The sequence below is a fragment of the Paramixta manurensis genome (genome assembly GCF_013285385.1).
Lineage (GTDB): Bacteria > Pseudomonadota > Gammaproteobacteria > Enterobacterales > Enterobacteriaceae > Paramixta > Paramixta manurensis.
Window position 1 is genome coordinate 115,344 of sequence record NZ_CP054212.1, and the last position, 57,671, is coordinate 173,014.

Below are 57,671 nucleotides of genomic sequence, written 5' to 3' on the forward strand. Positions count from 1 at the left end.
AAGGCTTTCCGGGCCTCCTCTTTAATTACTTCTTCAAGCGTGAGTTCCCTGGTCAGGTTCGGATGATAGGTGCCCTTCAGTTCTTTGTAAATGCGTCTGAACCCCCAAAGCTCGCGTTTACTGAAACCCGTGGCAGATATATTCGCTTTTACTTTCTCAGATTTCATACCACCTTACTCCGATTCCTTATCCGCATCAGTCCTTACGATAAGATAGTACTATAGTGCGGCTAGTGGTGAAACCGGTTAACTTACTCTATCGACTCAGGAATGAAGTGAACAGAACAGGGCGTATCGGTAACGGATGATAAGATGTTTTAAAAAACGCCAACCTTAGAAAGCCAGCGTGACATTGACGGGTAAATCGGGCCTGCGCCTTCATGACGTTCGCCTGATGGAGCGGAGTCGTGCAGTCCGGCACATCTTCTTAACGTGCCTGTTTTGCGGGCATTGGCGGAGGGAGATGCCTCAAGGTAGAGCGCCGAAAATAATTCACGCTCGTTGATTGTTGGTTGAACTCGTCTCGCATCATCACCCTTGATATTAACCTGTCGTTGAGAATCGACGTTGTACAGTAATCCTCGTCGTCCCTCAGCCAGGTATTAATAATAATATGTCGATGATCGCTACCAATCCGACGCATGCTGCGTCGTCGGGTTTGCTTTTTCTGAATTTAATCAGCGGCAGACTAAAACCGAGTAAATTATGGCGGAGTAAGCGCTTTCGTCTTAAATTTCTATTGCGCTCTTTAGCGTTTCCGCTAACGACTTTTCATTATTTTAAATATCTGGCCGATTTGCCGGTGATGCGGCAAGCCATCACTAATCAGGGTGTGTTACCGGCAAAAATTCACCGTCCTTATTTGTGCGCGAATTTTAACGTAGAAGCGCGGGCGCGGGCGATTACCGATCACTATCTGTTTGTCCAACATGTTGAGGATCTGGCGCTACGGCAGGTACTGCAGAGCACAACGGAAACAGTGTTGGCCTCGGTCGATGGCAAAAATGGCGAGCATTTTGTTATCTCCTGTTGTTCGGGCTATTTTGATCGCGAAGGTGAGGTGACGCTGGTATTACATTATAACGAGATGACGATTGGCACCCTCTCTTTTTCTATTATTCAGGAGCAGGGAATAACCACGTTGTTTATTGGTGGCTTACAGGGGCCGCGTAAAGATATTCCCGCCGAGGTTATTCGCGAGGCGACCAAAGCCTGTTTTGGTTTATTTCCGAAGCGCTTACTGATGGAAACCCTTTTTATTTTGGTAGACCAGAGTGGAATAAAACGTATCCGTGCGGTTGGCGACTCCCAACATGTATTTCGTAGCTTGCGTTATCGGCACAGTAAAAATGATGTTTTCTTTGCCAGCTATAGCGAGTTCTGGCTAACGCTCGGCGGCGAAGCGGATGAGCAGGATGTCTTTACCTTGCCTTTATCGGTCGAACGCAAGGCGCTTGAGGACATCGCGAGTAAGAAACGCGCAGAGTATCGCCGGCGTTATGCGTTAATGGATCGCTTGCAGGCTGAGGTTCCGGCGGCGATCGGCGGGTATCCAGCCAGAGGGTAACCGCAGGGAAGGGCAGGGGCGAGCGCCCCTGCCGGAATTAAAATGGTTTTTTAGCGAAGCCCGTCATCGCCGTCAGGCCCATTTCACGACCCAGCGCGGTCATCGGATGCACCACCACTAAGCCGCGCACGCTCTTTTTCAACGCGCCCATATCGGCCTGCTCTTTTTTGGTAATTGCCCGGCTGAAGGGGAGCTGCTGTAGCTGCTGCGCTTCTTTGCTCAGCTTCTGCTCACGCACATTTTTCAGACGTTCGATTTCGATGACTAACGTCTCTTTTTCTTTCAATAACGCGCCTAACTTCTCCGACTCGCCGGACTCCAGCAATAGCGGCTCTTTGCGATTTAGCGCGTCAAGCTTATCGCTCAGGCGTTTAATTTCGGCTTTTTCCTGCTCTTTCATCGTGAATACCTAACAGTGTGTCTCTGACGCCAAGGATACACGAAAAGCCGCCGTTTCGCGGGGTTACTTTTTAAAAGCCTGTTTAAGACTAATGCGAGAAATCAGCTCGGTCAGCGAGAGCACCATGGTCGAGCGTAGCACCTGTTGGTAACGCAGTTGTTGCATGGCACGCAATTCAGCATCTTCGGTGGCAAAATCTGGCTTTGGCGGCCAGGCAACCACGCAATGCAATTCGCCAAACGGGCCAAGAATTTCGTCATCGGTAAACCGATAGTCGGTACCATCGTGATTTAGCTCTTCACGTAGCGCCATCAATAGTTCGCAATCTTCATACTCATGGCGGCTAATCACGCCAAGTCCGTAAATCAATTTCAGGCGAACCGACAGTTCGCCTAACGGACCATCACCTAACAGCAGCGGCTCAACGGCATACTTCACCGCGTAATCATCCTTGCGAAATACCTGAATAACCAGGATATTGACGGCTTCAGTCAATAGCTCAACCGCGGCGATCAAGAAACTTCTCACCGAACGGCCAGCATTCAGGCGCTCAAGCACCTGATTCTCAAAAGCCTGTTTTTCTTCCATTGTTGCCTGCATATCTGTCAGTACGCTATGGGGCACAGCAAAACTGTGCCCTGGACGCTCACCGGAGGAGGTCGGGAGCGCGCGCATTATGGCATGGCGTGATAAGCCTTCACCACCGCAGCGACCACGTCGCTCCCGGCATCCAGGCCAGACACCTGGACCAGCGTCGCCTGTGGGCCGAGTTTATCCAACAGGCCCACCAATTCTTGCGCCTGTGGATCCTGGTCACTGCGATAATGCATCGCCGCAGCAATACCCAGCACCAAATTAGTATGTGGCAGATGGTATTCCAACGTTCCCAGGGTGGGCTTGATCAGGCGATCGCCTGCGCTCAGTTTACGCAGCGGCTGGCGCCCTACGCGTTCCACATCATCTTTCAGATAAGGGTTTTCGAAGCGGCTGAGGATTTTTTCGATATAGTCGGCATGTTTACCGGCATCAAAGCCATAGCGTTTGATCAGCACCGCGCCGCTCTCTTCCATCGCGCCTTTAACGATGGTGCGAATTTTTTCGTCAAGAATGGCTTCGCGGATGGTTTGATGGCCCGCCAACTGGCCGAGATAGGCGGTAATCGCATGACCGGTATTGAGGGTAAACAACTTACGCTCGACGAACGCCATTAAGTTATCGGTCAACTCCATGCCGGGAATGCTTGGCAGTGGGCCATTAAACTGCGTTTTATCCACAATCCATTCGCTGAACGTTTCTACCGTGACTTCCAGCGGGTCGCTGCTGCCCGCTTCCGACGGCGGGACGATACGGTCAACGGCGGAGTCGACAAAGCCGACGTGCTGCTCAGTCCAGGCATGATACTGCTGCGGGAGCGCGTTTAGTACGTGCTGCTTTAACTGGCTGGTACCGCGTACCATGTTTTCACAGGCGATGATGTTTAACGGACGGACATTACCGCTATCACTGCGTTTGGCCAGTCCTTTCGCGATGCCGCCAGCGATGCGTTCAAGGATCTGCGGACCAACCGCCGTGGTAACGATATCAACCTCAGCAATCAGCGCGACAATATCATCGCTGGTGCTATTTACGGCGCTGACGCCTTTGACGATTTCGACTTGGGCATTTTCGCCCACCACATGAACCGGATATTCATGGCGCGCGTTTAGCGCATCCAGCACGGTTTGATTCACATCGGCAAAAACCAGTTCGATACCGGCATCTGCCAGCAATTTACCAATAAAGCCACGGCCAATATTACCCGCGCCGAAATGTAGAGCTTTCATAAAATTACCTGTAGGCATTGCGTAGAAGTCTCAGCCACGCCGGCTTTGCCAAAAGGCCAGCATGCCTGCGCTGAAAAAAAGGGGCCGGGCAAGCCCGGCCCGCAGATTATGCTGGCTGTTTCCCTGAAAGGATGTCCAGCACATCTTGTACGCTGGTGGTAGAGGCCAGCTTTTCAATCACGCTCTCGTCATCAAGGGCGTTAGTCAGGCTGGTTATCACCTGGATGTGTTCATTATTACGTGCGGCGATACCAATCACCAGACGCGCAACGTCATCCTCTTCTTCGCCAAAGCGAACGCCATTCGGATACTGGCAGAACACCACGCCGGTTTTCAGCACGCGGTCTTTCGCTTCCACTGTCCCGTGCGGCACGGCAATCGATTCGCCAAGGTAGGTCGGCGTCAGTTTTTCGCGATCCAGCATGGCGTCAACATATTCCGGCTCTACGTAACCGCCTTTCACCAACTGCTCTCCGGCGAAACGAATTGCTTGCTCTTTGTTATCGGCGTGCTGACCCAGGAACACGTTATCCGCGCCGAGCTTAAACAGGTTATCCTGGCTGTTGTCATAGCTATCGCTCAATGCGGCATCCACTTTTTGACGGTTGCCGGCGCTACGGTTAGCTTCGACCAGACGTGCAGTCAGGTCGGTATACAGCGCGCTATCAAGGAAATTGCTTAACGAGATATGCTGAGCGTGCGGTGCCTGACGCATGGCGCGTTCGGTAAGATCGCGGTGGGTAATCACCAGATCGACATCGCCTGGCAGCGCATTAATCGCGGTATTGGTTACCGAGATATTGGTTAAGCCAGCATCATTGACTTTCTTACGTAACACCCCGGCGCCCATGGCGCTGGAGCCCATACCGGCATCGCAGGCAACAATGATTTTACGCACGTGGCTCAGATCGCCGCTCATCGCATCTGCCGCTGCGGCGGTTGCGTTTGGCGTTGCCTGGCCTTTGGACTGCGCTTTCATATCTTTCACACGTTGTGACATGGCTTCGATATCGTCATCTTCTTTAACTTTGCTGGTTTTCAGCAGGATAGAAGAGAGCACGAAGGAGACCACGAAAGCAGCGATAATCGCGATGATATTCGCAAAATAAGTCCCTTTTGGTGTCATTGCCAACACCGCGAGGATGGAGCCAGGAGACGCCGGAGAAACCAAGCCGCCGTGCAGTACGGTCAGCGTAAACACGCCGGTCATACCGCCAAAAATTACCGCGATCAGCAGACGTGGGCTCATCAACACATACGGGAAGTAAATTTCGTGGATACCGCCCAGGAAGTGAATGATTGCCGCGCCGCCCGCAGATTGTTTCGCGTTACCACGGCCAAAGAACATGTAGGCAACCAGAACGCCCATGCCCGGACCTGGGTTGGCTTCAATCAGGAAGAAGATGGATTTCCCGGCTTCGCTCGCCTGCTGAATACCCAACGGTGAGAAGATACCGTGGTTAATCGCGTTGTTCAGGAACAGGATTTTTGCCGGTTCCACGAAGATGGAGGTTAGCGGCAGCAGGTTATGCTGAACCATCAGGTTTACGCCGGTTGCCAGAATGTGCGACAAACCTTCAACCAATGGACCAATAGCAAGGAAAGCCAGAATCGCCAACAGCATGCCGATAATACCGGCAGAGAAGTTGTTGACCAGCATTTCGAAACCGCTTTTTATCTTACCGTCAACCATACGGTCAAACGATTTGATCGCCCAGCCGCCCAGCGGACCCGCAATCATTGAGCCAAGGAACATTGGCATATCGGCGCCGACAATCACGCCCATGGTCGTGATGGCGCCCACTACGCCGCCACGATCGCCGCCTACCAGACGCCCGCCGGTAAAACCAATCAACAGCGGCAGCAGGTAGGTAATCATCGGGCCAACCAGTTTTGCCAGCGTTGCGTTTGGCGCCCATCCGGTTGGAATGAATAATGCGGTAATGATACCCCATGCGATAAACGCACCGATATTGGGCATCACCATGTTACTCAGGAAGCGACCAAAGCTCTGGACTCTGACCTTGACTGATGAGGACATAAAAACACACCCCTTATTAGTACGCGCCGACAAATAAGAGAGCGCGTTGTTTTTGTTAAGACGTTACGGCGGGGAGCCGTTAGTATCACTGTATGCAGCCGGACTCTAGCACGCGAAAATGACGCTGCGTAGTGCGCGGGCAAAATGTGATGTATGTCACGCTTGTGGTTGGTCTTTAGGGGGTATTTTAGTGACACTCGTCACAAAATGGCAGTGTAAAAAAAAGACAGTGCGGATTTTGTCGCCATAAAAGACGCTTATATGTGATGGTTATCACAAAATTGACTGGGCGTTTTATTTGAAAAATGTGATTTAAATCACAATGTATTTTTATGTCAAAATGCCGTCGATCACACTTTGACTCGGCAGAGAAGCGCAGCCGCTCAGTGGCGTAATTTTATTACGTGGTCATGTAAACGTAAGGCGGCTCCGGGCCGCCTGAAAGTGAGGGATTACTGAAAACCGCCCTGAACCGCACTTTGCGCCTGAGTTAAAGCCTGCGATTTCGCGGCGAGGCTACTCATAATGGCATTGTACTGGCTGGCCTGCTGCTGCGAGGGGAATTGTACCGCGTTGTCATTAAAACTGACGCGCGGCCCCTGTTGTTGGAGGAAATCCCCGGCCTGTACCGCATCTTGGCTCAATGACTGTAGAGCAGGGAGTAGCGGCCCAAGCGCGTTTGCCGGCTGCGTGACCACGTTGTTATAAACCTTATCGTAAGCATTTTTCAGATCATCCGGCTGTTTCAGCGCCGCTTTACTACTGTCGGCCTGGCTTTTGGCGCTCTGAATTTGTTGGGCCAACACGTTCAGTGAACCACTCGCCTGACGCAGCGAATCGCGGCGGGTTAAATAATCCTGCGGCACGCGGATCGCCGAAAGCTCATCCACCACCGGACGCATACCGTTATCCACCGCTTTGTTCACCTGCTGAGAGAAGCCATAAATAATGGCGTAATCGCTGGCATAATTACCGAAGCGCTGTTTCTGGTCTTCACTCAGACTGGGTAAATGTTCGCCGCTACGCATGACGGTGTTTTGCAGGAAATCGATAAAGGCTTTGCGCTGTTCCGGCTCTTTATCGCCACAAGCGGTGAGTAATGAAACCAATAATACCGCCGCCATGGGCAACCACCAACGCGCCTGGATGCGGGAGATTCCTGTCGCCATCGAATTTACTCCTGTAAGTTAACGCGTTATCTGATTGATAACGCGTAAGTAGGTCATTGCATTAATGTGCCTAAGAATAGATCAATGCATCAAGGCTGGATATGTTTTCTGAAGAATTTCCACCCGTTCCCTACAAGCGACGGGTGGGGAGCAAGCGCATATGTAATGGAAATGGCGGTGAAACCGGTAAGTGGCTGCTTTTCTAGATTGTTTTACGCATATCCTGACGAACCAGCAATTGCCCCTGAAACAGTAGCACTAGCGTGCGAAGTAGTAGCAAGGCAATCAGCAAATTGCTGAATACAAAAAGTGGAATGGCGAGCGCCGATAAAATCCCATCGTGGCTGCTATGTCCGAGGTGCAATGCCGTGGTGGCGAGAGCTGAGAGGCCAAACGAGAAGCTCCAAAAGGAGGCGGTGAAAGGGGCTTCCAGATACCACGGAAGCAGGCGGATCATAAAGATCAGTTGCAGTAATCCATAACCGAAAAGTAGTTTGGCAAAAACGTCTGCGTGGCCGCCGTTTACGGACAGCCAGGCACTGCAAGCCACCAAAGCCGGCGCTAACTGAATCCCAAGAGAAATGCGGGTAGCAGACGGCATCTCTCCGGCAGAACGCATACGATGCAGAATCGCCGGTTCAAGGCTTAGCCAGGATAAAATGCCTGCACCGAGGAACAACAAACCCAGGTCATGGTAGCCGAGCGCGCCACACGCCATCGCGCTAATAAAATTATTGGCGACAGTGGGTAAATAAAGCCCCGGCGTCGTTGCCTCGTTAGGATGCTTACCTCGCCATAGACCCGCGCTTTGCCATGCCGCATAGTTAAGTTGCGCCGTGGCGCCGAGGATGAACATTCCGACAGCCAGAGAGTGGAACCATGGGGTGATGCCTATTGCAACCAACATCGTGGTCGCCGGGAATAGACTCACGTAACTACTCATTAGAGGATGTTCGATTTCAGCAACGACGCTGTGTGGAAAATGGTACAACCGCCAAAGAAAAGCACAGGCCAACAGAAACCAGATAGAGATGGCAAAGATAATCAGCGAGTTGCCAATCTCAGGCGGGAGCACTGGCCATATGGTGCTGGCGTAACGCCAGCTAAATCCACAGCCAATGGTGCCTAACACTATGCCAAAATATCCAGCCGGCAGGCTAAGCCGCAACGGACCCCTTTTGCCCATAATTCGTCGCCTCGTTTAGACATAAGATGCATAAAATATACATGTTATTGTGCTATTCATCTAATTACTATTGCTTAAGGTCTTATCTTCGCCAACCAGAGCGGTAAAAACGACTATTGGCGCTAGCAGAAAGGCGGATGCCTCAATTGACGATGCCTGCCGGGCGAGCCGCCGTTACGCCGGTTGCTCTCTTAATGAGAAGGCGCATCACGCGAAGCGCCGGGCAAGAAGCCGTGTTCAATATCGCGACGGCAGAAAATAAATGTTTTTGGTTATTAGTAAGTTCGAAAAATACTCAAAAAAATTGAGGCAGACGGCGACTTTCCATCTAATACTTAGGATCCCGGTAAATTTTGCCAACGCATTTGACTCGTTTGCTCATTTGGCTGCGCCGGTATTCTGAACCTGGGTTTCAGGTTCTTCCCTCGGTTTCTTTCACGTTGTTCATAGTGAGTATTTGAGGAGTTCTCTATGGAAAATAAAGATCCAATGATCGAGTTACTCAGTAGTCTTGAGCAAATTGTATTGACGCGTGATGTGGTAAAAACCACGCCGGTTGTCAAGGTTAGACCGGCTTCACTTCCGGAACCGCAGCGTTTACGCGAAATGACCGGTATGGAGATTGAAGAGTTTGCCCAAGTTATGGGTGTTAGCGTTTCGTCGGTGAAGAGTTGGGAAGCGCGGCGTACGCGTCCGTCCGGTAGTGCGCAGAAGCTGATGCAACTACTGCATTCCAACCCTTACCTGGGCCGGCAACTGCTGGATTAAAGCCACGCAGCCCGCCGCCCGGCGGGTTATTGAGGTTCCATTATTTAGCAAGCGGAACCAATCATCTCGATAGCATGCCAGCCGCGTTTGTGCTCCCTTATCCTACATATTTCGCCGCCTGTTTGGTGAACCAGCTTGGCGGGATATTGTGTGGCGGTTGGCTTAACTGCTTTATTCCTTCCGTGATAACTGTCGATGCCTGCTGCCACAGCAGCGGATCGCCCTGCTTAAGTAAATCAATTTGCATCTGCTTTTCGACCAAATAAACGCGGGCGAAATGCGGATCGTAGTGAATAATCGAACGGGTATTATCGATAATATCCGCCAGCTTAATGGTTTGCGCATCCGGCGACGCGTGCGCGCTATGGCGAAAGTGCGCCATTTTACGTGCCGCGCGGTTGGTTGCTTGTGACGGGGTGGTATTGGTTAACATCGCCACTAGCCTTGCCACCTCCAGACCAAAGTGACTTTCAATATCGCCAGTGGTGCTGGCGGTATCCTCTACCGTATCGTGTAGCCAGGCGGCGGCCAGCATGGTTTCGTTATCGGTTACGCTACGCACCAGTTCCACCACCGCAGCCGGGTGGACGATATAGGGCTCGTTGGTATATTTCCGCCGCTGATCAACTTCTGCGTGCGCTTTAGTGGCGTAACGGCGGGCGCGTTCTTCCAGCGATAGCATCAAAATACCCTCCATGCGTAAAAGTTGCTTGCAATTATCTAGGGCGCTATTTATATTTAACCCCATGACTACACATCAAGATGACAAAAAACAACAAAGCGTGCCACTGTTGCTTGATCAACAGCTCTGCTTTGCGCTCTATTCGGCGAACCTGGCGATGCATAAACAGTACCGTCAATTGTTGACCCGGCTGGATATCACCTATCCGCAGTATTTGGTGATGTTGGTGCTGTGGGAGCGAGATGATGTAACGGTGTCGGACATTGGCGAACGTCTGTTTCTGGATTCCGCCACGCTTACGCCCCTGTTAAAACGCCTGGAAGCCGCGGGGTTGTTAGATCGCCGACGTTCTCGTCAGGATGAGCGCCAGGTTGTAGTGACCTTGACGGAAGAGGGCCGGGCGCTGCGTGAGAAGGCGCTGGAAATTCCGGAATCGATCCTGTGCGCTTCTGACTGCGATATGGATACGCTAACGACGCTGAAATCGCAGTTGGATAGGTTACGCAATAACCTTAATCGCTAATTTACTATTCGGGCCAGCGATGTCTTGGCCCAATGGTCTATACTGAAGTTGTCTGTCTCTGTAAATCGCCCGCGATTAAATCGCGCATAAACCTGCATTAATGAGGAAGAAATTATGTCATTAGAAAAAGTTGTTTATCGTGCAAAAGCAAAAGCTACCGGTGGTCGTGATGGTCGTGCAACCTCTTCCGACGGCGTGCTGGACGTAAAACTGGGTGTACCGAAAGAGATGGGTGGCGCAGGCGGTGAAGTGACTAACCCGGAACAACTGTTTGCCGCAGGCTATTCCGCTTGTTTCCTCGGCGCGATGAAGTTTGTTGCTTCCCGTGACAAACTGGCGATCCCGAAAGAGGCATTTATTGAAGGTGAAGTGGGTATCGGGCCGCTACCGACCGGCTTTGGTATCGAAGCTAAGTTAAACATTCATCTGCCGGGTATGGATCAGGCGGAAGCGCAGAAACTGGTCGATGCGGCGCATATTGTTTGCCCTTACTCTAACGCGACACGCAACAATATCGACGTTACGCTGAACATTATTAACTAAGCGCCGTCCACTTTCTGCGGGCCATCCTGCGGCCCGCAGAAATGTTTTAATACACTCTTTTCATCTGTTTACCTCGCCAATTTCGCCCCGCTGATTACTCTTACTTTGCTTGCTAACCATTGCATAATGAACCCTGAATGCGGGAGAGGAACATGATTAAGCACCGTTTTACCGGCCTGTTACTAGGCTCGCTGTTATTCAGTTTTGGCGTGGCCGCCGTCCCGGCCGATAAAGTCATTAAACCGACACGTGGCACCATTGATGCGGTGAATGGCAATACGCTGCAAATCACGACACGCCAGGGTGAAAAATTATCGGTCGGCGTGACCGATAACACCAAAGTGAATAGCGTTAGTAAGGCGCAGATGAGCGACATTAAAGCTGATAGCTTTATCGGTACCGCCGCGGTTCCACAGGCAAACGGAACCTTAAAAGCGCTGGAAGTGCATGTGTTCTCGCCCAGCTTGCGCGGCACAGGCGAAGGCTTCAACCCGTTTGAATCTCCTGACGGTAAAGTCAACACCATGACTAACGGTACGGTAGGCAAGCTGGTAAACAGTAATGGCCGCACCTTAACGGTGAAATATAAAGGGAAAGAAAAAACCGTCATCGTACCGGATGACGTGCCAGTAGTGCTGATTCAGCCAGGGAATAAATCGCTGCTGACCGCCGGGACAAAAGTGGTGTTATTCGCGGTGAAAGATGATAAAGGCAACCTGGTCGCACGCAATGTCTCCGCCGGTAAAGACGGCCTGACGCCACCGATGTAAGAACGGAGTTCACCATGCCTGCGGTTCGTCGTCGTGCCTTTCATGCCCTGCCGGTCAGGGTTTGTCACTGGATCAATGTGCTGGCGATGGTTGGCATGGTGATGAGTGGTTGGGGGATTTACAACGCCTCGCCGCTGTTCAATTTCACCTTTCCGCTACCGCTCACCTTGGGCGGTTGGCTGGGCGGCAATATCGCCTGGCATTTAGCGGTAATGTGGGCATTGGCGGCCAATGGTTTGTTTTATTTGATATGGGGCGTAGTAAGCGGTCACTTTCGTCAGCGCTTTTTTCCGCTATCGCCCCGCGCGGTTGGACGCGATCTCGGGTTAGCGCTGCGTTTTCGCTTGCCGCATCAACTCACCGAATATAATGCCGTGCAAAAGGCTATGTACCTGGGTGTGTTACTGTGCGGCGTATTGCTGGTGCTTTCCGGGCTTTCAATTTGGAAACCGGTGCAGTTCAGCGGTCTGGTGGCGTTGTTTGGCGGGTTTGATTTTGCGCGTTATGTGCATTTCTTCGCCATGAGCGGCGTGGTGGCGTTTGTCGTTATCCACGTGGTGATGGTGTTGTTGGTGCCAAAAACGTTGCCGCGCATGATTATTGGCGGCGGCGGTGAGGAGCCATCGAATGAGCGATAAAAACAAACCCTCTAAAATCATTCTGGAACCTGATCAACGCAAGCAGTTGGTTAATCTTGAGCGGCGTTTTCTGCTGCGCGGCGGCTTAACGCTGGGCGCGGTTGCCATGCTAAGCGGCTGTAATTTACAGGATGGCGACGAAGTCGATCGCGTCTTGTGGGCCATGTCGCACTGGAATGATCGGGTACAGGCATGGTTGTTTCGCAAAGATAAGTTGGCACAGACTTACCGCGAAGATCAGATTACGCGTCCGTTTCGCTTTAATGCGTTTTACCCGGAATATAATGTGCCTGATATTGATATTCCTAACTACCGGCTGGAAGTTTCCGGCAAGGTGGATAAAAAAGCGCCCTGGACGCTTGAGCAGTTACAGCGGTTACCGCAGGCCGGGCAAATTACCCGCTTGATCTGCATTGAAGGGTGGAGCGCCATTGGGCAATGGCGCGGCATTCCGCTAAAGACCTTCTTACAGCATATTGGGGCCGATTTGACCGCCAAATATGTCGGCTTTAAATGTGACGACCGCTACTATTCGAGTATTGATATGGCGACGGCGTTGCATCCCCAAACGATTTTAGCGCTGGAGTTTGACCATAAGCCTTTGCCGCCTGATTTTGGTTATCCGCTACGGTTGCGGGTGCCGACTAAGCTCGGGTTTAAAAATGCCAAGCACATTGCCGCGTTGTTCGTGACCGATCAAAATCCCGGTGGGTATTGGGAAGATCAGGGCTATAACGATTTCAGCGGGATTTGAAGCGTTGCTGTAAAAGCGTTATCACATCTGATTTTCATCCTGAACGATAAAATTACCTGCCTGAATGTTTTTTGTATGCTTTACTGGCGCCTTTCAAACCGAATGGCGGCAGTTTCTGCTGTTCGGAATCTTCCTGTTCATCGCGATCGGGGCGCATAATCACTCCCTTTAACGAACTCTGGTGCGATGAAACGGTCTGATTAGCGTTGTTACATATAACTAATCAATACCGGGGAATTTAGAGAAAGCCGAATGAATTATATTAAATTACTGACGCAGCAGAAGCTTTCGTTTCTGTTGGCACTTTACATCGGCATTTTGCTGAATCTTCCTATCTTTTATCGACGTTTCGATCCGTTTCTCACCAAATCCACCCTGGTGAACTGGGTTTCCGCGGTGGTTGAAATCGTCGCGATTGTGCTGTTGACCTTCCTGTTGATGCGTTTGCTTTCCCTGGGTGGGAAGCTGATATACCGCATTCTGGCGACCTTGTTAGTACTGATTTCGGTTGCTGCCGCCTATTATATGGCGTTTTTTAACGTGGTCATTGGCTACGGGATTGTTGCTTCGGTGATGACCACCGATATTGATTTGTCAAAAGAAGTGGTGGGTTACCAGTTTGTTGTGTGGATGGTGGTTGTTAGCGCGCTGCCGTTGTTGATGATTTGGCGCAATAACTTAAGCCTGACATTGATTGAGCAGTTGAAAACGCCGGGGCAGCGGATTAAGCCGCTCATTGTGTTGGCGCTGAGTCTGGCGCTGGTGTGGTTGCCGATTCGTTATTTCGATAAGTTACAAAAAGCGCAAGAAAAAGTGACCAATATTGACCTGCCGAGTTATGGCGGTGTGGTGGCGCACTCCTATCTGCCTTCCAATTGGCTGGCGGCGTTGGGGCTATTTGCCTGGACGCAGGTCGATGAATCGATGGATGGTAAAGAGTTGTTTGATCCGGCGAAGCATTTTACCTATGTGGCCCCGCCGGGTATTAACGATACCTATGTGGTGTTTATTATCGGCGAAACCACACGTTGGGATCATATGGGGATCTTGGGTTACGACCGTGATACTACGCCGAAGTTGTCGGGCGAGAAAAACCTTGTCGCATTTCGCGGTGAGTCTTGCGATACCGCGACCAAACTCTCTTTGCGTTGTATGTTTGTTCGTGAAGGCGGCACCATGGATAACCCGGGTCGTACGCTGAAAGAACAAAATGTTTTTGCGGTGTTAAAAGAGTTGGGCTTTAGTTCGGAGTTGTTCGCCATGCAGAGTGAAGTGTGGTTCTACGACAATACGGACGTTGATAACTTCTCTTTCCGCGAGCAGATTGGTTCCGAGAAGCGAAATCAGGGCAAGCCAGTGGATGATATGTTGCTGATTCCGGAGCTGAAAGCCTCGCTGGATCGGCATCCTCAGGGCAAACATTTGGTGGTGTTACATACCAAAGGTTCGCACTACCTCTATTCTCAGCGTTATCCGCGTAGTTACGCACGCTATCAGCCCGAGTGTATGGGGGTAGATGGTGAGTGTAGTAAAGAGCAATTTATTAACGCGTTTGATAACTCTGTGTTGTACACCGATAGCGTGCTCGACAAAGTGTATGATCAGTTGCGCGATAAAAAAGCCATCGTGTTTTATGCTTCCGATCACGGTGAGTCGATCAGCGATAATATGCATTTCCACGGGACGCCGCGCGAGATGGCGCCGCCGGAGCAGTTCCGGGTGCCGATGATTGTTTGGGCATCGGATAAGTATTTGGCGGATGCGAACAATAAGCGTGCCTTTGAGCGTTTGCAGGCTCAGCAGCGGGTAGGTAAAACGCACCGGCACGTTGAGTTGTTTGATACCATTCTCGGTTGTTTAGGTTATACCTCGCCGAACGGTGGGATTAACGCAGCCAACAACTGGTGCGCCGATCCGCAGAAAAGCGGCGCCGATCGTTCGTGACGGCTGCTTTTCAGGCAATCGCGGGGTATTTAATAAAAATTCGTTGACGCTAAAAATTCGGCGCAGTAACATGCGCCCCCATCGGTGAGTGGCGCAGCCTGGTAGCGCACTTCGTTCGGGACGAAGGGGTCGGAGGTTCGAATCCTCTCTCACCGACCAAATTAGAAAACCTGCTTGTTAAAGCAGGTTTTTTTTCGTCCAGGTAAACTGAGGATGAGAATCTCCGAAGGAGGTTTGAGCCGAGCGTAGCGAGACAACGTTGCGCGAGCAACGGCCCGTAGGGCCATCCCGAAGGGATGAGTCATCCTCTCTCACCGACCAAATTAGAAAACCTGCTTGTTAAAGCAGGTTTTTTTTCGTCCAGGTAAACTGAGGATGAGAATCTCCGAAGGAGGTTTGAGCCGAGCGTAGCGAGACAACCATAGCTTGTGTACTGTAGTGGATCACAAAATCAGGACACCGGAATAACCTGTTTCCCTTTTTCTTCATGTAAGCATGGCGGTAAGCCACCATTATTCGTATGTGGGCGGTAAACGATTCACGCAGGCGACATTGACGGTTCTACCCGCTGCTGCGCGGGTGCTGATGGCAGGGCTGGGAGCCTGGCAATTGGAAGATTTTTTGTCCCGCACTGGCGACAACAAGTTCGGCGTACAACTGGCGATAGATGTCGATGGTTTTTATGGGATGGCTCTTATTGAGAGGGTGTTACAGTGAAACTTACGAAGGAGCGTCACTCAAACAGGATAACTTATAGTCAGCATTTTGCTTCTGGGCACAGGGCATTCCGGGGACATTTTCCTGGAAGACCGTTGCTACCTGGAGTGTTTCATTTCAGAGAGATTTTAAGGTTGCTTCCGCCGGAAGTAGTCGGTTTTCCTTATGTCATTAGGCAGGAAAAATTTATTAAAATGGTCACGACGGACACTCAACTGAATTAAATTATTGAAAGTTCCCCTGCTGCGGCAGGCAGCATTGATGTTGTGACGCGGGTGGAGGATTTATCGCAGGAAACCGTGGCGAAAATTCACTTTGTTTTTTCTGCAGGTCAAGAATATGCAGATTGATACCCGAAATAATATTGAGCTAATTGGCGGTAATCCTCATCGTTTCCCATGGTATTGATGGACAGAATTATTGAAAACAGCAGCAAACTTATTACTGAAAAAATTCGTTTCGCTGAATGACTACGAATTCAGGTTCGCTAATTTTGAAAACCAGCAAGAGTTTATCTATCCGGATTGGCTAGTCGTTGAGTCATTTTTCCAATCTGCCGGATTGTTTCTGAATTGTGCTAAACGGGATTTTTCCCCTATATTATTTCCTGTAAAAACGTTCATTTCCGACGCGCGATTATTGCCGGAGAAATTATCCAGCATCATGTTTTTCTTGATGTCCAAAAAGAGAGCTTTATTATTGTTAGCGATGAAAGCAAGGTTAGCGAGGAAACCGTCGTTAGTTACCAGCAGGTGTTATTGGGCTTTCAGCAAAGCGAAACTTAACATAGATAAATACTGGGCAGGTTTATGATTGCTATAGTTAGACTAATTTTGATGGGCATTTTTATATTATTGAGCAGCGTAGTGGTGCTGTTTGTCTGCCTTTTACGGCCTCGTAACGCCATGAACGTTCACTTCGCTGCCCAGCTTTACAGTAAAATTTCTTGGCTACTTGGGGTTAAAATCATCATTACCGGCAGGGAAAATATTTCTTCAGGCAGTTGTGTCTATGTCGCCAATCATCAAAGCAACTATGACATTTTCTTCCTTACCGCGGCTGTACCTCCCGGAGCCGTAAGCATCGGGAAAAAAAGCATCCTTTTCTTCCCTTTCTTTGGTCTGATTTTCTGGCTGTCCGGCAACATATTTATCGAGCGCGGTAACAAGATTAAGGCGATGCAGGCGCTGCAAAAAACCAAAGAGAAAATTCTGAGGGAGAATATGTCCGTCTGGTTATTCCCCGAAGGTACGCGGAACTATGGCAAAGGTCTGAAACCGTTCAAAAGTGGTGCTTTCCATCTTGCCCGTAATGCCGGGTTATGTCTGGTTCCAGTTAGTGTCAGTAATTACTATGGTTGTTTCAAGCTTAACAGAATTAATAACGGAAAAATCATCATAAGATTTTTACCGCCGGTGCCTAAAGAAACCATTGCCACACAACCAGTTCGCGACGTTGTTGCCGCTGTATATGAGAAAATGAATACGGAAATTGCAGCATTGGATAAAGAACTCAGTATGTCGGGTGACCAAGTTTCAAGACAGGAGGGTTATTAGTTAATTGCCGACTTAGCCTGGCTGAAAATCCTTTTCTACTTTCCTCACCCACCTGACAGTTGATGCTGTTAGGTGGGGTGGTTCAGAGAGCAGAGAGACTGGCAACCTTGTAAGTCTGGTGCAAAAAAACGTTTCCTGCAGCTATTGATGTTCATAACGTTACCAGCCTCTGTTTCGCGCACTCAGCCGAATGTCAGATCAGGCTTCGCTAATCTCATTACAAGTAACATTTCCGATCCACTACAAATGCAGAACATCATCACTCCATTATGTATGCCTTGGCCTGAAGCGATTTTAATTTCTGAAATTGGATATCTGGTTTTTTATTACAGAAAACTTGCGTGGGGGCAGTGTATATATGCTCAACTATCACTCCCGGAGAACCCAATGACCTGGAAAACTACACCAGAGCACCCTGCGCATGTCCGAGATCCACCCAGCCCAATACTTCCATATATATCAATCCGTATGAACTGCTTTGCGCCAGGTTACCATCAATAATTTCACTTCTTATACTCATCCCTGTTCCCTTCCGTTTGATAGTCGTCATCAGGTACCGGACCGGTGTTTACCGTTAACTCCATCAATAACAATCTCTACAAGCCATTGCGGTCGCAGTAAAGCTGGCGCCCTGCCAGCTCGCCCAGTATACTGTTCCGGGCTAAAAGAGTCCCGGTATGATGCAACAGGCTGATATTCCGTGCCACGGAAACTAAAATACTTTTTATGGAATCCATGACAGTGGTAGTCAAGCCTCCCATAAACCCCTGTCTATAACTCGGATACGTTAAGGTCAATTTATGCCAAAATATGTATTTTTTGCCAGTAACGGGTTGGTTAAAACAGCCATCAGTGACTCAGTGTATGCGGAGCAGTTGTCATCATCACCAGAATTAAAAATAATTGAGTTTGAGGCCGAAGCTAATGATAAGCATGAAGCGCAACTTAAGCTTAAAAGTCATCTTGAACAAAATACCGAAACCCTTAAAGACTTTGGTGGTGATGTAACCCTCAGTTCAATTATTGAATCTTTGCTTAGATAATCCGAGGCCTGTTTATGCGACTGCGCAAACTGGCCTCAGCTACATTGTAGTGGTCAAGTAATACTGGCCACGGTTTCACAGTAAAAATGGCATCTGTTCTCTGACTCTTCCGGCGTCAGCCCTCCGTTGTAATGATGAGGCCTGACGCTATTGTAGTAATTCAGGATATAACCGCTGATTTGTCGCCGGGCCTCGTCCCTGCCTGCGCGTATTGTTCCGGCGGCTCTTCAGCCGGTGCAGGGGCGACAGCTACCCTCGTATTATCCTTAATGAAGATGATTTGCAGGTTTTGCTCCACGGACCGCTAACGAAGAGACGATCCACATGTGTTTTTCCGTTGAATAGGTACTGACGCTGGCGCAAACGGTATATCGGGCATGAGCATGTTGCATGTCGCCAGCGTGGGGTCTGCACTATGCCACGGCAAAACGCAGCGGGGTAGACCACACGCCGCCCTCTGCCGGACACTTTCGTCTCTATTTTGTCCGCTATCATTCACAGAACGATAATCTGCCAAACCGCACAGATCTCCCGTTTTTAGTCGCCATTACCGATAAATAAGCGCTGAATCGCGTTTACACCTCTTTTCCTACGCCAACCCCTTGCTGTGCCTTACTTCGCCACTTAATTCGCACCACGCCTGGCTTATGAAGGTTGAGAACTTGTTGACCATTTCTTATGCCAATGTTGCAGCATTTTTAGCTGTTTCCTTTGCCGATCGCGAAATGAATCGTTCAGTTGTTCAACGTTTAACGACAATTTTTATCTGTTTTTTTTCCGACAAAATAACTGGTATCAAGCTATTACATGCGTCAAATCTATGGGTATTGCTTCTATGAGCAAACGATTCCTCTAACATTGTTATGGGAAAGTTTTTTTTATGTTTGCTTGCTGTTTCTCACAGTCTGTGTAAATACCTGACACTTGTATTGACGTTGCTTGCAACAGTTGACAAATTGATGCGTCAATGAGGGTGGAAGGAAGCGGATTCGTCTGATGGCGTTTACAGAACCAGACTTTCGTCAGCTCACTCTCAACGCCTACGGGCAGCAAGCACTGACCGCATTAAAAAAACACAGGTCGGGCGTTACGCACACAACAACACATCACAATTGGAGCATAAGCATGAGTATTTCCCGGGCAAAATTAGGGATGCTAAAGGTAGGTCTGAGCCTGATCGCCATGACCGTTGCCGCTGGTGTCCAGGCTAAAACCCTTGTCTATTGTTCAGAAGGCTCTCCTGAAGGGTTTAACCCACAGCTCTTTACCTCCGGCACCACCTATGACGCCAGTTCTGTTCCAATCTACAACCGTTTGGTTGAGTTCAAAATTGGCACCACTGAAGTGCAGCCCGGCCTGGCTGAAAAATGGGATATTAGCGCTGACGGTAAAACCTATACCTTCCACCTGCGCAAAGGTGTGAAGTGGCAGACCACCAAAGATTTCAAACCAACGCGTGATTTTAATGCCGATGACGTGGTGTTCTCTTTCGAACGCCAACTGGACAAGAACAACAAGTATCACAACGTTTCCGGCGGCAGCTACGAGTACTTTGAAGGTATGGACATGCCGGCGCTGATCAGCAAAATCGAGAAGGTTGACGATAATACCGTCCGCTTTACGCTGACACGCCCTGAAGCGCCATTTATTGCTGACCTCGGGATGGACTTCGCGTCCATTATGTCTGCCGAATACGCCGACAATATGCTGAAAGCCGGCACACCGGAAAAAATCGACCTGAATCCGGTCGGTACCGGTCCATTCCAGTTGCTGCAATACCAGAAAGATTCCCGCATTCTGTACAAAGCTAACCCGAATTATTGGGGCACCAAACCGAAAATCGACCGTCTGGTGTTCTCCATTACGCCGGATGCTTCAGTCCGTTATGCCAAACTGCAAAAAGGCGAGTGCCAAGTCATGCCGTATCCAAACCCGGCTGATCTTGCCCGTATGAAGCAGGACAAAAATATCAATCTGATGGAGCAACCGGGCCTGAACGTCGGCTACCTCTCGTTCAACGTTGAGAAAAAACCATTAGATAACGTGAAAGTTCGCCAGGCATTGACCATGGCGGTCAATAAGAAAGCGATTATCGACGCGGTTTACCAAGGCGCGGGCCAGGCGGCGAAGAACCTGATTCCGCCGACCATGTGGGGCTATAACGACGCGGTGCAGGATTATCCGTACGATCCGGCCAAAGCCAAAGCCTTGCTGAAAGAAGCCGGTATGGCGAATGGCTTCTCTATCGACCTGTGGGCGATGCCGGTACAGCGTCCGTATAACCCGAACGCACGCCGCATGGCGGAAATGATTCAGTCTGACTGGGCGAAAATTGGCGTGAAAGCCAACATCGTAACCTACGAATGGGGCGAGTATCTGAAACGCGCTAAAGCAGGTGAGCATCAGACGGTGATGATGGGCTGGACCGGCGATAATGGGGATCCGGATAACTTCTTCGCCACGCTGTTTAGCTGTGCGGCGGCGAAAGATGGATCTAACTACTCACGTTGGTGCTACAAGCCGTTTGAAGACCAAATTCAACCGGCGCGTGCCGAGTCTGACCAGTCTAAGCGTGCGGCTTATTATAAGCAGGCTCAGGTGATCATGCATGACCAGGCACCGGCGCTGATTATTGCGCACTCCACGGTATTTGAGCCGGTCAGCAAGAAAGTCTCCGGCTACGTGGTCGATCCGTTAGGGAAGCATCACTTCGAAAACGTCGACATCAGCGAGTAATCCGCCACGGGTGAAGGGTGCTACATTTCCTTCACCCGTCACGGTAACGAATACCGCCGTGTTTCGCGGCGGTTGTGGACTGAAGTTCCTTCGGCCCTTTTCCAGGATGAAAAAATGGTAAAGGCGCGGTTTACCGCGTCGCGATGAGGTTTACCCCATCGCTAGATGTGAGCAAATAGAATCCCGTTCGCGACAGTGGCGGGAGATTACAGAGAATCCGGATTATGTTGCAGTTCATACTCCGACGTTTGGGGCTTGTTATCCCAACGTTTATTGGTATTACCCTTTTAACCTTCGCGTTTGTACATATGATTCCCGGCGATCCGGTGTTAATCATGGCCGGGGAACGCGGAATGTCTCCTGAACGACATGCCCAACTATTGGCCCAGCTTGGCCTGGACCAGCCGTTATGGAAACAATACATCACCTATATCAACGGCGTTTTGCACGGTGATTTAGGTATCTCTCTGAAGAGCCGCATCCCGGTTTGGGATGAGTTCGTTCCACGTTTTAAAGCCACACTGGAACTGGGGATCTGCGCCATGATTTTCGCGGTGGCGGTAGGGATTCCGGTCGGCGTGTTGGCCGCCGTCAAACGTGGCTCTATTTTCGACCACACTGCGGTCGGCATCTCCCTGACCGGCTACTCAATGCCGATCTTTTGGTGGGGCATTATGCTGATCATGCTGGTGTCGGTGCAGCTTAATCTCACCCCGGTTTCGGGCAGGGTGGGGGATACGGTGTTCCTGGATGACTCGAATCCGCTAACCGGTTTTGTGCTGATTGATACCCTGATTTGGGGCGAACCGGGCGACTTTAAAGATGCAGTCATGCATATGATCCTACCGGCGATTGTGCTGGGCACCATCCCGCTGGCGGTTATCGTGCGGATGACGCGCTCGGCGATGTTAGAGGTGCTGGGCGAGGATTATATCCGCACCGCGCGTGCCAAGGGGCTGACCCGTATGCGTGTGATTGTGGTGCATGCCTTGCGTAACGCAATGCTGCCGGTGGTCACCGTTATTGGTTTGCAAGTGGGTACATTGCTGGCAGGCGCCATCCTAACGGAAACCATTTTCTCCTGGCCTGGCCTCGGACGCTGGTTGATTGAGGCGTTACAGCGCCGTGACTATCCGGTGGTACAGGGCGGCGTTCTGATGGTAGCAACTTTAATCATCCTGGTTAACCTGCTGGTCGACCTGCTTTACGGCGTGGTTAACCCGCGCATTCGTCATAAGAAATAACGAGGGGCTCCGGTATGTCTCAAATTAATCCGGGCAGCGTGGTCGCTGCTCCCAAGCCGATGACCCCGTTACAGGAATTCTGGCACTATTTTAAACGTAACAAAGGCGCGGTAATCGGCCTGGTCTACGTGGTCTTAATGATTTTAATCGCCATCTTCGCTGAAGTGCTGGCGCCGCATGGCCCGGCGGACCAGTTCCGCGACGCGCTGCTGCATCCGCCGGTATGGCAGGAGGGCGGCAGTTGGCACTACATTTTAGGGACCGACGACGTTGGCCGCGATGTACTGTCGCGCCTGATGTACGGCGCACGCTTGTCGCTGCTGGTCGGCTGCCTGGTGGTGGTACTCTCCCTGATTCTTGGCGTCATTTTCGGCCTGCTGGCCGGTTATGTTGGCGGCGCGGTGGATGCGATCATCATGCGGTTGGTCGACATTATGCTGGCACTGCCAAGCTTGCTGTTGGCGCTGGTTTTGGTGGCGATTTTCGGCCCCTCAATCGTTAACGCTTCGATTGCGCTAACCTTCGTGGCTCTGCCGCACTACATTCGCTTAACGCGCGCGGCAGTGCTGGTCGAAGTGAATCGCGATTATGTCACCGCGTCAAACGTGGCGGGCGCAGGTGCGCTGCGCCAGATGTTTGTCAATATCTTGCCGAACTGCCTGGCACCGCTGATTGTGCAGGCATCGTTAGGCTTCTCCAACGCCATCCTCGATATGGCTGCGTTGGGCTTTCTCGGTATGGGCGCGCAACCGCCAACGCCGGAGTGGGGTACGATGCTCTCCGACGTATTGCAGTATGCGCAAAGTGCCTGGTGGGTGGTGACCTTCCCTGGGGTGGTGATCCTGCTAACCGTATTGGCATTTAACCTGATGGGCGATGGCTTGCGTGACGCCCTCGACCCGAAACTCAAGCAGTAAAGAGGCACCGAGATGGCATTACTTAATGTAAACAAACTATCGGTGCATTTCGGCGACGATAAAGCACCGTTCCGCGCGGTTGATCGCATTAGTTACCAGGTTGAGCAAGGGCAGGTGGTTGGTATTGTCGGTGAATCTGGCTCCGGTAAATCCGTCAGCTCGCTGGCGATTATGGGGTTGATTGATTATCCCGGCAAAGTCCTCGCCGATAAGCTGGAATTTAACCAGCGTGACCTGAAAAAGATCTCTGAAAAAGAGCGTCGCCAACTGGTCGGTTCGGAAGTGGCGATGATTTTCCAAGATCCGATGACCAGCCTGAACCCCTGCTACACCGTCGGGTTTCAGATTATGGAAGCGATCAAGGTTCATCAGGGCGGAAACCGCCGCACTCGCCGCCAACGGGCGATTGATTTGCTAACCCAGGTGGGTATTCCCGATCCTGCTTCGCGACTTGATGTCTATCCGCATCAGCTCTCCGGCGGTATGAGTCAACGTGTAATGATTGCGATGGCCATCGCTTGCCGACCCAAGTTGTTGATTGCCGATGAGCCGACCACCGCGCTCGACGTTACTATCCAGGCGCAGATCATCGAACTGTTGTTGGAATTACAGCGCAAAGAGAACATGGCGCTGATCTTAATTACCCACGATCTGGCGCTGGTAGCCGAAGCGGCGCAGCACATTATCGTGATGTATGCCGGGCAAGTGGTAGAAACCGGTAAAGCGGTCGATATTTTCAAGGCTCCGCGTCACCCCTATACCCAAGCGTTATTACGCGCGTTGCCAGAATTCGCCAGCGATAAAGCGCGCCTTGCGTCACTTCCGGGCGTAGTGCCAGGGAAATATGACCGGCCAAACGGCTGTTTGCTGAACCCGCGCTGCCCGTATGCCACCGATCGCTGTCGTGCTGAAGAACCTGAATTACGTGATATTCCGGGGCGTCAGTCCAAATGCCACTTCCCTCTGGATGATGCCGGGAGACCAACTTATGAGTCATGAGAATACTGAGCAAAACTATTTGCTACAGGCCATCGATCTGAAAAAGCATTACCCGGTGAAGAAGGGGATGTTTGGTCAGGAACGTTTGGTCAAGGCGTTGGACGGCGTCTCTTTTAATCTTGAACGCGGGAAAACGTTGGCGGTGGTAGGAGAATCCGGCTGCGGTAAATCAACGCTGGGCCGGCTGCTGACGATGATCGAAACCCCAACCGAAGGCCAACTTTACTGGCAGGGGCAGGATCTGCTGAAACCCGATCCGCAGGCGCAAAAATTACGTCGCCAAAAAATTCAGATCGTGTTTCAAAACCCGTACGGTTCGCTGAATCCGCGCAAGAAGGTTAGCCAGATCCTCGAAGAACCCCTGCTGATCAACACGTCGCTGAGTAAAGCTGAGCGTCGGGAAAAGACGCTGGAAATGATGGCGAAAGTGGGTTTGAAGACCGAGCATTATGATCGCTATCCGCATATGTTTTCTGGCGGACAGCGTCAACGTATTGCCATTGCGCGTGGCCTGATGCTGGACCCGGATGTCCTGATTGCTGATGAACCGGTCTCCGCGCTGGATGTCTCGGTGCGGGCGCAGGTGCTCAACCTGATGATGGATTTACAGCAGGAGATGGGGCTGTCTTACGTCTTTATCTCGCACGATCTCTCGGTGGTAGAGCACATTGCTGATGAAGTGATGGTGATGTACCTCGGGCGCTGCGTGGAAAAAGGCAGCAAAGAGGCGATCTTCACTAATCCGCGCCATCCGTATACCCAAGCGCTGCTCTCGGCGACGCCGCGCCTTAACCCGGATGAACGCCGGGAGCGGATTAAACTGACCGGCGAATTGCCGAGCCCGTTGAGTCCGCCGCCTGGCTGCGCCTTTAACGCGCGCTGCCGTCGTCGTTTTGGTACCTGTACTCAGTTACAGCCGAAACTAAAACAATACGGAGAGCAGCAGATTGCGTGTTTCGCAGTGGATCAGGATGAGCAACAAAACGCGGGTTAATCTGATTTAACTCCTCACGGGCGGAATTATTCCGCCCGTTATTCATCATGCCTGGAATGTTGGGTTATTTTTCTTAGGAAATTAATTAAATAACCTCCTAACCCATTATTAATTATCATCTTTTTAAGGTTTTCCTCACGCGTTTAAACGGCGAAACCCTCCTGATTCATAATTAATTCAGTCCATTAAAAGCGCTGCATATAATTATTCAATGGCTTCGACCGCGTAATTTTATAGGAGTATTCTTACAGGCAGAGTCTTCATATGTTATATTTTTCAGAAACCTATCCTGAATAAACAGAACCCTATGAAAAGCTACGATGATTTGCAGCGTTTCAAAGACAAAACCCAGACGCAAGGTATCGATTTCAAAGATATGTCTGAACAAACATTAGAGTCAGATACTACCCACTGGGCGATTATTAAGCAGTTATTGCAGGATGGAACCAGCGAAAATGTACTGGAGCGTAGCCAGCCTATCGATCAGAGCTTACCTCAACCGATAGCAGAAGATCTCTTTGCCGCATTACCGGCGGCGTCGCCGGGCGAGCCTGAGAAGCCAGCGCCAGGGCCTGCGATAAAACCGCTGACCACCATGAAACCCTTTGCAGCCGTGACATCGTCGGCTGAAACCGGCGGTTCGTTATTGGCGAGCGTCGCGGCGTCATTAAAGCCAGCGGCGGAACGGCCGATAAATGCATCAACGAGCGTACCGCCGCCGGTATCCGCTCAGCCCGCCAGGCCGGAGGCAACTCGCCCGTCGTTTCCACCGGAAGCGCGCGCCGCCGCCGCGTCAGTGACGCCACGCTATCAGGCTCTGTTCCGAGCCCGTAATGGCAGTGGTACTGGCGGCGTATCCAAAGATTCGTTGCTTAAACCCCTGTTGGAGAAAATTGCGTTATGCCGTTAGTTTGTGTCTGTTCGCCAAAGGGGGGCGTAGGAAAAACGACCCTGACCGCTAATCTGGCGTATGCATTGGCGCGCGGAGGCAGCAAGGTTTTAGCCATCGACTTTGATATGCAGAATGCATTGCGCTTGCATTTTGGCGTGCCAATCGCGGATAACCGCGGCTATGTTGCCCGCTCGGCGGATCAGCATGACTGGAGCCAATCTATCCTGACCACCGGCGGCAATATTTTTGTGTTGCCGTATGGCGATGTCACTGAAGAGCAGCGGCTGGGTTTTGAACATAACCTGTTGCACGATCCGCATTTTTTACGACGCGGCTTAAGTACGGTACTGAATTATCCGGGGCTGGTGATTATTGCAGATTTCCCGCCGGGCGCCAGTGCGGCGCTAAAGGCGATGAGTGAGCTGGCCGATCTCCACTTAGTGGTAATGATGGCGGATACCGCTTCGCTTTCGCTGTTACCGCAAATGGAGAATGATCGCCTGATTGGCCGACCGTTAAATAACAAACTGGGGCGCTATTTCCTGCTTAACCAGAGTGATAACCGGCGCAATATCAGCCGTGATGTCACGGCTTTTATGCAACAGCGGCTTGGCGATGAGTTAATTGGCATGGTGCATCGCGATGAAAGCGTGATAGAAGCCAATGCGTCTCAGCGTTCTATTTTTGATTTTAGTCCGGTCTCTGCGGCGGCATTTGATATTGAACTTATCGCTAAACGTGTTTCCGGATTACTGGATATTAACGTCGGGAATGGTGAAGTCTCAGCCACGATACGCACGCAGTAAATTCCTGGTTATGCCAAAAAAATGCCTCACTCACCAGCAAGGTTAGCCGGTGTTGAGTGAGTAAAATAATGACTCCTAATACCCGAGGGAATCATGAATAAGTTTCTGTTCTGGCTACTGTTATTACTATTATTTCCGGTAGCCGCTGTGATTGTGATCACTCCGATGGATAGCCAGAAGCAGTATATATTTGGCCTAATTAGCATTGCGATTTTATTCCTATTAGGCTTCAGCAAAAGCCATAAAATATCGATCGTGATGGTGACTCTCTCGGCATTAATGTCGACGCGTTATATCTGGTGGCGCGCCACCGAAACGCTACATTTTAATTCCGAAATTGAGGCGATATTAGGGATCGGGTTATTTATTGCCGAGCTATACGTGTGGGTGATTCTTATCCTCGGCTTCCTACAAACCAGTTGGCCGTTAAAACGGACAATTGAACCTTTACCCGATGATCCGAAGTTGTGGCCGACGGTTGATGTTTATGTGCCAACCTATAATGAAAGCCTTGATGTGGTGCGCGATACCGTATTAGCGGCACAATGTATTGATTACCCGCGCGACAAATTAAAAATCTATGTACTGGATGATGGAAAGCGTAGCGAGTTTGCGGTTTTTGCGGCGAATGCCGGTGTCGGTTACATCACGCGTAACGATAATAAACACGCGAAAGCGGGTAACCTTAATCACGCCATGAAGCTAACGCATGGCGAGTTGATTTGCGTTTTCGATTGCGATCACGTGGCAACGCGAACCTTTTTACAGGCCACGGTTGGCCCGTTCCTCAAAGACCCGAAGCTGGCGTTATTACAAACGCCGCACTACTTCTATTCACCTGACCCGTTTGAGCGTAACTTGCGCGCGGCCCGCCATATTCCGAATGAAGGTGCGTTATTTTACGGCCCGGTGCAACAAGGGAATGACAACTGGAACGCCACCTTTTTTTGCGGCTCTTGCGCGGTAATTCGTCGTTCGGCATTGGAGGAGATTGGCGGCTTCGCGGTAGAAACGGTGACCGAAGATGCGCACACCGCTCTGAAAATGCAGCGGCTGGGCTGGGGCTCGGCATTTTTGGCTATTCCGCTGGCCGCCGGGCTGGCAACCGAACGCCTTGGTCTACATGTTATTCAACGTACCCGCTGGGCGCGCGGGATGACGCAGATCTTCCGGGTGGATAATCCACTCCTTGGGCGGGGCCTGAAGTGGCAGCAGCGCTTATGTTATTTAAACGCGATGCTGCATTTCCAGTTCGGTTTACCGCGGGTGATCTTTCTGACCGCGCCGCTGGCCTATTTGCTGTTTAACCTCAATATTATTCACTCATCGGCTTCATTAATTTTTGCCTACGTTTTGCCGCATTTAGTGATGTCGTTATACGTTAACTCGCGTATGAATGGGCGCTTTCGCTACACCTTCTGGGGCGAGATTTATGAAACGGTGATGGCATTCCATTTAGTGATCCCCACCCTGTTAACCTTAATTTCGCCGAAGCACGGCAAATTTAACGTGACCGATAAAGGAGGATTGCTGGATGCGGGATTCTTCGACTTCAATATTGTACGCCCGCATGTGATTGCCGTTGTTTTGCTGCTGATTGGCGTAATTGCGGGCATTGTCCGCGCGGTTGGGCATCACTATTTTGGGGTCGATCCCTATGTTATTGCACTCAACGTTGGTTGGGCCACTTTCAGCTTAATTATTTTGATGGCGGCAATTGCGGTAGCGCGCGAGACACGGCAGGTGCGCAAAACCATCCGTATTGATGTCACGATCCCGGTGATTGTTCACTACGCCAGCGGTATCTCCTCTCGCACCGTGACCTCGAACCTCTCGATGGGGGGCGCACAGATTATCGCGCCGGATACGCGCCATTTGAATGATGAGGTGGAGGCGATCGATTTACTGCTGAATTCCGGCGCGATAACGATTCCGGTCAGTACCGTTATGGGAGATGAGCGTGTGATCCGATTGCGATTCAGCGAAATCCCGCTGGCCCGACGTCGTGAATTGGTCCGGGTGGTGCTGGCGCGTGCTGATGCGTGGATCAAACCACCGTATCAACCAGATAACCCTTTGCGCTCATTGCTGACGATTATTCGCACCGTTTTTGAACTGTTTTGGCTGACGTGGAAAACGCGGCGTGACAGAAAACGTGCCGCCACGGCTGAAGAAATACAAGAGGATCACGCCGCATGACGTGCAGGTGTAAGCTGTTATTAGTCATTCTGTGCATGTCTGGGCTGTTCGTAATCGGCCATGTCAGTGCGGATGAACCGCCAGTGACGCAGGATAGCGGCGCGTTATCAGCGTTGCCGCCTCCGGCAGATATGGGCGGCGCCGAACAACAACTGCGCGCGACGGCGGGTAGTGAACCGTATGCGCCATCGGCGCCCATTCCACCAGCGGATAATACTTCGCCATCGCCATCGGCGCCTGTTCCACCGGCGGATAATACTTCGGCATCGCCATCGGCGCCCATTTCACCGGCGGATAATGCACCCGCGATGCCCGCGCCGACCGTACCGGATGCGCCTGACGGCGCACCGTTATCGGCAGATCAAAATACCTTTTTTCAGCCGATAAGTAGCGCGATAAGCGTTGCGCAAATGGGACAACCGCAAGGGATCACGCTAAGCGGTGGGCAATTGCAATCGGGTATCATGTTTACCCTACCTGGCGACCAGGTCATTACCCACGCCCGTCTCGACTTATCGTTACAGGTTTCGCCTGAGTTAGCCGCGCGCAACACCTCCCTCCAGTTAATGCTTAACGGGCAGCCGCTCGGTACTTTACCTTTGGGCGCAGCCAACAGCGATAAGGTCGATTATCAACTCGATATACCGGCGGCGATGGTGGTTTCAGCCAATAACCTGAGCTTTCGGGTTAATGATGCGGATAAGTTGCTGTGTGAGCGCGATAGCGCGACAAAGTATCAGGTAACAATACTGCCTACGACCCAGTTAGCGCTGGAAGGCCAGTTACTAAACCTGGGGACGCAGATGCGCAATTTTCCGCGCCCGTTCATGGATGCGAAACAGATGACGGCCGGGAATGTTGCCATGGTGTTTCCACAAAATGTGGTGCCGGGAGAAGTTAGCGCGGCGGCCACGGTCGCCTCGTGGTTTGGTATTCAGGCCGATTATCGCGGCATCCGCTTTCCGTCGATGCGCGGCCAATTGCCGGAAAAGAACGGTATCGTGTTTGGACATCCCGGCGAGCAGGTTGGGACGTTGACGCTGCCCGCCGCCGATGGCCCGCTGCTGCAACTGGTGGATAACCCGAATAACCCGATCTATAAATTGATGCTGGTGGTCGGGCGGGATGATGAGCAGTTGCGCCAGGCCGCATGGCGTTTAATTAACCAGCCGCTCAATGTGGAGGGCAACACGCTGCAGGTGACGCCCGCTACGCTGCCGAAACGCGTGGCTTACGATGCGCCGCGCTGGATTAATACCGACCGTCCGGTGCGGCTTAGCGAGTTGCTGCGTGAGGATCAAAGCCTCACTGCCAACGGGATCTGGCATGATGCCCTGCGCGTCAACTTCCGCGCCGCGCCGGATCTGTTCCTATGGGATGGTGATACTTTCCCGGTACGCGTCAGTTACCGTTTCCCCAGCGAAAGCTGGATTGATGAAGATAATTCCTACCTCAACATCATGCTGAATGGCACCTTTCTGCGTAACTTATCGGTAAATAAGATCGGCCTGCTGGAAAGTATTTGGCATCGGTTAGGCGGCGATGCGCGCCAGGAAGAATATACTTTAAAACTCGATCCGTATTTGATTTATGGTGATAACCAACTGCAGCTCTATTTCAATATTAAACCGAAAGCTGACGCACCCTGCGGTGTGTTATTGAATAACAATATCAAAAGCCGCATTGGTGAAGAGGCCTCTATTGATTTAAGCCATACGCGCCATTTCACTCTGTTGCCAAACCTTTCCTATTTTGTTGGCGCGTCTTTCCCCTTCTCGCGCCTGGCCGACTATTCGCAAACGGTGTTGATGTTGCCGCCTGCGCCGGGGGATGCCGAAATATCGACGATGCTGGATATGGCGGGCCGGGCCGGAAACGCTACCGGCGTTGCGCTGTATCAAAACCGCGTGCTGTTTGGTATCCCGACCGGAGGCGTGAACCTCGAACGACTGCGAAACAGCGATGTGTTGGCGGTATCAACCAGCGGCGAAACGGTATTTAACCAGCAAATGTTGGCGAGTTCGCCCTATCAAACTAATGACCGGACATTTGGTGTAAAAGCGCCGAATACGCTGGATAAGGTGCGCAGTTGGGTGACCGGCGACTGGTACCGTCAGCCGCTGGATGCCGACCGTTACTTTTCTTCTAACGAAGCCTGGCGTGGCTTCCTTAGCTATCGTTCGCCGTGGAGCCCTTCACGGCTGGTCGTGATGGCAACAGCCAGTAGCGATCAGCAATTGCTGCGCCTGCATCATGACTTAGCATCCTCGGCGATTAACGCCGGTATTCGTGGCGATACCGCGATTATTACCGACGAGACCGGTATTCGTAGCTTCCGGGTAGGGCCGCAGTTCCCAAGTGGGCAGATGCCTTGGTACATGATGATCGTGTGGTATGCCAGCCAGCATACGGTATTGCTGGCCTTACTGGCGCTGCTGTTTGCGGTGATTATTGGTAGCGCGACCTTTGCGGTACTTAAACGTCATGCCTGGCAACGACTCCATCCGCAACGGCCCGACGATCATGCTGGCAAGCAGTAAGGAACGACCATGAGAATTAAAAACGTAGCTGCCAGAATGCAACAAACCTTGTTATTTAGCGGGCTGGTCGCGGTCGGCGCGTTTGCGCCGCAGGCGTTTGCCGCCGAAGCCAATCCGGCGCTACAAGCGTTGTTTGATCAGGCTGAATATTGGCATCAAAAGGCCCATGACGAGTTGGCGAGAGATGCACTGCAAAAGGTGCTTACCGTTGATGCGGGAAATACCCAGGCGCTCTATCTGCTGGCGCTTTACGCGCAACAGAGCGGTGATAACGTGGCGGCCACGCAATGGCGCAACCGGCTGCAACAGGTTTCGCCGCAGGACCCGCACTTGGCCGAGTTGGATACCGCCCGGCAGATACAGTCGATACCCCCGGCGCAACTGGCGCTGGCGCGCCGTGAGGCACTGGGCGGTAACATTAGCGCCGCGTTGCAAACCTGGCGCAATACTTTTAGCGGTAGCCAACCGCCGGACAGCGTGGCGGCGGAATATTATCTGACCATGGCGGGCGATCGTGCCTTACTGCCACAGGCTATTGATAATTTACGTCAGTTGGCGGGGCGACATCCGCAGGATACCGGGGCACGCTTGGCGCTGGGTAAAGCGTTAACCTATCAGGACGCAACCCGTCGTGAAGGTTTGCAACTGTTGGATAGCATGGCGAGCAATAATAATGCGGAAGCCAATCGCTCCCTGCGGCAGGCGCTGCTGTGGTTAAGTCCGCAACCGGAAGATGCGCCGCTCTATCAGCGCTACCAACAGCTTCATCCGGATGACCGTGCCGTGGCGGATTATTTTCGCAGCAATGTGGGCGGCGCGGAGAAGGGCCAGGGCTATACCGCGCTCAATCAAGGGGATGTTGCGGGGGCGCAAAGCGCGTTTCAACAGGTATTGCAGGCCAATCCCCAAGATGCCGATGCCTTGGCTGGCATGGGGTATATCGCGCAGCGCAGCGGCAATTACTCCGCAGCGGCAGACTATTTGGAACGTGCGGCGAAACTCGGCGGCACCCAGGGGGCGCAACGCCAACAGCAAGCGGACGATGCGCGCTTTTACGCGCAATTAGCCGATGCGCAGCAGGCGATGAAAGCCGGCGATACTACAAAAGCCCTGGCGCTCAGCGCTCCGCTGGTGACGGCGCAAGGGGAAAAAGGGCAGGCGGCGAAGTTATTCCGCGCCGATATTTTGCGGCGCACCGGGCAGGTGGAACCAGCGGAACAGGCGTTTCGTGACATCTTGCAAAGCGACCCGGATAACCGCAATGCGAAAGAGGGTTTGTACTACCTGCTGCGCCAGCAGAATCGCACCGCAGAGGCCAGCGCACTGTTTTCAGCGCTACCGGCTTCGGTGCAGGCTAGCATGACGCCGCGCCCGGTCAGTACCAGCGAGCCGGTACGTAACCAGGCGCGCCAGGCGCTGGCGGCCGGTAATCCTCAACGGGCGATAGCTATCTTGCAGCAAGGGCTACTCCGTTTTCCGAACGATGGTTGGTTACGGCTTGATCTGGCGCGCATTTATCGCCAGCAGGGCGATACCCTTTCCGCCTCCAATACCGCTCAGCCGCTGATGCGCACTGGCGCTAGCGTTAACGAGCTGTATGCTGGTGCGATCAACGCCAGCGAAAGCGGTGCCTGGCAACAGGCCAGTACGCTATTGGCGCGTATTCCACCGCGTAGCCAAAATGCCGAGATGCGTACCTTAGCGCAGCGTGTGAACTTTAACCTGCAAATGGCGACAGCCGATCAATACTTGGCGCGTGGTCAAAACGCGGCGGCGGCGAATACGCTCAAAGCGCTGGCGGTGAATCCACCGGCTAATCCGGTTGACGCGGGCAAGCTGGCGCAAAATTTGGCGCAAGCGGGCGACCTGAATAGTGCGGTTCAGGTGGTTCATAATAACCTTCAGCGCGGCGTGCAAGGTAACGCCGGGGATTATGCTGCGCAGATGGCGGTGCTTAACCAGGCGGGATTGGGCGATGAAGCGCAACGTTTCCTTAGTGAACCTGAATTGCAGGCGCGTAGTACGCCCACGCAACTGGCGGGGATTCGCAATGGTTATTTAATAAATGAAGTCGATCGCCTACGTGAGCAAAAACAGTATGCCGCCGCTTATGACAAACTGATTGGCGCTTTGCAAAACGATCCGAAAAACCCGGATTTAATGTTTGCGATGGCGCGACTTTACCAGTCCGGCAAAATGAACCAAGAAGCCGGAGTGGTTTACGATTATCTGTTAACACAAGATACACCGACCCAAGATGCCCGCAGCGGCGCGATTGACGTGGCGCTGGCGCAAAATAACGTGGCGAAGGCGCGCACTTTAGCCAACGGTTTGCATGGCGAACAAACGCCGGAGCGCCTGTTGTTGTTGGCACGCGTTTCCGAAGCGGAAGGGAACCATAGCGAAGCGCTCAGCTACCTCCGCACCGCACGCGGTAAGATGATTGGTCTGCAGGGTGCGGAAACCGGCAGCGTACCGGATATTGGCGGGCTGGCATTAGCTGATAATCCGTTTATTAATCGCGGTACGCCTTCTGTGCGCCGCTCACCGTCCAGCTACGGCAGCGTTATGCCATGGCAGCAGGCGCCGAATGGCGCAGAGTATCGCGATGCTGACCCGGCAAGCGGCGATCTGGCCGCGAACCCTACGGCGCAACAGAGCCGCACGCTGCACCAAATCGATACTATGATGGATGATTTGGAACAACGTACCGGTACGTGGGTACAGGCTGGCGTACAAATCCGTGGACGTGACGGAGAATCCGGTCTGAGTAAACTGACCGAGGCAAAAGCGCCTTTAACCTGGTCGAGCGTGCCTTTTGGCGATTCGCGTTTTGAATTCACGATTACGCCAGTTGCGCTCAGCGCGGGGAGTGCGGGCGGCGATGCCGATCGCCGGTTTGGTACCGGCGCGTTATCGCAAGCAGTGAATGCGGCGGTACAGACGCTGAAAAATGAAAAGGCACTGAATAACGGCAAGGCCTATACCTTTAATGACCTTAACCCACTGACCACGCGTGGCTTACAGAAATTGCAAAGCTTGCAGGGTACGCTTGCATCGGCCACCAATAAAGCCAATCTTGATGAGACGCCCGCCAGCTCCTCTGGCGCGCAAAATGGCAATGGCGTTGAGCTAAAACTGGCGTTAAGCAGCGATAAGTACAAGATCGATCTTGGCAGTACGCCGTTGGGGCAGGATCTGACTACCCTGGTCGGCGGCATCCAATGGTCGCCGAAGCTAACCGATTATTTAACGCTGGTGCTAACCGGTGAACGACGCGCGGTTACCGACAGCCTCTTGTCATATGTGGGCGTCAAAGATGGGCTGTCGGGTAAAAGTTGGGGCCGGGTAACCAAAAACGGCGGCAATGCGCTGCTGAGCTATGATAACGGCGATGCGGGTTTTTACGCTGGCGTAGGCGCTTATAGCTACTTGGGGGAAAACGTTGCCAGCAATACCAGCGTCAACGCCAATGCGGGCGCGTATCTACGCCCCTTCCACTTTGATGATCGTGAACTGAAAACCGGCATCAACATTGGTTGGATGGATTTCTCTAAAAACCTCAGTTACTACAGCTTCGGTCAGGGCGGTTATTTCAGCCCGCAGAACTACGTCAGCGTCTCCTTCCCGGTGGAGTTTACGCAAAAATATGATGATCTCAATATGCGCATCGGCGGCTCAGTCGGCTATCAGTCGTATTCGCAGGATCGCAGCGCTTACTTCCCGAACGATCCGGATTTCCAAAATATACTAGAGCAGGCGGTGGCGAACGGTTCGGCGAAAGAGGCGTTCTATTCCGGCGGCAGTAAAAACGGTATTGGCTATAATCTCCATGCGGGAGCCGATTATAAAGTGAATAAAGATGTCACCATCGGCGGTCAATTGGGGTACGACACCTTTGGCGACTATAACGAAAGCACTGCCCAGCTTTGGTTCCGCTATATGCTCGGAGATAAATAAGCATGAATGCACAACAACACGCGTATCAACCGGGATGGTTTGATCTTTTCAGTATTATGGTGAGCGGTATGCTGGAGAACGCGGGCGAGGAAGAGAGCCATGCGTTTCTGCGCCAGACCGGAGATGATCTGGCTGCCCGCTATCCATTGGCGGAAGCCCGTACCGTGCAGGATTTAGAGACGCAGATAAACCTCGCGCTGGCACGCTTTAACTGGGGGTTTGTCGAGATACAACCGCAAGAGAATGCCTTAACGCTGCTGCATATGGCGCTACCGGAAGGGCGCGATGAACTGGCGCCCGCACTGTGGCGCAGAGCATTGGGGGCGGTATTCAGTGGCTTATACGCCCGCTGGTTGCGCGATCAGGGCGGCCATGCGCAGGTGCCGCTGAGTTGTGATGCCGAGGCGGATGCGTCATTGCTGTTATTCCGTTATCAAAAAGGTCTTTAAGTGAAGAGATTACCGCCCTTGTTGCGTAAAGGAATACTGTTACTGATGCTGATTCTGTGTAGCGCGCAGGCCGCCGCCAGCGATGGCTGGAATCGGTATAAAGCGACCTTTCTGTCTGGCGATGGTCGTATTGTTGATACCGGCAATAACAATGTTAGCCATACGGAAGGACAGGGTTATGCCATGTTGTTGGCGGTGCATTATGATGATCGCGACAGTTTTGCACGTCTGTGGAAATGGACCTCGACGCATTTAAGTAACCCGCAAAATGGGCTGTTTTACTGGCGCTACGACCCGGCGGCGGCGAATCCGGTCGCGGATAAGAATAACGCCGCCGATGGCGATGTGTTAATTGCCTGGGCGCTGCAACGCGCCGGTGAAAAGTGGAATAATGCCGACTATCTGGCGCAATCAGATAAGCTTCAGCGCGCCATTGTCGCGCAGGATGTGGTGACGTATGCCGGTCATACGCTGATGCTGCCCGGCGCGCAGGGGTTCAATAAAACCAGCTATGTGATCCTTAATCCTTCCTATTTTATCTTCCCGGCGTGGCGTGACTTTGCCCGTCGTAGCCATTTGAAAGTTTGGAATCAATTGATTGATGACGGGCTGGATGTTCTGGGAGAGATGCAGTTCGGCGCCAGCCAATTACCGTTGGATTGGGTGGCCATGAATGCCGATGGCAGCATGGCGCCTGCCACCGCCTGGCCGCCGCGCTTTAGCTATGATGCGGTGCGGGTTCCGCTCTATGTGTGGTGGTACGATGCGCAAAGTCTGCGTCTCACGCCGTTCCAGCGTTTTTGGGGCAATTTTTCACGTTTACGTACACCAGCCTGGATTGATGTGATCGCAAACGAAAGCGCGCCCTACAATATGGACGGCGGGCTACTTGCTATCCGTGATTTAACCCTCGGCGATACCGGTAATCTGACAGAATCGCTTTCTGAGCGGCAGGACTACTACTCCGCAAGTTTGCAATTGATCGTCTGGATGGCCTGGCAAGAACGTTAACGGATGCGGCGTGTCGCGCCGCGCTTTCTATAAAGCTCGCTTCCTTTCCACACATTTCGCCTACGCTTATCATCGGTACCTCTGCGGCCGGAATGATGACGGGGATTACTCTGATTAAAAAGCATTGCCTATAGGATATACTGAGAGCCGTTTTGGCTCCCTTATTGAGTTTTCCAGGACTCTGGAGAAGCGTTTTGCGCGTTAGTCGGTCACTTACGATCAAGCAGATGGCGACGGTTTCGGGCGTTGCGGTAATTACCATCTGTATTTTTATCGTTATACAGCTTTTTCATTTTGTGCAGCAGCGCAGGATTGATTACGCCCGGCAGATGGAGAATATTGCGCATACCGTGCGTCAGCCTCTCTCTGAAGCGGTGCTCAAGGCAGATATTCCGCAAGCCGAGCGTATTTTGAATACGCTAAAACCTGCCGGGATCTTAACCCGTGCCGATGTAATGTTGCCCAATGCATTTCAGGCTTTGCACACCAATTTTGAGCCGGAAAAACCGGTGCCGCGTTTGATTGCGCGCTTATTTGAATTGCCGGTGCAAATTACCGTACCGTTGTACTCGGTGGAGAGTAGCGCATCGCCTAAACCGCTGGCTTATTTAGTGCTACAGGCCGATTCCTGGCGCGTATATCAATTTATTCTCAGCACCATCTCTACCATGGTGACCACCTACCTACTATTAGCGCTGATTTTATCGGTGGCGATTAGTTGGTGTATAAACCGGCTGGTCATCCATCCGCTACGCGATATTTCCACCGAACTGCAAGCGTTGCCGCCGCAGGATATTCTGACGCATCAGCTGGCAATGCCGCCGCTGCACCACGACGATGAAATCGGCATGCTGATACGCAGCTATAACCGTAATCAGCAGGTGCTGGAGTCGGTGCATGATGAAATGACGCGCCTGACCACCCATTTTGCGCTGACGGATTTACCTAATCGTACCCTGTTTCTGGCCTTGCTGGAGCAGCACCTTAGCGCGGTTGAGCATGACAGCGCGTTCGCCGTGATGCTGGTGCGTATTGAAACGCTACAGGAAGCTAATGGGGTATTGAGCGATGAGCAGCGTGACATTTTGATGTTAACACTGGCGGAAAAAATCCGCAGCGCGCTGGTTGATCGCACCGTACTGGCTCAATTGGGTATCAGTGATTTTGTGTTGCTGGTGAAAAAAGCGAAACATCCCTGGCGGGCGATGCGCCTGGCGCGCGATCTCATGGCGCGCTTGAACCAGCCGGTGACGCTGCAGCAAATACAACTGCGGCCTAATGTCAGTATCGGTATCGCCCAGCGTGATGCCGCTCGCTTAAGCGCCAACGAACTGCTGAGCCGTGCAACATCGGCTATGATGTCGGCACGCCACCAGGGGAAGAACCAAATTCTGTTTTTCGACCCGGTGCTGACCGAACGCGCGCAAAAGCGTTTAACGCAAGAGCATGACATTTTACAGGGGCTGGAAGAGGAGCAGTTTGCGTTATTCCTTCAGCCGCAAATTGATATGAATAGCGGCGCGTTGGTCGGAGCGGAGGCGCTATTGCGTATGCGTCAGCCCGATGGTCGCTACTGTTTACCCGAGGATTTTATCGCCAACGCCGAAGAGATGGGGGTCATTGGCAGTATTGGCCGCTGGGTTTTTGCCGAGTCTTGCCGTGTGTTAGCCGGATGGCAAAAGCGGGGGATTACTATTCCGCTCAGCGTCAATATTTCGGCGATGCAACTCCGCGACCCGGCGGCGGTGACGCGTCTACGCGACTTATTGTTACATCATCGCATCGCGCCGGGCAGCCTGACGCTGGAGTTAACCGAAACCGCCAGAGTCGGTGATGCCGAGCAGACCATGGCTTGGTTACGCGAATTACAGCAAGCGGGCGTCTCGGTGGCGTTGGATGATTTTGGTATGGGTTACTCAAATCTCAATTACTTGCATACATTCAAATCGTTACCGATCAATAAGCTGAAGATGGATCGTAGCTTCGTCGCGGCGCTACCGCATGACGACACCATGGTAAAAATAATCGCCGCCATTGCGGAGATTATCGGTTTGGATGTGATTGCCGAAGGGGTAGAAAATGCCGAGCAGCGTGACTGGTTGCTGGCGCGTGGCATTACCATCGGGCAAGGTTATTTGTTTGATGAAGCGTTGTCGTTAGCCGCTTTTGAGAAGTGGTTACCGCCGCTTTCAACGCAATCCTGATCGCGGGCCGGCTTCGTTGCGGCGCGCCCAAGGTTGCCACGCGCATTGTTAGCTGAAGCGGTTCAGTTCATAAAAAACGATTATGAATGCGTCGACTTATGTCAAAATATATCAATCCTGTTAATGCGGTGTTATTTTCGCGCTGTCGTTTGATTATAACTACAGCGATACAAATCGAACCCATGCCGTTAACGGATCCGCTTGTATGAAAACTTCTCTGTTCAAAAGCCTCTATTTCCAAGTGTTAACAGCTATTGCCATCGGGATCCTGCTTGGCCACTTCTATCCGGAGTTGGGCGCGCAGATGAAACCCCTGGGCGATGCCTTTGTAAAACTGATCAAAATGATCATCGCACCGGTTATTTTTTGCACCGTGGTCACCGGCATTGCCGGTATGGAGAGCATGAAAGCCGTGGGGCGCACCGGCGCGGTTGCGCTGCTCTATTTTGAGATTGTCAGCACCATTGCCCTGATTATCGGGCTGATTGTGGTCAACGTATTACAACCCGGCGCCGGGATGAATGTCGACCCTTCGACGCTGGATGCCAAAGCGGTTGCGGTGTATGCCGAACAGGCTCAGCATCAGGGCGTGATTCCATTCTTGTTAGATATTATTCCCGACAGCATCATCGGCGCTTTCGCCAGTGGCAATATTTTACAGGTTTTGCTGTTTGCCATTCTGTTTGGCTTTGCCCTGCATCATTTGGGCGATAAAGGCACCCTGATGTTCAATGTCATCGAGAACTTCTCGAAGGTGATTTTTGGCATCATCAATATGATTATGCGTTTGGCGCCGCTTGGCGCGTTTGGCGCGATGGCATTCACGATTGGTAAATATGGCGTGGGATCGCTGGTGCAACTGGGCCAATTGATTCTCTGTTTCTACATCACCTGTATTTTGTTTGTGGTGATTGTGCTGGGCGTTATCGCACGTTATACCGGTTTTAATATCTTTAAATTCATTAGCTACATTAAAGAAGAGCTGCTGATCGTATTAGGAACCTCGTCTTCAGAATCCGCCTTACCGCGGATGCTGGATAAAATGGAAAAACTGGGTTGTAAGAAGTCAGTGGTCGGCTTGGTTATCCCGACCGGTTATTCTTTTAATCTTGATGGCACCTCGATTTATCTGACCATGGCGGCCGTGTTTATCGCTCAGGCAACCAATAGCCATATGGATATTTTGCATCAGGTTACGTTGCTGGTGGTGTTACTGCTGTCGTCAAAAGGGGCGGCTGGCGTTACCGGTAGTGGCTTTATTGTGTTGGCGGCGACGCTCTCGGCGGTAGGGCATCTGCCGGTTGCGGGTCTGGCGTTAATTCTCGGGATTGACCGTTTCATGTCGGAAGCGCGTGCGTTGACCAATTTGGTGGGGAATGGCGTGGCGACGGTTTTCGTCGCCAAGTGGGTCGGACAGTTGGATGAAACGCAATTGAAAGAGACGCTCAGCTCGGCCAAAAAGTCAAAAAAGGTGTCTGAAACGTCTCTTTAAGCTACTCATTCAGCGAAAAATCGCCCCCAAATGCCTGCCGCATCTTGCCCTCGCGGCGGGCATTTGCATAATAAACCCACTTATCTTTTTTCATGATATTTCACTTCGTTGCGTGACATCCTCGTCTTCGCGTGGTCTAAGAAGCGATTCTTGTAATATACGGCGGCTTTTCCTGGTCATTGCCTGATCATTAAGCGGAAAGAGAGTGGTAAGTCGTACCGGGCCAGTGAGTATTATTTTTTTGGTTTGTGATTGAGTAGGGGTTCGCAATGCAGGGCACCAGAATACGTCTTTTGGTTGGTGGTTTGTTGCTGGTAGCGGCTGGTAGCACGGTGCAGGCTGAAACACTACAACCGGATCCTGCCTGGCAGCAGGGCAAATTAGACAATGGATTTAGCTGGCAGTTGCTGAGTACGCCGCAGCGCCCTGGCGATCGAGTAGAAATTCGTTTGTTAGTTAGTACTGGCTCACTTGTCGAAGGGGCAACACAAACGGGTTATAGCCATTTATTGCCGCGTTTGGCGATGGTGCATAACGCGGCGCTGGACCCGGCGCAGCAGCGCGCATTGTGGCAACAGGGTATGGACCCGGGCCATCCTTTGCCGCCCGCAATTACTTCCTATGATTACACCATTTATAATTTAAGCTTGCCGAATAACCGGCCCGAAATGGTGAAGGAAGCCTTGGATTGGCTGGCGGCCACCGCCGGTAAAATGAGTATTAATGAACAAGTGGTTAACACCGCTATCGCTGCGGATGATCCTATTGCGACTTGGCCGGCTAACACGCAGGACGTTTGGTGGCGTTACCGCATGAAAGGCTCAAGTTTACTGGGGCACGATCCGGCGGAAGCGCCGAAAGCGCCGCTGGATGTTGCGCAAGTTAACGCGTTTTATAAGCAGTGGTACACACCGGATGCGATGACGTTATTTGTGGTAGGTAACGTTGATAGTCGCAGCCTGACCGAGCAGATCGGTAAAGCCTTTTCGTCGCTGGAAGGTAAACGTGAAACACCTTCGCCAATTCCAACACTCTCTCCGTTGCCGCATGAGCCGGTTAATCTGGTGAATGGCGATGTAACGCAGGATCGCTTGTCACTGGTGTGGGACACGCCCTGGCAACCCATTCGTGACTCGCAAAATTTGATGCATTACTGGCAAAGTGACCTGGCGCGTGAAGCGCTATTTTGGCATGTGCAACGTGTGTTGAGCGACAGTAAAGCGCAGGGTGTTCAGGTTGGGTTCGACTGCCGGGTGCTGTATCAGCGCGCGCAGTGCGGTATCAATATGGATTCAGGGAATGCCGGGCTTGAGAACAATATGACGTTGGTCGCTCATGAGTTGGCGAATATTCGCGACAATGGCTTACCGCAAGCGGAGTTTGATGCGCTGATGGCGCAGAAAGTGGCTGAGTTGAATAAGCTGTTCGCGACGTATGCGCGCACCGATACTGATGTATTAATGAGTCAGCGTTTACGTTCACAACAGAATGCGGTCGTGGATATTGCGCCTGAGCAGTATCAGACGTTGCGGCAGGCTTTTTTATCTAATCTAACCTTGCCGATGTTGAATGAGGAGCTCCGTCAGCAGTTGTCGCAGGAGTTGACGATGGTGTTAATGCAACCGCAAGGTGAGCCGGAGATTAATATCAAAGCGTTGCATGAGAACTGGCAGAAGATTATGACGCCGCCGCCTGCGCCACCCGCCGTGTCGGAGGATAATAAGCCTGAGGTTTCGGACATCCCGGCGCCACAGTCATAATAGCATCAGCGCGGGGCTAGCTGCTCCGCGCTGATTGTGAGTGTTTACTAACTTCATTAAACCACACGCAACTCTTCGTAAGACAACATGATATGAATGTGGCATTAGGTCAAAAATGGCCCTGGCTTTAATTCTGTAACCGACACAAGACCAGGTACTCTCAGAGGGGGGAAAGGCGGCCAGTTCAGCAGAGAAAACGATCACGCCAGGCAGAATAAATCGTTTCTTTGTCCTGGAACAATGACGTTAAAATCACGCGCTGGTTACGATGGAACGTTATTTACACATAGGAATGTGAAGGGAATCGGCATGGAAATTATTGGCGACAATACCTGTGTCACCAGCCTCAGGCCCAAAGGGAAGGTTGTTTACTGTCGCGGTGAGCCGCATAAATACTGGCTTGAACTTCAGTTCGTGGATGAGAACAATACCCCGATAGCCGGGCTGAACGTACAACTGAAATACTCTCCACTGGCCTCTGAGAGGGAGGTCGCCATCGCTCGTAGTCGCGGCTACGACTACAACCCCACGCCTCCGCCTAATCCGCCCGCCGGAGTGACCGACAGCCAGGGACTGGTCCGTTTCGATGACCTCTACTGGATCACGGTTAATGTGAAGGTTGACGGTCAGCAACTGGCCGATGAAATGGAACAGCGGCCGCTGGGCGTTCGCCGCAACCCGAACAGCCAGCCGGTGACCAATAATTTATTCAGACCGGAAACCCGCGACCCGTCATGGTGCACTGATGTGCAGGAGAAAGCAGAGGCCAGCGGGCATATGCATCATTATGTCACTATTGGCGAACTCTGTGACCGGCTGCCGCATATTGAGGGCTGGAATGCGCCTGAGCCGCCGAAATTCCATTTCCCGCCGGGAAAATCGCTGAAAGGGACGGAGATTGCGCGGGAGGCGCTGGAAAAACGGCATGTGATTGAGATCTGCCCGTTCCGGGCATGGGTGCTGGCGTTGCACGACACGAAAGAGTACGACCTTGCCAACGGATATAACCTCGGCATTATGGCCGATCTCGCCTATACCGCAGAAGCGGCAAACCCGGCCATCGATTATTTTTTCCGTCAGAAGTGCCAGGATCTGTCCTGTATCCCGCAATTTGCGGAGTTCCCTTCTTATTTTCACGCGTTGGCGGTAGATGTACCGTTCCGTGACCACTATCGGGCTCCGGTCTACCTGAACACAGGGGCAGAACAGTACGGGGAAGGCGATACCCGACTGTTTACGGTGGAATGTGGTATGCACGTGCTGGTTGCCTGGTGCGGCACCGACAGCCTGCTGAATGTGGTAACCGATTTATCCTTTGCGCCGAAGCGCTGCCTGCCGGATTTGGCCGGTGAGGGATATGTTCACGGTGGTTTTCTGGAAGCTTATCAGCTGGCGAAGCGGAAGTTTGGAGAGAAGTTTGATCTTCGAGCGCTCAGAACATCTTTAGACAAAGGAAAGTCGCTGTTCATTTGCGGGCATAGTCTGGGCGGTGCGCTGGCGCTGCTGTATGCCGCCGAGATGAAAGTTTATCATCCCGTGCTCTACACCTATGGCATGCCGCGCACCTTTACGCGTAAGGCGATAGCCTCACTGAGCGCCATCACGCATTACCGGCACGTCAACGATAACGACACGATTACGCAGATCCCCCCGGATGCCGATCTTGATAATGCGTTCTACGAGGTGTGGGGCCCACTGGGGGACAAGCTGGGGTTCGACTGGTCGCTGACCACGGCCGCCGGGCTCAGTGTGACGGTACGGGATCTGACGTATCAGTCGGCGGGACTGATGGAGAAAAAAGATCCGTACTGGCACCACGGCAGTACGGTAATATTTTTCCGGGCGCAGCAGTGCGCGATACGGGCCGCCAGTCGATACCAGAAAAGCCTGATCGACGGCCAGACATACACCCGGCATTTTGTGGCTGTGAAGCTGTTCCTGGTGCCGTCCCTGAATGAGGAGTGCCTGAAATCCACCGGCGAGCATCAGGTGGCGTTTATCCAGTGTCTGGATCCGGCCAGCCTGAAAAAGACCTTTCCACAGAATACCAATCCGGTGCTGAACGGCATTGGTACCGATCCCCGCAGCCACTCAATGGCGCACCGCTATCTGCCGTATCTCCATAATCAGGTGCTGGAGCTGGCCGACCCGGCGCGAGATATGAGCAGAAAAGCGATGCGGGAGAGATTCCGGGGCGAGGTTGAGAAGGATGCATCCGGCAGCAATCCGGATGAGGTGGAGCGCAACCGCGGGTTCCTGGCGCTTCAGGATATGTTGCCGGTAACGCTGAAACGGACACGGGCTGAGGAAACCGGAAAAAATGCGCTGATCCGCTTTGCGGAGGTAACGGATGAAGACGTTGAATTTTCTCAGTAGAGCCGCTGTTATTGGGTCCGCTTTCGGGCTGCTTTGCGGGTGTGATAACCGGCCTGACCGTACGCTGTCGCCCCGGGAGGAGGCTAAATGGGTGACGGTGACTTTTCGCGTACCGGAAGGAATAACGCTTAAACCTGCGGAGCTGCTGTACCGCTCGGAACAGTGTAAATCTGTGCGCTATAACTCGAGTAATGAGCCTCATAATATTCCGGGCTACAACGATGTTGAACAGCCCTTCAGTTCGCAGGACGGCAGCGATAGTCGACGTCTGCGGGTTGCCGTGGATGGCGGCGGCTCATGCCACTGGCAGCTGAACTCACTGATGGTAAGCTTCAGGATAGCGGGAGATAATCCACTGGTGAAGGGAAAAGAGGTGATTGATACCAGCTATATCTTCGATTTCGGCGACTACGGACTCAGTGACGGCTACGGGACCGGGCGGGCTAAAGCATTCGGCGGTGAGCAACTGGCGCTGAAAACAGACTTTTTCCCTATGGTTGTTCACCATATAGATAATAAATTAGACCTGTCTCTTTTTGGTGGTGATACAGGACGCGAGCAATGGCGGAGAAGATATAAAATAGTAAATGCGAAACGCATTGATATTGAACCACAAATACATTTAACAAAAGTAGTTGAGTTAGTACCACCTGCTATTCGTCCTGGAAACCTGACTGCAACTTATCCTGATGGCAGTAGTGAAGAAATACCTTATATCTACCCGGATTACAACAAGTTACTGTCGATGAAATAATCAAAGCATGCATTAAGTAAAAGGATCTTCCTGAGGTCCTTCTACGCCTTCAACCTCCGAACTCGCTCGTTTTATTTATCCGGCAGAACCGCATTAAAAATGCACTTAGCGTACGGTTGGGCTTCAAACCCCATGAATTTTTATTAAGCTACGCATAACTCTTCGTAAGACAACACCATATGAACGTGGTATTAAGTCAAAAAAAGGGTCTTGGTTTTAGCTCTGTAACCTACACAAGGCAGACTATTCTCAGAGTAAAAGCGACCGTTTCAGCAGAGAAAGTCGTTTCTTTGTCGTGGAGCAATGACGTTAAAATTACGCCCTGGTTACGATGGAACGTTATTTATACATAATAATGTGCAGGGAATCAGCATGGAAATTATTGGCGATAACACCTGTGTCACCAGCCTCAGCCTCAGCCTCAGCCTCAGCCTCAAAGGGAAGGCCGTTTACTATCGCGGTGGGCCGCATAAATACTGGCTTGAATTCCAGTTCGTGGATGAGAACACCAACCTGGTGCTGAACGGCATCGGAACCGATCCCCGTAGCCATTCGATGGCGCACTGCTATCTGCCGTATCTCCAAAAATGCCCCGGAGGTAACGGATGAAGACGTTGAATTCTCTCAGTAGAGCCGCTGTTATTGGGTCCGCTTTCGGGCTGCTTTGCGGGTGTGATAACCGGCCTGACCGGACGCTTTCACCTCCTGAAGATGCCAGATGGGTGACGGTGACTTTTCGCGTGCCGGAAGGGATAGCGCTACAGCCTGCAGAGCTACTGTACCGTTCGGCGCAGTGCAAATCTGTACGCTATAACTCGAGTAATGAGCCTCATGATATTCCGGGCTATAACGATGTTGAGCGGCTATTCAGTGCGCAGGAGAACAGTAATATCCGCCATCTGCGCGTTGCTGTAGATGGCGGCGGCCGGTGTCACTGGCAACTGAACTCGCTGAGGGTGAGCTTCAGGATTGCGGGAGATAATCCGCTGGTGAAGGGAAAAGAGGTTATCGATACCAGCTATATCTTTGACTTCGGGGCCTACGGACTCAGCGACGGTTACGGAACCGGGCGGGCTAAAGCGTTCAGCGGGGAGCGGCTGGATCTGAAAACAGACTTTTTCCCTATGGTATTTATTAATCATATGTTCAAAAAAACAACACTGAAACTTTTTGCGGGGGATACTAATTACGAGCAATGGCGTCGACGTTATCGCTTGTCTAATACGGATAACATTTATCTGAATCCATTAGTACATATCAATAAGCTCGTTACACTTGAGAGTCCTAATCCCCCTCCAGGAAATATTACCGCACTCTATCCTGATGGCAGCCGTGAGGATATACCGTATATCTATCCAGATCACGACAAGTTACTGTCGTTAAAATAATCAAATCATGCATTAAGTAAAAGGATCTTCCTGAGATCCTTTTACGCCTTCAAACGCCAGGAATTTTTAAACCACACGCAACTCTTCGTAAGACAACATCACATGTTCACGGTAGGCCGGACGCTGTGTGAGGCGTTGATAATACGCGTAAAGCGCCGGTAAGTCGGCCCGCTCCATATCCAGGTCAAAGTAGCGATACAACAGTGAGCCAAACGGAATATCGGCCAGGGTCAGTTGATTACCCACTAAAAAGTCGTGCTGCGACAGGCGTTGCTCCGCAATGTTTAAAAAGCCAGTCAGGCGAACTATTGCGGCGTGGATCGCTTCAGGGTGGCGATCTTTTTCCGCCACCCTAACCAGTTGCCAAAAAATAGGCGCGGTAAAGTTGAGCGAAACGTTTATTTTGGCCCACTCGGCCCAAATGTCGACTTCGGTACGGGCGGTTAGATCGCGCGGCCAGAATATCTCACTGCCATAACGCTGGCCTAAATAACGTAAGATAGCGTTGGTTTCAAACAGCGCAGGCCCGTTATCATCTTTTAGTACCGGTACCAGGCCGTTTGGATTCATTGCCAGAAAGTCCGGCGTATCGTTCCCGCCGTATTTCCCGCCGACGTCGTAGCGCTCAAAGGGGAGCTGGAGTTCACCAATACCCCACATTAATGACTGCACGTTAGATGATGTTTTACGACCCCAAACCGTTAACATTGCGTTACCTCCCGCGAATAAAGTGTATAAGGCGGTGAAACTAAACCTGGCGTCATTATTGCGGCATGGCGCTTAACGGAATAATTGCGCCGCGATACTGAATTACCGTACTGGCCGTAAGATGACCACGTTTAGCCGCCTCTTCGGCGCTGCCGCCCTGTAACCGCACGGATAAATAACCAGCGCTAAAAGAGTCGCCCGCGGCCGTGGTATCCACCACTTTTTCCGGCGGCAGTTTTATCGCCGGTACGCTGAGTAACGGCGCATCTCCGAGGGCGATTAAACAGGCCTCGGCGCCGCGTTTAATCACGATCTCTTCCACGCCTGCACCGCGTGCGCGGGCCACTACGGCTTCAACTGGCTCCTCGCCCCACAACGCGGTTTCATCGTCCAGCGTCAAAAACGCAATATCGGTGTGGGACAACATGGTGTGGTAAGCATGCTGCGTCTGTTGCGGGTTTGCCCACAGACGGGGACGATAGTTATTATCAAAAATAACCTTACCGCCGTTGCGACGACATTCCGCTAGCAGCGTCATCAGCTTTTCACGGCTCTCTGCGCTTAATATCGCCAGGCTAATACCACTTAAGTACAGATAATCGCATTGTGCGAGTTGGCGGCAAATGTCTGCGGTATCCGGGCCTTCCAGCCAGTAGCGCGCGGCGGCTTCATTGCGCCAATAATAGAAAGTCCGTTCACCGCGCGCATCGGTTTCGATGAAGTATAAACCGGGTAGCTTATTTTCCAGACGCTGGATAAGGCCGGTATCGACCCCTTCACGCTGCCAGGCGTGCAGCATTTCATCACTAAAATTGTCGGTCCCCAACGCGGTGACATAGGCGACGCTTAATTGTTCAGCCGCCACCTGACGGGCGACATAGACCGCCGTATTCAGGGTATCGCCGCCAAAGCCGCGGCTGAGCGCGGTTCCTTTCTCTGATAGCTCAATCATGCATTCGCCAATAATGGCTATTTTTTTCGTCGTCATCGATCTTAGCCTGTAGAAAAATCAGCCTTTAGTCTCGCCGTCGTTGTGAGGGGAGTCAATGATTTAAAACAGTGTTTTAATTTTATTTAAGTGCAGCGTATGCTGATTAAACTGCCTGATAAGGCGGCGAAATACAGTGCTATTGTCGCGATTGAATATGCAGACGGCTGGTAGAGTGCTTCGGCGAAGGGTTAACCGATGGTGACCATACGTTATCCCGACGCTGGCAAGCGCGGGCAACCTTTATAATCAGGAAACCAAGCATGAGGATGAAGAATATCGGTCGCCGGCTTTCCTCCTCCGATGCCGTGCGCCAACATCCGACTACGCGCTGCTACTGGCAGCAGTGTCGCCGCGACTATACGTTTCAACCGATCTATCGTGTGTGCGGTCGTCTCATGGCGATTGAACTGCTCACCGCTGTGTTTCATCCGTCTGCGCCAATGCGGCGCCTCTCTCCGGAAGCCTATTTTACCGCGCTCGATATTTCCTGGCGGCTCCAAATCATTAATGAACAACTGACACTGTTATCCGGCCTGGCGCCGTTTTTTCGCCAGCGTGATGTCATGGCCTCGGTCAATATTGATGGCCCAACCCTGTTGGCGATCCGTCGCCATCCGGCAATCGGCGCGCTGGTCGCCAGTTTGCCGTGGGTTCGTTTTGAACTGGTTGAGCATGCCGTGTTGCCGCAGGAGGAGTGGGTTGCGCAGATGCCGGAACTGGGCGCGCTGTGGTTGGATGATTTTGGCACCGGCATGGCTAACTTTTCAGCGCTGACGGAATTGAAATATGAGCATGTTAAGCTTTCACGTGGCTTATTTACCCAATTGCGGCAAACGGATGAAGGCCGCCATTTGTTCCCAATGCTCCTGGCGCTGATTAACCGCTACTGCAAAGGCGTGATTGTAGAAGGCGTTGAAACCGAGGAAGAGTGGCAACAGGTGCGTAATTCCCCAGCCTGTGCCGCACAAGGCTATTATTTCGCGCGCCCCGCGCCATTTAGCCAATTATCTGACCTACCATTCCAGCTCGCTTAATGCCGATTGCTCGCCTCTCGTCTATGTTTATATAAAGACAGGGGTCTGGTAAGGAGACAAATATGTCGCGAGCGGGGAAAATAGCCAGTTGGGTGGTCGGAATTTTGTTGTTGCTGGTTGTGGTGATTGTCGTGGTGATCGCTACCTTCGACTGGAATCGCCTAAAACCTACCATTAACCAGAAAGTTTCGGCTGAATTAAATCGTCCTTTCGCCATTCGTGGCGATTTAGGCGTAGCGTGGGAGCGTAATCGGGAAGAGCCAGGCTGGCGTAGTTGGGTACCTTGGCCGCATGTTCATGCGGAAGATATTATGCTGGGTAACCCACCGGAAATTCCGCAACTGGCGATGGTGCATTTGCAGCGCGTGGATGCCACGCTGGCGCCGCTCGCGCTGTTGGGTAAACAGGTCTATATCCCGTGGATTAAATTGCAGCAGCCCGATGCCAGCCTTATTCAGACCGCGGATAAAAAGAATAACTGGACCTTCAACCTCGCCGGTAGCGATGATAAAGAGGCTAATCAACCCCCTTCTGCCTGGTCGTTCCGGCTGGACAATATCATGTTTGATCGCGGACAAATCGATTACCGCGATGCGATCAACCGTGCCGATGTGCATGTGGTGGTCGACCCGTTAGGGAAGCCAGTACCTTATGTGCAAATTGCGGGCGGTGATGAGAGCAAACGCCAGGATGCGGCCAATTTTGTATTCGGCTGGAAAGCAGACGGTACCTATAACAATGAGCAGCTAGATGGCGAAGGGAAAATTGGCGGCATGCTGTCTCTGCGCAGTAAAACCACGCCGTTCCCGATTGAGGCCGATGTTCGCAATGGTACCACGCGTGTCAGGCTGGCCGGGAGTTTGCAAGATCCGCTCAACCTTGGCGGCCTTGATCTCCGCCTGCGCTTCTCCGGCGATACGCTCGCCAATCTTTATGGGCTGACCGGTGTTCTGTTGCCGGATACGCCGCCGTATGAAACCGATGGTCATCTGATTGTGCACTTCCGCCAGGCGGGCGGCCCGGTGTTTCGCTATGACAATTTCAATGGACATATTGGCGATAGCGATATTCATGGTTCTCTCACCTATAGCCAGGGTAAACCACGCCCTAAACTGGAGGGATCGCTGGAATCTCGTCAGTTGCGTATGGCCGATCTGGGGCCATTAATTGGCGTCGACTCAGGGAAAGGGAGTGAAAAAACCAAACAGGCGAAGGCGAAGCGCGGCGATGCGTCTACGCAACCGGCAGACCGGGTGTTACCGCATGATAAGTTCGATACCAAAAGCTGGGATGTGATGGATGCGGATGTGAAGTTTAGCGGCAAACGTATTGAGCACAGTAACTCGCTGCCGTTAAGCGATCTCTATACCCACTTGATGCTGCAAAACGGCGATCTACGTTTAGATCCGTTACGGTTTAGCATGGCGGGCGGTAACCTGAACGCCGCTATTCATCTGGAAGGCGATAAATCGCCGATGCAAGGTCGGGCGGATATTCACGCGCGTAAATTGCATCTACGCCAATTACTGCCGAATGTGAGCGCCATGCAGAACAGCTTGGGCCAACTTAATGGCGATGCGACGTTAAGCGGCACCGGTAACTCGGTGGCGGATTTATTAGCTACCAGCAACGGCGAGTTAAAACTGCTGATGAATGATGGCTTAATTAGCCGCAGCCTGATGGAAATTGTTGGGTTGAACGTCGGTAACTATGTGGTTGGTAAACTGTTTGGAGATGATGAAGTGCGGATTAACTGTGCTGCCGCCAACCTCAATGTACGTAACGGGCTGGCCTCGACACGTCTGTTTGTCTTCGATACCGAAAACGCCATTATCAATATCAGCGGCACCACTAACTTCGCCAATGAGCGGATGGATTTGTCTATTGATCCGCAAAGCAAAGGGATCCGCATTATTACCTTGCGTTCGCCGCTGTATGTGCGGGGTACTTTCAAAAATCCGGATGCCGGCGTAAAAGCCGGGCCACTGATTGCCCGCGGCGCGGCGGCGGTCGCATTAGGCGCGGTGGTTGCTCCGGCTGCGGCACTGTTAGCCTTGGTATCGCCAAGCGATAATCAGGACAACCAGTGCGTAAATGTCCTGCAACAGATGAAAGGGAAAAAATAGCGGGCGTTTAATTCAGGGCGGCGGGCATCGCCGCCCTGAAGGATTAGCCTTCGTACAACGTCTGATGGCGTGTCTCTTTACAGGCGAGCAACGCAATCAGCGTTAATACCGCCATTGAAGCCAAATACAGACCCACGGCAAACAGGCCGTAATGGGTGTTTAGCCAGGTAGCGATATAGGGTGCCACCGAGGCGCCAAGTATCGACGACAGATTGTAAGAGAATGACGCGCCGGTGTAGCGAACTTCGGTAGGAAACAGTTCCGGCAGTAAAGCGCCCATTGGGCCGAAGGTCAGCCCCATCACGCTCAACCCTAATAACAGGAAGCTCATCACCACCAGTTGATTACCCGAGCCGAGCATTACGGGAAACAGCAGTGAAAACGCGATAATCAACAACGTAATGGTGATCATTGTCTTACGGCGGCCAAAACGGTCTGCCAACAATCCGGCAATTGGGACCATGACGCCAAAACCAATCACCGCCACCATTAACATCCACAGGAAGCTATTGCGCGAGAAGCCGAGACCTGCCGGCGCGGGCGCGGTACCGTAACTCATGGAATAGACCGTCATGATGTAAAACAGCGTGTAGGTGGCCAGCATAATAAAGGTGCCAAGGATGGTCGCCGTCAGATGTTTACTCAGCAGCGTACCAATTGGCACTCGCACCTGTTTCTTCTCTTTTTGGACCTTGGCAAATACCGGGCTTTCATGCAGCGAGACGCGCACATACAGGCCAATCAATACCAACACTGCGGAGAGGACGAACGGCAGACGCCAACCCCATGCCATAAACTGCTCATCGGTTAACAGCCAGGAAAGCAGCAGAAAGGTGCCATTCGCGAAGAAAAAGCCAATTGGTGCGCCTAATTGCGGAAAAGAGCCATAGAGCGCGCGTTTTTTCGCCGGTGCGTTTTCGGTAGCCAGCAAGGCCGCGCCGCCCCATTCGCCGCCCAGACCCAGCCCCTGACCAAAGCGCGCCAGAGCCAGCAGCATCGGCGCGAATACACCGAGGGTGGCATAGCTCGGTAGCAGGCCGATAACCACGGTTGAAATTCCCATCGTTAAGAGTGACGCCACCAGCGTAGCTTTGCGCCCTATGCGATCGCCAAAGTGGCCAAACAACGCCGACCCAATCGGGCGCGCAACAAAGGCGATGGCGAAGGTGGCTAGCGACTGTAGCGTGGCAACCGTGGCATCGCCCTGCGGGAAGAAAATATGCGGGAAAACAATCACCGCGGCAGTGGCGTAGATATAAAAATCGAAAAATTCGATAGCGGTGCCAATCAGCGACGCGACCACCACTTTACTGCGGGAGTTAACCGGCGTGGCGTCCTGTTCGGTGTCGAGCGTTGGGGCGATAGAGGCTTGCATAATTGTTTCTTATTTGTAAATCCAGACAAAGAATCTTACGCACCCGTTTGCCCCGGTTCAATGGTTACCGGGTGTGGAAGCGGGTACGGAAACGTCGGCGAAGAAGATAATATTTAACACGGCAGCTTTATTGGCGGATGGCAGGAATACGCTGGCTTTTTCTGGCGCGAAACACTGTCTGTTGCGTGAATAAAAGTGAAATCTGGCATTCCGGCTGGCGGTTTACTCAACAGGCGCGGGTTTTCGCTGCCTGCTGCATGTAAACCGCCGGCTTCGTGGGCTAGTGGTGGGGGGTTGCCAGAACCGCTTCATCTTCTTTATCGTCCTTATATTTCGCGGTGGCTATCCAGGCGGCGCAAAACAGCGTCAAACGGGCAAAGAAATAGAAGAACGCCATTAACCCTAGCACGGAACCGAATGCCGCGCCGGAGGGCGAAGAGGCCAGTTTTGGCAGAGTAAAGGTCATAATAAATTTAATCACTTCAAACCCGATCGCGGCCAGCAAGGTGCCGCGAAAGAGCGCTTTCTTGCGGGGTTTATGGCGCGGCAAGATCCAAAAAATCCACAAAAACAGCAGATAGTTGGCGAAGATAGAAATTGACAGCGCGATGATGGTCATCGCCGGGCGCAGCCACTCAATACCATCAAGACCGAGCGCCTTGACGATTGCCGCCTGCGCCGAACCGGCGATTGAGGTTAATGACAGGGTAATAATCAGCGCCAGCACCAGCCCGGTCAGTGAAATGAAATCGCGGCTGTATTTAAAGTAAATTTTCTCTTTATCCTGCGGGTTACGCTCCCATACATCGCGCGACTGCGCGCGAATCGCCTCACGCAGGTTACCCATCCAACTAATACCGGAGTACAGGGCCAGCAGTAAACCGGTCAAGCCTACCGTAGTGCGTTGTCGGACCGCCGTATTTACCGTATTTTTTAGCGTATTCGCCAGCGTGGGATCGCTGATATTGCTCACCATGCGGTTGATAAGCTCAGTGAGCAAATCGGGATGCGACGCCAGCACGAAACCGACGGCGGCGAAAGAAACCATCAAAATTGGGATGAGCGAAAGAAAAGAGAAGTAGGTAATTGCCGCGCCAAACTGGCTGCCGAGACGATCGTTAAACCGTTCGCCCGCGCGAATAAAGTGTGCGACGGCAGGGATCGCCTGAAACCAACTGACCAGACGCGAAACCCGCGTAATTGACCGATCCACAGTGGGGTTGCCGGTTTTAAGGGCAATCAGAGGCTTCTCCGCCTGGGATGGATTGTTGGTTGAGTCGTGCTGTTGCTTATCAGTCATGAAGCCGTTAGATCCTTCGCTTTAAGTATCCAGATTAAAATTATAGCCTTGCTCTCACTCAATGTGACGTTTCATTAGCTGCATGAGCCATTCCATAAACACTCGCACGCGTTGTGCAAGGTTACGCCGATGCGGATAGACCAGTGATACAGGCATCGGTTGCGCGCGGAAAGCTGGCAATACTTCAACAAGTTGCTGCGCATGCAGCCGGGTGAAGCAGCCGACACGCGGTATTTGAATAATGCCCAAACCCGCCAGGCAAGCGGCTAAATAAGTTTGCGTACTGTTAACCGTTACCACACCGCCGGTTTGAATCAACTGGCTGCGTTTGCCATCAAAAAACTCGAAGCCTTGCGGCACGCTACCCAAGTGTTGGCTGTAATGCACCATGGCATGCTGGGATAAATCCTCCAGCGTTTGCGGCACGCCGAAGCGAGCGAGATAATCAGGGCTGGCGCAATTTACCATCGTTAAATGCCCTAGCGTGCGAGCAATTAGCCCGGAATCTTTGAGTTGCCCGACGCGCACCACACAATCAAAGCCTTCGCGGACGACATCGACCAAGCGGTCGCTGCTACTGAGCTCTAATTCAATGCCGGGATAGTGCTGAAGGAAAGAGGACAGGTGCGGGATCACTACATCAGTGGCCATTGCTGCGGGCATATCGACCCGCAGGCGGCCGCTGAGAGTCGCGGGATCGGTTTGGAAGAGCGCATCCATCTCGTCAAGCGTTGCCAACAGATCGAGGCAGCGCTCGTAATAGACCAGCCCATCCTGTGTAAGCTGCACGCGTCGAGTGGTGCGGTGCAACAGACGCGTACCCATCTGGTTTTCCAGCGCCTGCAATTGGCGTGATACGCTACCTTTCGGTAAGCCGAGACTTTCTGCCGCCCGGGTAAAACTCTCCATTTCTGCGACCCTGACAAAGACGCGCATTGCATGAATTTTATCCATTTGTGCACCAATTGTTGTTTTAACTGAAACAGTGAAGCGCATTTGATGGTGTTTATAGATCAAACTGACAGGAATATCCTCTTTTTTCACCTTGTTACTTCAGCAGGAGAGAAAAATGACGCGTAAAATTGCATTGATCACCGGCGGCAGCCGCGGACTAGGGCGAAATGCGGCGCTAAAGCTGGCAGAAAAACAGATTGACATCATTTTAACCTGGCGCAGCAAACAGCAAGACGCACTGGCGGTGGTGAAAGAAATTGAAGCGCGCGGCGCGCGCGCAGTGGCGCTACCGCTGGATGTGGCGAAGAGTGACAGCTTTGACGCTTTTGTCACGCAAGTCCGACAGCAGCTTAACCAAGTGTGGCAACGCGAAGATATTGATTATTTAATCAACAATGCAGGGGTTGGGATTGCCAGCCCGTTCGCCGAAACCAGTGAAGCGCAGTTTGATGAGCTAATGAATATCCATCTTAAAGGCCCGTTTTTCCTGACGCAGAAGCTGTTGCCGTTTATCAAACAGGGCGGTCGGATCCTGAATATTTCTAGCGGGCTGGCGCGCTTTAGTTTGCCGGGTTACGGCACCTATGCGGCGATGAAGGGCGCGATGGAAGTGTTAACGCGTTATCAAGCGAAAGAGTTGGGCGCGCGCGGTATCGCGGTGAATATCCTTGCGCCTGGCGCCATTGAAACCGACTTTGGCGGCGCGGTGGTGCGTGATAATCCTGAAGTTAATCAGCAGATTGCCGCACAAACCGCATTAGGTCGGGTCGGTCTGCCAGAGGATATTGGCGCTGCGGTTGCCGCCATTTTGAGTGAGGAGATGGGTTGGGTGAATGGGCAACGCATTGAGGCTTCCGGCGGAATGTTCCTGTAATTCGACGTTGTAAAAGTAGAAAGCGGCTATAACCAAGGTGTGGGTTAAGACGGTATGGCCGCTACTTCAGCCACGGTTACCAGGTGAACAAGATTTCAGGGCGCACGTTTGGCGGCGTCAGAATAGACGGCTGAGCGTTCTCGTTTGCCAACCGCAATTACGAAAACCACCACTCTGGCATCTTGAACCTGATAGCGAGACGATAACCTGATGCGCGTAATTTAATCTTATAACAGTCAGCCATACCATGCAGTCTGTTGGCTTCAATACGCGGGGATTGCAATACCTCGGCGAGTTTCTTTTTCAGTTGTTCACGAACGGTTTGGCCCAACTTACGCCATTCCTTAAGCGCCCGTTCGTCAAAATCCAGTAGATACGCCATCAAAGATCATCCAGGGAAATCCGGACAGGTTTAGGGTTGCGCAGCCGTTCTCTAACCATTTCGACGAGTTCCGCATCTTCTTCGCTGAGCAGCGTTTGTTTGAAAGGAAGCCGATCATTATCTGCAATATATTCAAGTGTCAGACGGAGGGCTTCTGATGGAGTAACGCCCAGTTTTTCAAGCGCAGCGAACGAACGCGCTTTCAAATCATCATCAATACGAAGGTTAATGCTACCCATATATTCACCTCAATCTTGCCATTACATCTGTCATTACAAGTATTACACTGGTCCGAAAAATAAGCAATGCTTGCTAACCGCAATCAACCGGGCTATCAATATGCTTATGCTTTGAATAAAAAGAGAAAGTAGCATGTTGAAAATACTCGGACGTCTCTCGTCAATCAACGTTAGAAAAGTGCTGTGGGTATGTGATGAACTGGCAATCCCGTTCCGCCGCGAAGAGTGGGGCGAAGGATTCCGCTCGCCGCAAGAAGCGGAGTTCCTCGCCTTAAATCCGAATGCGATGATCCCGGTAATACAGGATGGCGACTTCGTGATGTGGGAATCGAACGCGATTATCCGCTACCTGGCAAATGCGTATGGCGGCGGGTGGCTCTATCCGGAAGATGCGCGCGCCCGCGCGCCGGTCGACCAATGGATCGACTGGCAGGCCACCGAGTTAAATACCGCCTGGCGCTATGCATTTATGTCGCTGGTGCGTAATTCTCCGGCACATCAAGATCCGCGTCTGCTGGCCGCCGCCTGTAAAGGGTGGGCACACACCATGGGCATCCTTAATCAACAACTGGAAAAAACCAAAGGCTATGTCGCCGGTGCGACCTTTTCTTTAGCGGATATTCCAATTGGGCTCTCGGTTAATCGCTGGTATGAAACGCCGTTAGACCACCCGGATTATCCGGCGGTGCGTGCCTATTATGAGCGCCTCACCGGGCGCCACGGTTATGCGACCTGGGGCCGCAATGGCACGCCATAGCGCGTCGGGTTATTTTGACCAACGCCAGTTCTGGACTTCAGGGAGATCTTCACCATATTCGCGTACATAAGCGTGATGTTCGGCGAT

General features: G+C 52.1%; 51 protein-coding genes, 1 tRNA gene, 1 other RNA gene and 2 pseudogenes (2 of these 55 cut by a window edge). 38 read left to right on the top strand and 17 right to left on the bottom strand.

All coding sequences use genetic code 11. The features are described 5' to 3' along the window. Window positions 1–167, bottom strand: partial view of a hypothetical protein gene (locus tag PMPD1_RS00535; RefSeq protein ID WP_173632219.1) — the 5' end (the start) only. Its footprint begins 202 nt before the window's first position; 167 of the gene's 369 nt are visible here — the first part of the coding sequence; the start codon lies at window positions 165–167; its stop codon lies off the left edge, out of view. Window positions 168–612: 445 nt separating this feature from the next. Here PMPD1_RS00535 and PMPD1_RS00540 point away from each other — a divergent pair, with 445 nt between their 5' ends. After that, entirely contained in the window at window positions 613–1,566 is a 954-nt protein-coding gene (locus tag PMPD1_RS00540) for a VirK/YbjX family protein (RefSeq protein WP_173632220.1), read from the top strand. Window positions 1,567–1,603: 37 nt separating this feature from the next. On the opposite strand, the gene PMPD1_RS00545 is transcribed toward PMPD1_RS00540, so the two are convergent. The 6 genes from PMPD1_RS00545 to tehA form a co-directional block, all read right to left on the bottom strand. Then, window positions 1,604–1,966 (bottom strand): YibL family ribosome-associated protein, encoded by a 363-nt coding sequence (locus tag PMPD1_RS00545; protein ID WP_173632221.1) that lies wholly within the window; start codon window positions 1,964–1,966, stop codon window positions 1,604–1,606. A gap of 63 nt (window positions 1,967–2,029) precedes the next feature. Beyond that, on the bottom strand, window positions 2,030–2,641 hold the full coding sequence (gene mtlR, locus PMPD1_RS00550; RefSeq protein WP_173632222.1) for a mannitol operon repressor MtlR: 612 nt from the start codon (window positions 2,639–2,641) through the stop codon (window positions 2,030–2,032). Next, window positions 2,641–3,789 carry a mannitol-1-phosphate 5-dehydrogenase gene (mtlD, locus tag PMPD1_RS00555; protein WP_173632223.1) on the bottom strand — a complete coding sequence of 383 codons (1,149 nt, stop codon included), beginning with the start codon at window positions 3,787–3,789 and terminating at the stop codon, window positions 2,641–2,643. The genes mtlR and mtlD overlap by 1 nt, the downstream gene beginning before the upstream one ends. Before the next feature lie 106 nt (window positions 3,790–3,895). Beyond that, window positions 3,896–5,830 carry a PTS mannitol transporter subunit IICBA gene (locus PMPD1_RS00560; protein WP_173632224.1) on the bottom strand — a complete coding sequence of 645 codons (1,935 nt, stop codon included), beginning with the start codon at window positions 5,828–5,830 and terminating at the stop codon, window positions 3,896–3,898. 452 nt (window positions 5,831–6,282) lie between these two features. After that, window positions 6,283–6,999: a DUF3053 domain-containing protein gene (locus PMPD1_RS00565; RefSeq protein WP_173632225.1), complete on the bottom strand. Its 717-nt coding sequence runs from the start codon at window positions 6,997–6,999 to the stop codon at window positions 6,283–6,285. Window positions 7,000–7,201: 202 nt separating this feature from the next. After that, complete coding sequence (gene tehA / locus PMPD1_RS00570; RefSeq protein ID WP_173632226.1) at window positions 7,202–8,185, bottom strand: dicarboxylate transporter/tellurite-resistance protein TehA; 984 nt, start codon at window positions 8,183–8,185, stop codon at window positions 7,202–7,204. Window positions 8,186–8,656: 471 nt separating this feature from the next. Here tehA and PMPD1_RS00575 point away from each other — a divergent pair, with 471 nt between their 5' ends. Then, window positions 8,657–8,953 (top strand): HTH-type transcriptional regulator, encoded by a 297-nt coding sequence (locus PMPD1_RS00575; RefSeq protein ID WP_173632227.1) that lies wholly within the window; start codon window positions 8,657–8,659, stop codon window positions 8,951–8,953. A 97-nt stretch (window positions 8,954–9,050) separates the two neighbouring features. Here the strand turns inward: PMPD1_RS00575 and PMPD1_RS00580 are convergent, their stop codons facing one another. Next, the gene (locus PMPD1_RS00580) at window positions 9,051–9,638 is read right to left on the bottom strand and encodes an HD domain-containing protein (protein WP_173636071.1); all 588 of its coding nucleotides are present in this window, start codon (window positions 9,636–9,638) and stop codon (window positions 9,051–9,053) included. A 61-nt stretch (window positions 9,639–9,699) separates the two neighbouring features. Between PMPD1_RS00580 and PMPD1_RS00585 the strand changes: the two genes are divergently transcribed. The 12 genes from PMPD1_RS00585 to PMPD1_RS00635 all read left to right on the top strand — a co-directional run bounded on the left by PMPD1_RS00585 (window position 9,700) and on the right by PMPD1_RS00635 (window position 18,123). After that, entirely contained in the window at window positions 9,700–10,158 is a 459-nt protein-coding gene (locus PMPD1_RS00585; RefSeq protein ID WP_173632228.1) for a MarR family winged helix-turn-helix transcriptional regulator, read from the top strand. Between the two features lie 114 nt (window positions 10,159–10,272). Continuing rightward, window positions 10,273–10,701 carry an organic hydroperoxide resistance protein gene (locus PMPD1_RS00590; protein ID WP_173632229.1) on the top strand — a complete coding sequence of 143 codons (429 nt, stop codon included), beginning with the start codon at window positions 10,273–10,275 and terminating at the stop codon, window positions 10,699–10,701. A 152-nt stretch (window positions 10,702–10,853) separates the two neighbouring features. Beyond that, on the top strand, window positions 10,854–11,471 hold the full coding sequence (locus PMPD1_RS00595; protein ID WP_173632230.1) for a hypothetical protein: 618 nt from the start codon (window positions 10,854–10,856) through the stop codon (window positions 11,469–11,471). Window positions 11,472–11,485: 14 nt separating this feature from the next. Beyond that, window positions 11,486–12,109: a cytochrome b/b6 domain-containing protein gene (locus PMPD1_RS00600; RefSeq protein WP_173632231.1), complete on the top strand. Its 624-nt coding sequence runs from the start codon at window positions 11,486–11,488 to the stop codon at window positions 12,107–12,109. After that, complete coding sequence (locus PMPD1_RS00605; RefSeq protein WP_173632232.1) at window positions 12,099–12,863, top strand: molybdopterin-dependent oxidoreductase; 765 nt, start codon at window positions 12,099–12,101, stop codon at window positions 12,861–12,863. Before PMPD1_RS00600 ends, PMPD1_RS00605 begins: the two co-directional genes overlap by 11 nt. Window positions 12,864–13,115: 252 nt before the next feature. Then, window positions 13,116–14,807 (top strand): kdo(2)-lipid A phosphoethanolamine 7''-transferase, encoded by a 1,692-nt coding sequence (gene eptB, locus PMPD1_RS00610; protein ID WP_173632233.1) that lies wholly within the window; start codon window positions 13,116–13,118, stop codon window positions 14,805–14,807. A gap of 82 nt (window positions 14,808–14,889) precedes the next feature. Continuing rightward, a tRNA-Pro gene (locus PMPD1_RS00615) sits at window positions 14,890–14,966 on the top strand. 33 nt (window positions 14,967–14,999) lie between these two features. Beyond that, window positions 15,000–15,128, top strand: a non-coding RNA gene (locus PMPD1_RS00620) — RtT sRNA. A gap of 231 nt (window positions 15,129–15,359) precedes the next feature. After that, window positions 15,360–15,524 carry a hypothetical protein gene (locus PMPD1_RS00625; protein ID WP_173632234.1) on the top strand — a complete coding sequence of 55 codons (165 nt, stop codon included), beginning with the start codon at window positions 15,360–15,362 and terminating at the stop codon, window positions 15,522–15,524. After that, window positions 15,521–15,748 carry an ApeI family dehydratase gene (locus tag PMPD1_RS22905; protein WP_494338255.1) on the top strand — a complete coding sequence of 76 codons (228 nt, stop codon included), beginning with the start codon at window positions 15,521–15,523 and terminating at the stop codon, window positions 15,746–15,748. Before PMPD1_RS00625 ends, PMPD1_RS22905 begins: the two co-directional genes overlap by 4 nt. A gap of 585 nt (window positions 15,749–16,333) precedes the next feature. Then, window positions 16,334–17,080, top strand: coding sequence for a 1-acylglycerol-3-phosphate O-acyltransferase (locus tag PMPD1_RS00630; RefSeq protein ID WP_173632235.1), 747 nt, complete (start codon window positions 16,334–16,336; stop codon window positions 17,078–17,080). Window positions 17,081–17,880: 800 nt separating this feature from the next. Next, window positions 17,881–18,123 (top strand): hypothetical protein, encoded by a 243-nt coding sequence (locus PMPD1_RS00635; RefSeq protein WP_173632236.1) that lies wholly within the window; start codon window positions 17,881–17,883, stop codon window positions 18,121–18,123. 53 nt (window positions 18,124–18,176) lie between these two features. On the opposite strand, the pseudogene PMPD1_RS00640 reads toward PMPD1_RS00635, so the two are convergent. Continuing rightward, a pseudogene (locus PMPD1_RS00640) lies at window positions 18,177–18,326 on the bottom strand (IS3 family transposase); the annotation flags it as partial. Between the two features lie 187 nt (window positions 18,327–18,513). Between PMPD1_RS00640 and PMPD1_RS00645 the strand changes: the two are divergent. From PMPD1_RS00645 to PMPD1_RS00740, 20 genes are all read left to right on the top strand, one after another. Beyond that, entirely contained in the window at window positions 18,514–18,684 is a 171-nt protein-coding gene (locus tag PMPD1_RS00645) for a hypothetical protein (protein WP_173632237.1), read from the top strand. 564 nt (window positions 18,685–19,248) lie between these two features. After that, window positions 19,249–20,859, top strand: coding sequence for a dipeptide ABC transporter periplasmic-binding protein DppA (gene dppA / locus PMPD1_RS00650; RefSeq protein WP_173632238.1), 1,611 nt, complete (start codon window positions 19,249–19,251; stop codon window positions 20,857–20,859). A 224-nt stretch (window positions 20,860–21,083) separates the two neighbouring features. Beyond that, the gene (dppB, locus tag PMPD1_RS00655; RefSeq protein WP_173632239.1) at window positions 21,084–22,103 is read left to right on the top strand and encodes a dipeptide ABC transporter permease DppB; all 1,020 of its coding nucleotides are present in this window, start codon (window positions 21,084–21,086) and stop codon (window positions 22,101–22,103) included. Window positions 22,104–22,117: 14 nt separating this feature from the next. Continuing rightward, complete coding sequence (dppC, locus tag PMPD1_RS00660) at window positions 22,118–23,020, top strand: dipeptide ABC transporter permease DppC (RefSeq protein ID WP_173632240.1); 903 nt, start codon at window positions 22,118–22,120, stop codon at window positions 23,018–23,020. Window positions 23,021–23,032: 12 nt separating this feature from the next. Beyond that, window positions 23,033–24,019 carry a dipeptide ABC transporter ATP-binding protein gene (gene dppD / locus PMPD1_RS00665; RefSeq protein WP_173632241.1) on the top strand — a complete coding sequence of 329 codons (987 nt, stop codon included), beginning with the start codon at window positions 23,033–23,035 and terminating at the stop codon, window positions 24,017–24,019. Next, window positions 24,009–25,013, top strand: coding sequence for a dipeptide ABC transporter ATP-binding subunit DppF (gene dppF, locus PMPD1_RS00670; RefSeq protein WP_173632242.1), 1,005 nt, complete (start codon window positions 24,009–24,011; stop codon window positions 25,011–25,013). The genes dppD and dppF overlap by 11 nt, the downstream gene beginning before the upstream one ends. A 307-nt stretch (window positions 25,014–25,320) precedes the next feature. Next, window positions 25,321–25,923 (top strand): cellulose biosynthesis protein BcsO, encoded by a 603-nt coding sequence (bcsO, locus tag PMPD1_RS00675; RefSeq protein ID WP_173632243.1) that lies wholly within the window; start codon window positions 25,321–25,323, stop codon window positions 25,921–25,923. Further along, window positions 25,914–26,711 carry a cellulose biosynthesis protein BcsQ gene (gene bcsQ / locus PMPD1_RS00680; RefSeq protein ID WP_173632244.1) on the top strand — a complete coding sequence of 266 codons (798 nt, stop codon included), beginning with the start codon at window positions 25,914–25,916 and terminating at the stop codon, window positions 26,709–26,711. Before bcsO ends, bcsQ begins: the two co-directional genes overlap by 10 nt. 93 nt (window positions 26,712–26,804) lie before the next feature. Next, the gene (gene bcsA, locus PMPD1_RS00685) at window positions 26,805–28,910 is read left to right on the top strand and encodes a UDP-forming cellulose synthase catalytic subunit (protein WP_173632245.1); all 2,106 of its coding nucleotides are present in this window, start codon (window positions 26,805–26,807) and stop codon (window positions 28,908–28,910) included. Then, a complete protein-coding gene (gene bcsB, locus PMPD1_RS00690; RefSeq protein ID WP_173632246.1) occupies window positions 28,907–31,450 on the top strand; it encodes a cellulose biosynthesis cyclic di-GMP-binding regulatory protein BcsB in 2,544 nt (847 codons plus the stop codon). Before bcsA ends, bcsB begins: the two co-directional genes overlap by 4 nt. Before the next feature lie 9 nt (window positions 31,451–31,459). Further along, window positions 31,460–35,410 (top strand): cellulose biosynthesis protein BcsC, encoded by a 3,951-nt coding sequence (locus tag PMPD1_RS00695; protein ID WP_173632247.1) that lies wholly within the window; start codon window positions 31,460–31,462, stop codon window positions 35,408–35,410. Between the two features lie 2 nt (window positions 35,411–35,412). Then, on the top strand, window positions 35,413–35,859 hold the full coding sequence (gene bcsD / locus PMPD1_RS00700; protein ID WP_173632248.1) for a cellulose biosynthesis protein BcsD: 447 nt from the start codon (window positions 35,413–35,415) through the stop codon (window positions 35,857–35,859). Window positions 35,860–35,904: 45 nt separating this feature from the next. Next, window positions 35,905–36,870 (top strand): family 8 glycosyl hydrolase, encoded by a 966-nt coding sequence (locus tag PMPD1_RS00705; protein ID WP_173636072.1) that lies wholly within the window; start codon window positions 35,905–35,907, stop codon window positions 36,868–36,870. A 194-nt stretch (window positions 36,871–37,064) separates the two neighbouring features. Further along, the gene (gene hmsP / locus PMPD1_RS00710) at window positions 37,065–39,074 is read left to right on the top strand and encodes a biofilm formation regulator HmsP (RefSeq protein ID WP_173632249.1); all 2,010 of its coding nucleotides are present in this window, start codon (window positions 37,065–37,067) and stop codon (window positions 39,072–39,074) included. 205 nt (window positions 39,075–39,279) lie between these two features. Then, window positions 39,280–40,566: a dicarboxylate/amino acid:cation symporter gene (locus tag PMPD1_RS00715; protein ID WP_173632250.1), complete on the top strand. Its 1,287-nt coding sequence runs from the start codon at window positions 39,280–39,282 to the stop codon at window positions 40,564–40,566. Window positions 40,567–40,835: 269 nt separating this feature from the next. Continuing rightward, on the top strand, window positions 40,836–42,326 hold the full coding sequence (locus PMPD1_RS00720; protein WP_173632251.1) for a M16 family metallopeptidase: 1,491 nt from the start codon (window positions 40,836–40,838) through the stop codon (window positions 42,324–42,326). A gap of 309 nt (window positions 42,327–42,635) precedes the next feature. Beyond that, window positions 42,636–44,702: a lipase family protein gene (locus tag PMPD1_RS00725; protein WP_173632252.1), complete on the top strand. Its 2,067-nt coding sequence runs from the start codon at window positions 42,636–42,638 to the stop codon at window positions 44,700–44,702. Further along, window positions 44,677–45,456 (top strand): hypothetical protein, encoded by a 780-nt coding sequence (locus PMPD1_RS00730; RefSeq protein WP_354292731.1) that lies wholly within the window; start codon window positions 44,677–44,679, stop codon window positions 45,454–45,456. Before PMPD1_RS00725 ends, PMPD1_RS00730 begins: the two co-directional genes overlap by 26 nt. Before the next feature lie 372 nt (window positions 45,457–45,828). Continuing rightward, window positions 45,829–46,065 carry a hypothetical protein gene (locus PMPD1_RS00735; protein WP_173632253.1) on the top strand — a complete coding sequence of 79 codons (237 nt, stop codon included), beginning with the start codon at window positions 45,829–45,831 and terminating at the stop codon, window positions 46,063–46,065. Continuing rightward, complete coding sequence (locus tag PMPD1_RS00740) at window positions 46,062–46,844, top strand: hypothetical protein (RefSeq protein ID WP_354292733.1); 783 nt, start codon at window positions 46,062–46,064, stop codon at window positions 46,842–46,844. The genes PMPD1_RS00735 and PMPD1_RS00740 overlap by 4 nt, the downstream gene beginning before the upstream one ends. A 66-nt stretch (window positions 46,845–46,910) precedes the next feature. Here PMPD1_RS00740 and PMPD1_RS00745 read toward each other — a convergent pair whose 3' ends face one another. After that, window positions 46,911–47,552 (bottom strand): glutathione S-transferase family protein, encoded by a 642-nt coding sequence (locus PMPD1_RS00745; RefSeq protein ID WP_173632254.1) that lies wholly within the window; start codon window positions 47,550–47,552, stop codon window positions 46,911–46,913. Between the two features lie 55 nt (window positions 47,553–47,607). Then, the gene (gene kdgK, locus PMPD1_RS00750; protein WP_173632255.1) at window positions 47,608–48,540 is read right to left on the bottom strand and encodes a 2-dehydro-3-deoxygluconokinase; all 933 of its coding nucleotides are present in this window, start codon (window positions 48,538–48,540) and stop codon (window positions 47,608–47,610) included. A 263-nt stretch (window positions 48,541–48,803) separates the two neighbouring features. Here kdgK and pdeH point away from each other — a divergent pair, with 263 nt between their 5' ends. Together pdeH and PMPD1_RS00760 are read left to right on the top strand one after the other, a co-directional pair. Next, window positions 48,804–49,577, top strand: a complete 774-nt coding sequence (pdeH, locus tag PMPD1_RS00755; protein WP_173632256.1) for a cyclic-guanylate-specific phosphodiesterase — start codon at window positions 48,804–48,806, stop codon at window positions 49,575–49,577. Window positions 49,578–49,639: 62 nt separating this feature from the next. Then, complete coding sequence (locus tag PMPD1_RS00760; protein ID WP_173632257.1) at window positions 49,640–51,703, top strand: AsmA family protein; 2,064 nt, start codon at window positions 49,640–49,642, stop codon at window positions 51,701–51,703. 43 nt (window positions 51,704–51,746) lie between these two features. Here PMPD1_RS00760 and PMPD1_RS00765 read toward each other — a convergent pair whose 3' ends face one another. The 3 genes from PMPD1_RS00765 to PMPD1_RS00775 all read right to left on the bottom strand — a co-directional run bounded on the left by PMPD1_RS00765 (window position 51,747) and on the right by PMPD1_RS00775 (window position 55,332). Further along, window positions 51,747–53,078, bottom strand: coding sequence for an MFS transporter (locus PMPD1_RS00765; protein WP_173632258.1), 1,332 nt, complete (start codon window positions 53,076–53,078; stop codon window positions 51,747–51,749). Window positions 53,079–53,358: 280 nt separating this feature from the next. Further along, window positions 53,359–54,378: an inner membrane protein YhjD gene (gene yhjD / locus PMPD1_RS00770; protein ID WP_173632259.1), complete on the bottom strand. Its 1,020-nt coding sequence runs from the start codon at window positions 54,376–54,378 to the stop codon at window positions 53,359–53,361. 54 nt (window positions 54,379–54,432) lie between these two features. Continuing rightward, the gene (locus tag PMPD1_RS00775; RefSeq protein WP_173632260.1) at window positions 54,433–55,332 is read right to left on the bottom strand and encodes a LysR family transcriptional regulator; all 900 of its coding nucleotides are present in this window, start codon (window positions 55,330–55,332) and stop codon (window positions 54,433–54,435) included. 115 nt (window positions 55,333–55,447) lie between these two features. On the opposite strand from PMPD1_RS00775, the gene PMPD1_RS00780 reads away from it, so the two are divergent. Continuing rightward, entirely contained in the window at window positions 55,448–56,206 is a 759-nt protein-coding gene (locus PMPD1_RS00780; RefSeq protein ID WP_173632261.1) for an SDR family NAD(P)-dependent oxidoreductase, read from the top strand. A gap of 95 nt (window positions 56,207–56,301) precedes the next feature. Here the strand turns inward: PMPD1_RS00780 and PMPD1_RS00785 are convergent. Beyond that, window positions 56,302–56,588, bottom strand: a pseudogene (locus tag PMPD1_RS00785) (type II toxin-antitoxin system RelE family toxin). Next, entirely contained in the window at window positions 56,588–56,827 is a 240-nt protein-coding gene (locus PMPD1_RS00790; protein WP_173632262.1) for a type II toxin-antitoxin system RelB/DinJ family antitoxin, read from the bottom strand. The pseudogene PMPD1_RS00785 and the gene PMPD1_RS00790 overlap by 1 nt, the downstream one beginning before the upstream one ends. A gap of 133 nt (window positions 56,828–56,960) precedes the next feature. Here PMPD1_RS00790 and PMPD1_RS00795 point away from each other — a divergent pair, with 133 nt between their 5' ends. After that, window positions 56,961–57,584, top strand: a complete 624-nt coding sequence (locus PMPD1_RS00795; RefSeq protein WP_173632263.1) for a glutathione S-transferase family protein — start codon at window positions 56,961–56,963, stop codon at window positions 57,582–57,584. A 9-nt stretch (window positions 57,585–57,593) separates the two neighbouring features. Here the strand turns inward: PMPD1_RS00795 and PMPD1_RS00800 are convergent, their stop codons facing one another. After that, on the bottom strand, window positions 57,594–57,671 hold the end of the coding sequence (locus tag PMPD1_RS00800) for a phosphoketolase family protein (protein ID WP_173632264.1). It continues 2,298 nt past the right edge of the window; the window shows 78 of its 2,376 coding nt (coding positions 2,299–2,376); its start codon lies beyond the right edge, outside the window; the stop codon is at window positions 57,594–57,596.

What these genes read in the sequence shown, in the direction of transcription:
- PMPD1_RS00645 (WP_173632237.1), top strand. Translation starts at nt 18,514, where the DNA reads ATGTCGCCAGCGTGGGGTCTGCACTATGCCACGGCAAAACGCAGCGGG.
- PMPD1_RS00705 (WP_173636072.1), top strand. Translation starts at nt 35,905, where the DNA reads ATGCTGATTCTGTGTAGCGCGCAGGCCGCCGCCAGCGATGGCTGGAAT.
- dppC (WP_173632240.1), top strand. Translation starts at nt 22,118, where the DNA reads ATGTCTCAAATTAATCCGGGCAGCGTGGTCGCTGCTCCCAAGCCGATG.
- PMPD1_RS00790 (WP_173632262.1), bottom strand. Translation starts at nt 56,827, where the DNA reads ATGGGTAGCATTAACCTTCGTATTGATGATGATTTGAAAGCGCGTTCG.
- kdgK (WP_173632255.1), bottom strand. Translation starts at nt 48,540, where the DNA reads ATGACGACGAAAAAAATAGCCATTATTGGCGAATGCATGATTGAGCTA.
- bcsQ (WP_173632244.1), top strand. Translation starts at nt 25,914, where the DNA reads ATGCCGTTAGTTTGTGTCTGTTCGCCAAAGGGGGGCGTAGGAAAAACG.
- PMPD1_RS00560 (WP_173632224.1), bottom strand. Translation starts at nt 5,830, where the DNA reads ATGTCCTCATCAGTCAAGGTCAGAGTCCAGAGCTTTGGTCGCTTCCTG.
- dppD (WP_173632241.1), top strand. Translation starts at nt 23,033, where the DNA reads ATGGCATTACTTAATGTAAACAAACTATCGGTGCATTTCGGCGACGAT.
- PMPD1_RS00635 (WP_173632236.1), top strand. Translation starts at nt 17,881, where the DNA reads ATGCCAAAATATGTATTTTTTGCCAGTAACGGGTTGGTTAAAACAGCC.
- PMPD1_RS00745 (WP_173632254.1), bottom strand. Translation starts at nt 47,552, where the DNA reads ATGTTAACGGTTTGGGGTCGTAAAACATCATCTAACGTGCAGTCATTA.
- PMPD1_RS00735 (WP_173632253.1), top strand. Translation starts at nt 45,829, where the DNA reads ATGGAAATTATTGGCGATAACACCTGTGTCACCAGCCTCAGCCTCAGC.
- bcsO (WP_173632243.1), top strand. Translation starts at nt 25,321, where the DNA reads ATGAAAAGCTACGATGATTTGCAGCGTTTCAAAGACAAAACCCAGACG.
- PMPD1_RS00590 (WP_173632229.1), top strand. Translation starts at nt 10,273, where the DNA reads ATGTCATTAGAAAAAGTTGTTTATCGTGCAAAAGCAAAAGCTACCGGT.
- yhjD (WP_173632259.1), bottom strand. Translation starts at nt 54,378, where the DNA reads ATGACTGATAAGCAACAGCACGACTCAACCAACAATCCATCCCAGGCG.
- PMPD1_RS00605 (WP_173632232.1), top strand. Translation starts at nt 12,099, where the DNA reads ATGAGCGATAAAAACAAACCCTCTAAAATCATTCTGGAACCTGATCAA.
- PMPD1_RS00595 (WP_173632230.1), top strand. Translation starts at nt 10,854, where the DNA reads ATGATTAAGCACCGTTTTACCGGCCTGTTACTAGGCTCGCTGTTATTC.
- PMPD1_RS00720 (WP_173632251.1), top strand. Translation starts at nt 40,836, where the DNA reads ATGCAGGGCACCAGAATACGTCTTTTGGTTGGTGGTTTGTTGCTGGTA.
- PMPD1_RS00730 (WP_354292731.1), top strand. Translation starts at nt 44,677, where the DNA reads ATGAAGACGTTGAATTTTCTCAGTAGAGCCGCTGTTATTGGGTCCGCT.
- bcsA (WP_173632245.1), top strand. Translation starts at nt 26,805, where the DNA reads ATGAATAAGTTTCTGTTCTGGCTACTGTTATTACTATTATTTCCGGTA.
- PMPD1_RS00725 (WP_173632252.1), top strand. Translation starts at nt 42,636, where the DNA reads ATGGAAATTATTGGCGACAATACCTGTGTCACCAGCCTCAGGCCCAAA.
- mtlR (WP_173632222.1), bottom strand. Translation starts at nt 2,641, where the DNA reads ATGCGCGCGCTCCCGACCTCCTCCGGTGAGCGTCCAGGGCACAGTTTT.
- PMPD1_RS00630 (WP_173632235.1), top strand. Translation starts at nt 16,334, where the DNA reads ATGATTGCTATAGTTAGACTAATTTTGATGGGCATTTTTATATTATTG.
- pdeH (WP_173632256.1), top strand. Translation starts at nt 48,804, where the DNA reads ATGAGGATGAAGAATATCGGTCGCCGGCTTTCCTCCTCCGATGCCGTG.
- tehA (WP_173632226.1), bottom strand. Translation starts at nt 8,185, where the DNA reads ATGGGCAAAAGGGGTCCGTTGCGGCTTAGCCTGCCGGCTGGATATTTT.
- PMPD1_RS00600 (WP_173632231.1), top strand. Translation starts at nt 11,486, where the DNA reads ATGCCTGCGGTTCGTCGTCGTGCCTTTCATGCCCTGCCGGTCAGGGTT.
- PMPD1_RS00795 (WP_173632263.1), top strand. Translation starts at nt 56,961, where the DNA reads ATGTTGAAAATACTCGGACGTCTCTCGTCAATCAACGTTAGAAAAGTG.
- PMPD1_RS00765 (WP_173632258.1), bottom strand. Translation starts at nt 53,078, where the DNA reads ATGCAAGCCTCTATCGCCCCAACGCTCGACACCGAACAGGACGCCACG.
- eptB (WP_173632233.1), top strand. Translation starts at nt 13,116, where the DNA reads ATGAATTATATTAAATTACTGACGCAGCAGAAGCTTTCGTTTCTGTTG.
- dppF (WP_173632242.1), top strand. Translation starts at nt 24,009, where the DNA reads ATGAGTCATGAGAATACTGAGCAAAACTATTTGCTACAGGCCATCGAT.
- bcsD (WP_173632248.1), top strand. Translation starts at nt 35,413, where the DNA reads ATGAATGCACAACAACACGCGTATCAACCGGGATGGTTTGATCTTTTC.
- PMPD1_RS00715 (WP_173632250.1), top strand. Translation starts at nt 39,280, where the DNA reads ATGAAAACTTCTCTGTTCAAAAGCCTCTATTTCCAAGTGTTAACAGCT.
- dppA (WP_173632238.1), top strand. Translation starts at nt 19,249, where the DNA reads ATGAGTATTTCCCGGGCAAAATTAGGGATGCTAAAGGTAGGTCTGAGC.
- PMPD1_RS00545 (WP_173632221.1), bottom strand. Translation starts at nt 1,966, where the DNA reads ATGAAAGAGCAGGAAAAAGCCGAAATTAAACGCCTGAGCGATAAGCTT.
- PMPD1_RS00575 (WP_173632227.1), top strand. Translation starts at nt 8,657, where the DNA reads ATGGAAAATAAAGATCCAATGATCGAGTTACTCAGTAGTCTTGAGCAA.
- mtlD (WP_173632223.1), bottom strand. Translation starts at nt 3,789, where the DNA reads ATGAAAGCTCTACATTTCGGCGCGGGTAATATTGGCCGTGGCTTTATT.
- PMPD1_RS00565 (WP_173632225.1), bottom strand. Translation starts at nt 6,999, where the DNA reads ATGGCGACAGGAATCTCCCGCATCCAGGCGCGTTGGTGGTTGCCCATG.
- PMPD1_RS00760 (WP_173632257.1), top strand. Translation starts at nt 49,640, where the DNA reads ATGTCGCGAGCGGGGAAAATAGCCAGTTGGGTGGTCGGAATTTTGTTG.
- PMPD1_RS00695 (WP_173632247.1), top strand. Translation starts at nt 31,460, where the DNA reads ATGAGAATTAAAAACGTAGCTGCCAGAATGCAACAAACCTTGTTATTT.
- PMPD1_RS00775 (WP_173632260.1), bottom strand. Translation starts at nt 55,332, where the DNA reads ATGGATAAAATTCATGCAATGCGCGTCTTTGTCAGGGTCGCAGAAATG.
- PMPD1_RS00740 (WP_354292733.1), top strand. Translation starts at nt 46,062, where the DNA reads ATGAAGACGTTGAATTCTCTCAGTAGAGCCGCTGTTATTGGGTCCGCT.
- PMPD1_RS00585 (WP_173632228.1), top strand. Translation starts at nt 9,700, where the DNA reads ATGACTACACATCAAGATGACAAAAAACAACAAAGCGTGCCACTGTTG.
- PMPD1_RS00780 (WP_173632261.1), top strand. Translation starts at nt 55,448, where the DNA reads ATGACGCGTAAAATTGCATTGATCACCGGCGGCAGCCGCGGACTAGGG.
- bcsB (WP_173632246.1), top strand. Translation starts at nt 28,907, where the DNA reads ATGACGTGCAGGTGTAAGCTGTTATTAGTCATTCTGTGCATGTCTGGG.
- dppB (WP_173632239.1), top strand. Translation starts at nt 21,084, where the DNA reads ATGTTGCAGTTCATACTCCGACGTTTGGGGCTTGTTATCCCAACGTTT.
- PMPD1_RS00540 (WP_173632220.1), top strand. Translation starts at nt 613, where the DNA reads ATGTCGATGATCGCTACCAATCCGACGCATGCTGCGTCGTCGGGTTTG.